The 54005-nt window shown below is 67.3% G+C and carries 62 protein-coding genes and 1 tRNA gene (1 of these 63 running past the window's edge); 12 read left to right on the plus strand and 51 right to left on the minus strand.

What is annotated here, in order from left to right; translation table 11 throughout:
- The first annotated feature begins 377 nt into the window (after positions 1 to 377).
- Positions 378 to 1676 carry a CoA transferase gene (locus LQZ87_RS12920; protein ID WP_230103853.1) on the plus strand — a complete coding sequence of 433 codons (1299 nt, stop codon included), beginning with the start codon at positions 378 to 380 and terminating at the stop codon, positions 1674 to 1676.
- On the opposite strand, the gene LQZ87_RS12925 is transcribed toward LQZ87_RS12920, so the two are convergent.
- Positions 1627 to 2436 carry a DUF4184 family protein gene (locus LQZ87_RS12925; RefSeq protein WP_230103854.1) on the minus strand — a complete coding sequence of 270 codons (810 nt, stop codon included), beginning with the start codon at positions 2434 to 2436 and terminating at the stop codon, positions 1627 to 1629. The two genes, LQZ87_RS12920 and LQZ87_RS12925, sit on opposite strands and share 50 nt — an antisense overlap.
- 74 nt (positions 2437 to 2510) lie before the next feature.
- Positions 2511 to 3812, minus strand: coding sequence for a tyrosine--tRNA ligase (gene tyrS, locus LQZ87_RS12930; RefSeq protein WP_230103855.1), 1302 nt, complete (start codon positions 3810 to 3812; stop codon positions 2511 to 2513).
- 94 nt (positions 3813 to 3906) lie between these two features.
- Between tyrS and LQZ87_RS12935 the strand changes: the two genes are divergently transcribed.
- Positions 3907 to 4497 carry a hypothetical protein gene (locus LQZ87_RS12935; RefSeq protein ID WP_230103856.1) on the plus strand — a complete coding sequence of 197 codons (591 nt, stop codon included), beginning with the start codon at positions 3907 to 3909 and terminating at the stop codon, positions 4495 to 4497.
- A 17-nt stretch (positions 4498 to 4514) separates the two neighbouring features.
- On the opposite strand, the gene LQZ87_RS12940 is transcribed toward LQZ87_RS12935, so the two are convergent.
- From LQZ87_RS12940 to LQZ87_RS13020, 17 genes are all read right to left on the minus strand, one after another.
- Entirely contained in the window at positions 4515 to 5162 is a 648-nt protein-coding gene (locus LQZ87_RS12940) for a SatD family protein (protein ID WP_230103857.1), read from the minus strand.
- 74 nt (positions 5163 to 5236) lie between these two features.
- Complete coding sequence (gene argH, locus LQZ87_RS12945) at positions 5237 to 6667, minus strand: argininosuccinate lyase (protein WP_230103858.1); 1431 nt, start codon at positions 6665 to 6667, stop codon at positions 5237 to 5239.
- A gap of 29 nt (positions 6668 to 6696) precedes the next feature.
- A complete protein-coding gene (locus LQZ87_RS12950) occupies positions 6697 to 7791 on the minus strand; it encodes a heparan-alpha-glucosaminide N-acetyltransferase domain-containing protein (RefSeq protein WP_230103859.1) in 1095 nt (364 codons plus the stop codon).
- A gap of 10 nt (positions 7792 to 7801) precedes the next feature.
- Positions 7802 to 8725, minus strand: coding sequence for an ornithine carbamoyltransferase (argF, locus tag LQZ87_RS12955; RefSeq protein ID WP_230103860.1), 924 nt, complete (start codon positions 8723 to 8725; stop codon positions 7802 to 7804).
- Complete coding sequence (locus LQZ87_RS12960; RefSeq protein WP_230103861.1) at positions 8722 to 9942, minus strand: acetylornithine transaminase; 1221 nt, start codon at positions 9940 to 9942, stop codon at positions 8722 to 8724. Before LQZ87_RS12960 ends, argF begins: the two co-directional genes overlap by 4 nt.
- Positions 9939 to 10874: an acetylglutamate kinase gene (gene argB, locus LQZ87_RS12965; protein WP_230103862.1), complete on the minus strand. Its 936-nt coding sequence runs from the start codon at positions 10872 to 10874 to the stop codon at positions 9939 to 9941. The genes LQZ87_RS12960 and argB overlap by 4 nt, the downstream gene beginning before the upstream one ends.
- The gene (gene argJ / locus LQZ87_RS12970) at positions 10871 to 12028 is read right to left on the minus strand and encodes a bifunctional glutamate N-acetyltransferase/amino-acid acetyltransferase ArgJ (protein ID WP_230103863.1); all 1158 of its coding nucleotides are present in this window, start codon (positions 12026 to 12028) and stop codon (positions 10871 to 10873) included. Before argJ ends, argB begins: the two co-directional genes overlap by 4 nt.
- Positions 12025 to 13068, minus strand: a complete 1044-nt coding sequence (gene argC / locus LQZ87_RS12975) for an N-acetyl-gamma-glutamyl-phosphate reductase (protein WP_230103864.1) — start codon at positions 13066 to 13068, stop codon at positions 12025 to 12027. Before argC ends, argJ begins: the two co-directional genes overlap by 4 nt.
- A gap of 331 nt (positions 13069 to 13399) precedes the next feature.
- Complete coding sequence (locus LQZ87_RS12980; protein WP_230103865.1) at positions 13400 to 14365, minus strand: NAD-dependent epimerase/dehydratase family protein; 966 nt, start codon at positions 14363 to 14365, stop codon at positions 13400 to 13402.
- A 133-nt stretch (positions 14366 to 14498) separates the two neighbouring features.
- The gene (locus LQZ87_RS12985; protein WP_230103866.1) at positions 14499 to 15872 is read right to left on the minus strand and encodes an HNH endonuclease signature motif containing protein; all 1374 of its coding nucleotides are present in this window, start codon (positions 15870 to 15872) and stop codon (positions 14499 to 14501) included.
- A gap of 185 nt (positions 15873 to 16057) precedes the next feature.
- A complete protein-coding gene (pheT, locus tag LQZ87_RS12990; protein WP_230103867.1) occupies positions 16058 to 18574 on the minus strand; it encodes a phenylalanine--tRNA ligase subunit beta in 2517 nt (838 codons plus the stop codon).
- On the minus strand, positions 18574 to 19614 hold the full coding sequence (pheS, locus tag LQZ87_RS12995; protein WP_230103868.1) for a phenylalanine--tRNA ligase subunit alpha: 1041 nt from the start codon (positions 19612 to 19614) through the stop codon (positions 18574 to 18576). Before pheS ends, pheT begins: the two co-directional genes overlap by 1 nt.
- A gap of 30 nt (positions 19615 to 19644) precedes the next feature.
- Entirely contained in the window at positions 19645 to 20562 is a 918-nt protein-coding gene (locus tag LQZ87_RS13000) for an amino acid ABC transporter permease (protein WP_230103869.1), read from the minus strand.
- On the minus strand, positions 20559 to 21215 hold the full coding sequence (locus LQZ87_RS13005) for an amino acid ABC transporter permease (protein WP_230103870.1): 657 nt from the start codon (positions 21213 to 21215) through the stop codon (positions 20559 to 20561). Before LQZ87_RS13005 ends, LQZ87_RS13000 begins: the two co-directional genes overlap by 4 nt.
- A gap of 63 nt (positions 21216 to 21278) precedes the next feature.
- Complete coding sequence (locus LQZ87_RS13010; RefSeq protein ID WP_230103871.1) at positions 21279 to 22181, minus strand: glutamate ABC transporter substrate-binding protein; 903 nt, start codon at positions 22179 to 22181, stop codon at positions 21279 to 21281.
- A 56-nt stretch (positions 22182 to 22237) separates the two neighbouring features.
- Positions 22238 to 22987: an amino acid ABC transporter ATP-binding protein gene (locus tag LQZ87_RS13015; protein WP_230103872.1), complete on the minus strand. Its 750-nt coding sequence runs from the start codon at positions 22985 to 22987 to the stop codon at positions 22238 to 22240.
- Between the two features lie 81 nt (positions 22988 to 23068).
- The gene (locus LQZ87_RS13020; RefSeq protein WP_230103873.1) at positions 23069 to 23881 is read right to left on the minus strand and encodes an RNA methyltransferase; all 813 of its coding nucleotides are present in this window, start codon (positions 23879 to 23881) and stop codon (positions 23069 to 23071) included.
- Between the two features lie 117 nt (positions 23882 to 23998).
- Between LQZ87_RS13020 and LQZ87_RS13025 the strand changes: the two genes are divergently transcribed.
- Positions 23999 to 24418, plus strand: coding sequence for a DUF2809 domain-containing protein (locus LQZ87_RS13025; RefSeq protein ID WP_230103874.1), 420 nt, complete (start codon positions 23999 to 24001; stop codon positions 24416 to 24418).
- Positions 24419 to 24471: 53 nt separating this feature from the next.
- Here the strand turns inward: LQZ87_RS13025 and rplT are convergent, their stop codons facing one another.
- The 3 genes from rplT to infC all read right to left on the minus strand — a co-directional run bounded on the left by rplT (position 24472) and on the right by infC (position 25800).
- Complete coding sequence (rplT, locus tag LQZ87_RS13030; RefSeq protein ID WP_230103875.1) at positions 24472 to 24858, minus strand: 50S ribosomal protein L20; 387 nt, start codon at positions 24856 to 24858, stop codon at positions 24472 to 24474.
- A 31-nt stretch (positions 24859 to 24889) separates the two neighbouring features.
- Positions 24890 to 25087 (minus strand): 50S ribosomal protein L35, encoded by a 198-nt coding sequence (gene rpmI, locus LQZ87_RS13035; RefSeq protein WP_230103876.1) that lies wholly within the window; start codon positions 25085 to 25087, stop codon positions 24890 to 24892.
- A gap of 71 nt (positions 25088 to 25158) precedes the next feature.
- Complete coding sequence (gene infC, locus LQZ87_RS13040) at positions 25159 to 25800, minus strand: translation initiation factor IF-3 (protein ID WP_230103877.1); 642 nt, start codon at positions 25798 to 25800, stop codon at positions 25159 to 25161.
- Positions 25801 to 26038: 238 nt separating this feature from the next.
- Between infC and LQZ87_RS13045 the strand changes: the two genes are divergently transcribed.
- The gene (locus tag LQZ87_RS13045; protein ID WP_230103962.1) at positions 26039 to 26425 is read left to right on the plus strand and encodes a DUF1844 domain-containing protein; all 387 of its coding nucleotides are present in this window, start codon (positions 26039 to 26041) and stop codon (positions 26423 to 26425) included.
- A 1-nt stretch (position 26426) separates the two neighbouring features.
- Here the strand turns inward: LQZ87_RS13045 and LQZ87_RS13050 are convergent, their stop codons facing one another.
- From LQZ87_RS13050 to LQZ87_RS13075, 6 genes are all read right to left on the minus strand, one after another.
- Entirely contained in the window at positions 26427 to 27245 is an 819-nt protein-coding gene (locus LQZ87_RS13050; protein WP_230103878.1) for an SseB family protein, read from the minus strand.
- The gene (priA, locus tag LQZ87_RS13055) at positions 27229 to 27975 is read right to left on the minus strand and encodes a bifunctional 1-(5-phosphoribosyl)-5-((5-phosphoribosylamino)methylideneamino)imidazole-4-carboxamide isomerase/phosphoribosylanthranilate isomerase PriA (RefSeq protein ID WP_230103879.1); all 747 of its coding nucleotides are present in this window, start codon (positions 27973 to 27975) and stop codon (positions 27229 to 27231) included. The genes LQZ87_RS13050 and priA overlap by 17 nt, the downstream gene beginning before the upstream one ends.
- 90 nt (positions 27976 to 28065) lie before the next feature.
- Positions 28066 to 28695 carry an imidazole glycerol phosphate synthase subunit HisH gene (gene hisH, locus LQZ87_RS13060; protein ID WP_230103880.1) on the minus strand — a complete coding sequence of 210 codons (630 nt, stop codon included), beginning with the start codon at positions 28693 to 28695 and terminating at the stop codon, positions 28066 to 28068.
- On the minus strand, positions 28692 to 29315 hold the full coding sequence (gene hisB / locus LQZ87_RS13065) for an imidazoleglycerol-phosphate dehydratase HisB (protein WP_230103881.1): 624 nt from the start codon (positions 29313 to 29315) through the stop codon (positions 28692 to 28694). The genes hisH and hisB overlap by 4 nt, the downstream gene beginning before the upstream one ends.
- Positions 29312 to 30406 (minus strand): histidinol-phosphate transaminase, encoded by a 1095-nt coding sequence (locus LQZ87_RS13070; protein WP_230103882.1) that lies wholly within the window; start codon positions 30404 to 30406, stop codon positions 29312 to 29314. Before LQZ87_RS13070 ends, hisB begins: the two co-directional genes overlap by 4 nt.
- 13 nt (positions 30407 to 30419) lie before the next feature.
- Positions 30420 to 30782: a LysM peptidoglycan-binding domain-containing protein gene (locus LQZ87_RS13075; protein ID WP_230103883.1), complete on the minus strand. Its 363-nt coding sequence runs from the start codon at positions 30780 to 30782 to the stop codon at positions 30420 to 30422.
- Between the two features lie 263 nt (positions 30783 to 31045).
- Between LQZ87_RS13075 and lexA the strand changes: the two genes are divergently transcribed.
- Positions 31046 to 31732, plus strand: coding sequence for a transcriptional repressor LexA (gene lexA, locus LQZ87_RS13080; protein WP_230103884.1), 687 nt, complete (start codon positions 31046 to 31048; stop codon positions 31730 to 31732).
- 115 nt (positions 31733 to 31847) lie between these two features.
- Positions 31848 to 33731, plus strand: a complete 1884-nt coding sequence (locus LQZ87_RS13085; RefSeq protein WP_230103885.1) for a prolyl oligopeptidase family serine peptidase — start codon at positions 31848 to 31850, stop codon at positions 33729 to 33731.
- A gap of 21 nt (positions 33732 to 33752) precedes the next feature.
- On the opposite strand, the gene smpB is transcribed toward LQZ87_RS13085, so the two are convergent.
- The 4 genes from smpB to prfB form a co-directional block, all read right to left on the minus strand.
- Positions 33753 to 34229, minus strand: coding sequence for an SsrA-binding protein SmpB (smpB, locus tag LQZ87_RS13090; protein WP_230103886.1), 477 nt, complete (start codon positions 34227 to 34229; stop codon positions 33753 to 33755).
- Positions 34230 to 34288: 59 nt separating this feature from the next.
- Positions 34289 to 35206 (minus strand): permease-like cell division protein FtsX, encoded by a 918-nt coding sequence (ftsX, locus tag LQZ87_RS13095; RefSeq protein WP_230103887.1) that lies wholly within the window; start codon positions 35204 to 35206, stop codon positions 34289 to 34291.
- A complete protein-coding gene (gene ftsE / locus LQZ87_RS13100) occupies positions 35203 to 36183 on the minus strand; it encodes a cell division ATP-binding protein FtsE (RefSeq protein WP_230103888.1) in 981 nt (326 codons plus the stop codon). Before ftsE ends, ftsX begins: the two co-directional genes overlap by 4 nt.
- Before the next feature lie 69 nt (positions 36184 to 36252).
- Entirely contained in the window at positions 36253 to 37365 is a 1113-nt protein-coding gene (gene prfB / locus LQZ87_RS13105) for a peptide chain release factor 2 (RefSeq protein ID WP_230103889.1), read from the minus strand.
- Between the two features lie 45 nt (positions 37366 to 37410).
- Between prfB and LQZ87_RS13110 the strand changes: the two genes are divergently transcribed.
- The 3 genes from LQZ87_RS13110 (at position 37411) to LQZ87_RS13120 (ending at position 40300) form a co-directional block, all read left to right on the plus strand.
- Complete coding sequence (locus LQZ87_RS13110; RefSeq protein WP_230103890.1) at positions 37411 to 38205, plus strand: endo alpha-1,4 polygalactosaminidase; 795 nt, start codon at positions 37411 to 37413, stop codon at positions 38203 to 38205.
- Between the two features lie 64 nt (positions 38206 to 38269).
- Positions 38270 to 39493 carry an MFS transporter gene (locus LQZ87_RS13115; RefSeq protein ID WP_230103963.1) on the plus strand — a complete coding sequence of 408 codons (1224 nt, stop codon included), beginning with the start codon at positions 38270 to 38272 and terminating at the stop codon, positions 39491 to 39493.
- Between the two features lie 48 nt (positions 39494 to 39541).
- On the plus strand, positions 39542 to 40300 hold the full coding sequence (locus LQZ87_RS13120) for a LysM domain-containing protein (RefSeq protein WP_230103891.1): 759 nt from the start codon (positions 39542 to 39544) through the stop codon (positions 40298 to 40300).
- 5 nt (positions 40301 to 40305) lie between these two features.
- Here LQZ87_RS13120 and LQZ87_RS13125 read toward each other — a convergent pair whose 3' ends face one another.
- The 6 genes from LQZ87_RS13125 to LQZ87_RS13145 form a co-directional block, all read right to left on the minus strand.
- Entirely contained in the window at positions 40306 to 40722 is a 417-nt protein-coding gene (locus LQZ87_RS13125) for a pilus assembly protein TadG-related protein (protein ID WP_230103892.1), read from the minus strand.
- Positions 40722 to 41177, minus strand: a complete 456-nt coding sequence (locus LQZ87_RS13130; RefSeq protein WP_230103893.1) for a TadE family protein — start codon at positions 41175 to 41177, stop codon at positions 40722 to 40724. Before LQZ87_RS13130 ends, LQZ87_RS13125 begins: the two co-directional genes overlap by 1 nt.
- Positions 41146 to 41547: a TadE/TadG family type IV pilus assembly protein gene (locus tag LQZ87_RS13135; RefSeq protein WP_230103894.1), complete on the minus strand. Its 402-nt coding sequence runs from the start codon at positions 41545 to 41547 to the stop codon at positions 41146 to 41148. Before LQZ87_RS13135 ends, LQZ87_RS13130 begins: the two co-directional genes overlap by 32 nt.
- Positions 41548 to 41686: 139 nt before the next feature.
- The gene (locus tag LQZ87_RS15255) at positions 41687 to 41845 is read right to left on the minus strand and encodes a zf-TFIIB domain-containing protein (protein ID WP_363317989.1); all 159 of its coding nucleotides are present in this window, start codon (positions 41843 to 41845) and stop codon (positions 41687 to 41689) included.
- A 135-nt stretch (positions 41846 to 41980) separates the two neighbouring features.
- Positions 41981 to 42658 (minus strand): DUF4145 domain-containing protein, encoded by a 678-nt coding sequence (locus LQZ87_RS13140; protein WP_230103895.1) that lies wholly within the window; start codon positions 42656 to 42658, stop codon positions 41981 to 41983.
- Between the two features lie 78 nt (positions 42659 to 42736).
- Positions 42737 to 43594 carry an FRG domain-containing protein gene (locus tag LQZ87_RS13145; protein ID WP_230103896.1) on the minus strand — a complete coding sequence of 286 codons (858 nt, stop codon included), beginning with the start codon at positions 43592 to 43594 and terminating at the stop codon, positions 42737 to 42739.
- 133 nt (positions 43595 to 43727) lie between these two features.
- On the opposite strand from LQZ87_RS13145, the gene LQZ87_RS13150 reads away from it, so the two are divergent.
- Entirely contained in the window at positions 43728 to 44207 is a 480-nt protein-coding gene (locus LQZ87_RS13150; protein ID WP_230103897.1) for a hypothetical protein, read from the plus strand.
- 92 nt (positions 44208 to 44299) lie between these two features.
- Here LQZ87_RS13150 and LQZ87_RS13155 read toward each other — a convergent pair whose 3' ends face one another.
- From LQZ87_RS13155 to LQZ87_RS13210, 12 genes are all read right to left on the minus strand, one after another.
- Positions 44300 to 45121 carry a hypothetical protein gene (locus LQZ87_RS13155; RefSeq protein ID WP_230103898.1) on the minus strand — a complete coding sequence of 274 codons (822 nt, stop codon included), beginning with the start codon at positions 45119 to 45121 and terminating at the stop codon, positions 44300 to 44302.
- A 50-nt stretch (positions 45122 to 45171) separates the two neighbouring features.
- Complete coding sequence (locus LQZ87_RS13160) at positions 45172 to 45366, minus strand: hypothetical protein (RefSeq protein WP_230103899.1); 195 nt, start codon at positions 45364 to 45366, stop codon at positions 45172 to 45174.
- Positions 45363 to 45629, minus strand: coding sequence for a hypothetical protein (locus LQZ87_RS13165; RefSeq protein ID WP_230103900.1), 267 nt, complete (start codon positions 45627 to 45629; stop codon positions 45363 to 45365). The genes LQZ87_RS13160 and LQZ87_RS13165 overlap by 4 nt, the downstream gene beginning before the upstream one ends.
- Positions 45626 to 45904, minus strand: coding sequence for a hypothetical protein (locus tag LQZ87_RS13170; protein WP_230103901.1), 279 nt, complete (start codon positions 45902 to 45904; stop codon positions 45626 to 45628). Before LQZ87_RS13170 ends, LQZ87_RS13165 begins: the two co-directional genes overlap by 4 nt.
- A complete protein-coding gene (locus tag LQZ87_RS13175) occupies positions 45901 to 46092 on the minus strand; it encodes a hypothetical protein (protein ID WP_230103902.1) in 192 nt (63 codons plus the stop codon). Before LQZ87_RS13175 ends, LQZ87_RS13170 begins: the two co-directional genes overlap by 4 nt.
- Entirely contained in the window at positions 46089 to 47087 is a 999-nt protein-coding gene (locus tag LQZ87_RS13180) for a helix-turn-helix domain-containing protein (RefSeq protein WP_230103903.1), read from the minus strand. Before LQZ87_RS13180 ends, LQZ87_RS13175 begins: the two co-directional genes overlap by 4 nt.
- Positions 47084 to 47308, minus strand: coding sequence for a hypothetical protein (locus LQZ87_RS13185; RefSeq protein WP_230103904.1), 225 nt, complete (start codon positions 47306 to 47308; stop codon positions 47084 to 47086). Before LQZ87_RS13185 ends, LQZ87_RS13180 begins: the two co-directional genes overlap by 4 nt.
- Positions 47305 to 47508, minus strand: coding sequence for a hypothetical protein (locus tag LQZ87_RS13190; RefSeq protein ID WP_230103905.1), 204 nt, complete (start codon positions 47506 to 47508; stop codon positions 47305 to 47307). Before LQZ87_RS13190 ends, LQZ87_RS13185 begins: the two co-directional genes overlap by 4 nt.
- A gap of 154 nt (positions 47509 to 47662) precedes the next feature.
- On the minus strand, positions 47663 to 49096 hold the full coding sequence (locus LQZ87_RS13195; protein WP_230103906.1) for a recombinase family protein: 1434 nt from the start codon (positions 49094 to 49096) through the stop codon (positions 47663 to 47665).
- Between the two features lie 188 nt (positions 49097 to 49284).
- The gene (locus LQZ87_RS13200) at positions 49285 to 50223 is read right to left on the minus strand and encodes a type II secretion system F family protein (RefSeq protein ID WP_230103907.1); all 939 of its coding nucleotides are present in this window, start codon (positions 50221 to 50223) and stop codon (positions 49285 to 49287) included.
- Entirely contained in the window at positions 50220 to 51080 is an 861-nt protein-coding gene (locus LQZ87_RS13205) for a type II secretion system F family protein (RefSeq protein ID WP_230103908.1), read from the minus strand. The genes LQZ87_RS13200 and LQZ87_RS13205 overlap by 4 nt, the downstream gene beginning before the upstream one ends.
- On the minus strand, positions 51077 to 52219 hold the full coding sequence (locus tag LQZ87_RS13210; protein ID WP_230103909.1) for an ATPase, T2SS/T4P/T4SS family: 1143 nt from the start codon (positions 52217 to 52219) through the stop codon (positions 51077 to 51079). Before LQZ87_RS13210 ends, LQZ87_RS13205 begins: the two co-directional genes overlap by 4 nt.
- Positions 52220 to 52351: 132 nt before the next feature.
- Between LQZ87_RS13210 and LQZ87_RS13215 the strand changes: the two genes are divergently transcribed.
- Positions 52352 to 52433: transfer RNA gene (locus tag LQZ87_RS13215), tRNA-Leu, on the plus strand.
- A 47-nt stretch (positions 52434 to 52480) separates the two neighbouring features.
- Entirely contained in the window at positions 52481 to 53239 is a 759-nt protein-coding gene (locus LQZ87_RS13220; RefSeq protein ID WP_230103910.1) for a VTT domain-containing protein, read from the plus strand.
- Between the two features lie 23 nt (positions 53240 to 53262).
- Here LQZ87_RS13220 and LQZ87_RS13225 read toward each other — a convergent pair whose 3' ends face one another.
- Positions 53263 to 54005 carry the 3' portion of a Ku protein gene (locus LQZ87_RS13225; RefSeq protein WP_230103911.1) on the minus strand. 67 nt of this gene lie beyond the right edge of the window, so the window shows 743 of its 810 coding nt (coding positions 68-810); its start codon lies off the right edge, out of view — the gene reads right to left on this strand; the stop codon is at positions 53263 to 53265.

The following is a 54005-nucleotide window of genomic DNA, read 5'->3' on the forward strand; positions in this document are numbered from 1 at the left end:
CCCAACCAAAGGCTGGAGTCGAGGTTATTTGGCATTTGACAAGTGCACGCTGTTGAGTTCTCAAGGATCGGACGCACCCACGACCCAGTCATCACAACCAGGCCCGCAGGGCAACTTCTCAATCTTACCCCGTGGCATCCGTTTGTCAAATCGGCGATCCGAGCGAACCCGGTGCGATCTGCGGAACCACAGAGCAACCCAAACGCAGCATCTCACCGAGGTGATCTTCTGTATTTGGGAGGTGGTCCGCCACTTGAGGGGAGCTGAGCCTTGGCCCTTTCTCAACCCTGTGGGGCGAACAGGTAATAACTTACGTGGGATCCGAGGGAGCGGGCAAATCCGGCGCACGCCCCGGGCGTGTCGCGTACGATCTCCCCATGAGCGCGCTGCTTTCGCGGGTCCTCCGCGACCTGAGGATCACGCCCGAGCGGACGTTCGACGTTCCACAGTCGGAGCGTGCGGTTCCCCTCCCTTCCCGCCTGGCGACGGGCGAGCTCGCGTGGGCGAGCGTCGCGGCGGTCCAGGTGGCGATCGGCGCTGAGGTGGTTCCCGCGCTCGATCCCGACCGCATCGCACTCGCCTACCGGAGCGACCGGTTCTTGCGCATCGACGGCGAGCATCCGGATGTCTGGTCACCGCACTCCGGGTTCTGGCGAGCATCCGATGGTTGGATCCGCACCCACGGCAACTACCCGCATCATGCGCGAGCGCTCCTCGACGGCGTCGGGCTGGATGCCGCCGCAGCAGCGGACGACATACGGGCTGCCGTCGCGGCCGCATCCGCTCGGGATTCAGTCGAACGGATCACACGCGCAGGAGGACTCGCCGTCGTGGTCTCGCCGGAGGATCCCGCACGCGACGCGGCGCTCTGCTCCCGCCCGCTCATCGAACTCGCTCGTGCAGGCGATGCCTCACCCGAGTCCTCTCGAGAACTCGATTCGAACGCCCCACTCCGCGGCATCCGCGTTCTCGACCTCACACGCGTCATCGCCGGCCCGGTCTGCACCCGCACGCTCGCGTTGCTCGGCGCGGATGTCCTCCGCATCGATCCGCCTGCGCTCCCCGAGCCGGAGTGGCAGCATCTCGATACGGGGCACGGCAAGCGCACGGCTGTGCTCGACGCCCGTTCCGCTGAGATGAACGCGCTTCTGGGCCAGGCCGACGTCGTCGTGCTCGGCTACCGTCCGGCAGCGCTCGCACGCCTCGGCCTCTCCCCCGACGTTCTGACAGAACGGCATCCTGGGCTCGTGGTCGCGCAGTTGAGCGCCTGGGGTGCGGAGCATCCGGATCGCGCAGGATTCGACAGTCTCGTTCAGGCCGAGTCCGGAATCGCGATGGTCGAATCGCCCGACGGGCAGGCACCTGGCGTGCTTCCGGCGCAGGCGCTCGATCACAGTGCCGGCTACCTGCTCGCCGCCGCCGTCTGCGCAGCGCTGAATCGACGACGCGCAGAAGGCGGCAGCTGGCAGATCAGCACGTCACTGCGACGCGTCGCCGCTGAGCTCCTCCGGATGCCGCGCGACAGTGAGCCGTCACCGCAACACGAGATCGACCCGGCAGGCCACACTCAGGACTTCAGCGTCGACGGCCACACCGTCACCACGGTGCGACCGGTTCTGCCCTGGTTCAGCTTCGCGGCACCGCACCCGTGGGCTGCCGACGCCCCAGGATGGTGAGCGCGACGCAGAGCGCCAGCGTCAGCATGGCCCAGATCCCGGACGCGAGCGGGAGCACCCGGTAGGCGAGGTGCTGCACGGTGAACTCCGGCGAGAGGGGCCCGAGCGTCATGAGTCCGATGACCCAGGCTGCGACGAGGATCACCGGCAGCGACAGCCACCAGGCGACGCGCACCCACTGCCGACTCGACGGCGCCAGCACCTCGCGCGGCTCGGACCGACGCAGCCACAGCACCGCCCAGACGCCGAGGATCAGGAGCCCCGCGACGCTCGATCCGTGCTGCAGCCACTTGAAGCCCTGCAGCGGCCCCCACTGATCCGCGAGCGCCGGCAGGAGCTGCAGTCCCAGACGCCCTTCGTGCGTGAACTCGTCCCACAGGATGTGCGAGATCACCCCGATCAACAGGGATGCCGCGAGCCACAGTGACCGCGTCCAGCGCAGCCCGATCCCGAGGGCCCCGTTCAGCGCATCCGCCGCGGGCATGTCCCAGTCGGCGGGAAGCCGGGGCGCGAGCCACCGCGGTGACAGCTCGGGAACGACAGGGCGCAGCACGACCCGCCACAGCAGGAACAGACCGAGCGCGATGACCGCCGTCCAGACGACGTTCACGTAGGTGTGCATGAACAGGTAGCTCACGCCGAACCCGCGCACGAACAGCGGCAGGTCGGGGGTCATCGCGCCGATCGCGATCGCCGCCGGAACAAGCGGGGTGCGCAGGAACGGCAGCGCGACGACCGCGTGGCTCGGCGTGAACGGCATCGGACTCCTTCGGTCGCCCCTTCGACGGGTGGTCCCTGAGCCTGTCGAAGGGCTCAGGGATCGAGCGCGGCCTCTCAGCCGATGAACACGCCGGCGAGCGTCTTCTTGCCGCGGCGCAGCACCGATACTCCCCCGGGCAGAGTCGCCTCGACGACCGCCGCGTCATCCTCCACGCGGATGCCGTCGAGTGAGACACCGCCCTGAGAGATGGCACGACGCGCCTCCGACAGACTCGCCACGAGCCCCGTCGCGACGAGCGCATCGACGACCGAGGTTCCGGCTGCGACCGTCGCGTTCGGCAGCTCTTCGAGAGCCGAGCGCAGCGTGTCCGCGTCGAGCGTGCTCAGATCGCCCTGACCGAACAGCGCGTCGGATGCCGCGATGACGGCAGCCGTGGCATCCACGCCGTGCACGGTCGCGACCACCTCGAGAGCGAGACGCTTCTGGGCAGCTCTGCGGAACGGCTCGGTCTCGACGAGCTTCTCGTACTCCTCGATCTCGGCGCGCGTGAGGAACGTGAAGATCTTCAGGCGTTCGATCACGTCGGAGTCGGCCGTGCTGATCCAGAACTGGTACATCCGGTAAGGGCTGCACATGTCGGCGTCGAGCCAGATGGCGTTGCCCTCGCTCTTGCCGAACTTCGTCCCGTCGCTGTTCGTGATCAGCGGGGTGCCGATCGCATGCGCGGACGTGCCCTCGACGCGGTGGATCAGATCGGTGCCGCTGGTGAGGTTGCCCCACTGATCGGATCCGCCGGTCTGCAGCACGCAGTCGTACTGCCGGTAGAGCTCGAGGAAGTCCATCCCCTGCAGGATCTGGTAGCTGAACTCGGTGTAGCTGATGCCGGCGTCGGAGTTCAGACGCGCAGCGACGGCATCCTTCTTCAGCATCGTGCCGACGCGGTAGTGCTTGCCGATCTCGCGCAGGAAGTCGATCGCCGACATCGGCGCGGTCCAGTCGAGGTTGTTCACCATGCGGGCGGCGTTGTCGCCCTCGAAGCTGAGGAAGCGCTCGACCTGCGCACGCAGACGACCCACCCACTCCTCCACGGTCTCCCGCGTGTTCAGCGTGCGCTCGGCCGTGGGGCGGGGGTCGCCGATGAGCCCGGTCGATCCACCGACGAGGCCGAGCGGCTTGTGGCCGGCGAGCTGCAGGCGACGCAGCAGAAGCAGCTGCACGAGGTTGCCGAGGTGCAGGCTGGCCGCCGTCGGATCGAACCCGCAGTAATACGTGATCGGGTCTCCGGCGAGAAGGGCGCGCAGCGCCTCCTGGTCGGTGGACACGTGGACGAGGCCGCGCCAGACGATCTCATCCCACACGTTCTCGAACGTGGGATCGATCGCCTGCGGGGCAGTCGTCAGAGCGGGTGTTGACACGCGCTCCAGGTTATCAGCGCCCTTCCCCCGCGTTCGCGTCGCGCTTCCCGCGCGTTCGCCACGCGTTGTCGGATGCTCGTGCGAAGCTGTCGGCATGTCACCGGTCGATCAGCTCGTCTCGATCATCGTGGCCGCGAGCATCGCCGTGGTGATGCTCGCGGTGCTGATCATCTCGCTCATGAGCGTGCGCAAGCCCACGACTCCCCCGATGGTCGTCGCCAGTGCGCTCGTGGCCGCAGCGCTGGTAACCGTCGTGGTCGCGCGACCCACGTCGATGTCGATGCTCGCCACTGTTCCGCTGACGGCGCTCGGGATCGCTGCTGCGACGATCGGCGGCAACCCCTTCACCCGAAGGGCACTCGACATCGCGACAGGCAAGCGCGTGCGTGAGACCGAGGACGGCGGCATCCTCATCGTCGCCGCGCACGACGCCGACCCTGAGCACGCGCGCACACTGATGCGCGGTGGCACGGTGATCGGGTACCTCGAGCGCATCGCCATGGTCATCGCGATCACGGTCGGATTCCCCGAGGCGATTGCGGCCATCATCGCCATCAAGGGCATCGGCCGGTTCCCCGAGCTCGCCGAGCCCGAGGCCCGAGAGCGATTCATCATCGGCACCGTCGCGAGCCTGCTCTGGGCCGGGGTGATCGGTGCGATCATCCGCCTCGCCCTGACCTGGTGAGCGCGTTGCGGTCGCGACTACCGCTTCAGATCGAGCACTCGGAAGCCCTCGACGATCGCAGCGGCACCGGACGTCGACAGGCTCTGCGACACCGCGGACTGGGTGATCCCCTCCCCCGCGGCGAGCTGGCTCTGCGTCTGGGACAGGCATCGCCCGTACGTCAGCCGGCGCACTCGTTCTGACATCGCGCCGACGATCTCGTCGCGGGTGAGCAGGTAGGAATTCGCCCACCGGACGGCGTCGGGGCCCGGATCCTGGACGTTCTCGTGAGCGACGATCCAGCTGCGAGCCTGCGGAGCGGAACGCTTCTGCAGCGCCTCGACGTGCTCGATGGCGCTGCGCGCCGCCCACCATCCAGGGCCGTCCGAGATGCCCTGCGCTGACGCGGCCGATGGGACCCTCCCGACAGCGCCGATGCCGATGCCGTAGCGGAACTCGACCCCATCCGGCAGCGCCAGCCGCAGCAGCAGGATCGCGCCGAGCGCGGCCTCGAGCGTCGGGTACGTCGCCTGCTGCTCGTCGCCGACTGTCGGGCGCAGCCCCTGCGTCGCGACCGGGTAGTCGCCTTCGACACGAGCGATGGTCTCGTCGAAGGCGCGCTGTGCTTCCGCTCGGTCGACGAACTGCCGGGAGCCGATGATGTCCGCCGTCACTGCGATGGTCATGGCATCAGGGTATCACTGATATTTCAGATATATAAGTCAATCACTGATTATCTGAGAACATCAGTTCCGAGAGGTCAGAGCCCGAGCGCGTGGGCGGCCTTCTGTGTTCGTGAGACCAGCTCGGCGCGCTGCTCCTCCACGCGAACAGGAGCCGTTCCGCCGGCGCCCGTTCGAGAGGCGACAGACCCCTCGATGCTCAGCACTCCGCGCACCTCGGGCGTCAGATGCTCCGACACCTGAGCGAGCAGCGCATCGTCGGCATCCTCGAGCCCGATCCCGCTCTCCTCGCACGCGCGCACCAGCGCACCCGAGATCTCGTGAGCGTCCCGGAAGGGCACACGGCGCTTCACGAGCCACTCGGCGACGTCGGTGGCGAGCGAGAATCCCTGCGGAGCGAGCTCCGCCATCCGCTCGGTGTCGAAACGGAGCGTGGCGACCATGCCTGCGAAGGCGGGGAGCACGACCTCGAGCGTGTTCACGGAGTCGAAGACCGGCTCCTTGTCCTCCTGCAGATCGCGGTTGTATGCGAGCGGCAGACCCTTGAGCGTCGCCATGAGCCCGGTGAGATTTCCGATCAGCCGACCGGACTTGCCGCGGGCGAGCTCGGCGATGTCGGGGTTCTTCTTCTGCGGCATGATGCTCGAGCCGGTCGAGTAGCTGTCGTGCAGAGTGACGAAGCCGAACTCGCGGGTGTTCCAGAGGATGATCTCCTCGGACAGGCGCGAGAGGTCGACCCCGATCATCGCCGTGATGAACGCGAACTCAGCGACGACATCTCGAGCGGCCGTGCCGTCGAGCGAGTTCTCGGCTGGACGATCGAGGCCGAGTTCGCGAGCGACGAGCTCAGGGTCGAGGCCGAGCGTGGACCCGGCGAGCGCTCCCCCGCCGTACGGCGAGACGCCGGCGCGCACGCGCCAGTCGACGAGACGCTCGAGCTCGCGGACCAGCGGCCAGGCGTGTGCCTGCAGATGATGCGCGAGCAGGACGGGCTGCGCGTGCTGCAGGTGAGTGCGGCCGGGGAGGATCGCCTCGGGGTGGGCTTCGGCTTGAGCGACGAGAGCGTCGATGACGCGCAGGATATCGCGGGCGATGACCTTGGCGTGGTCGATGAGGTACATGCGAACCAGGGTCGCGATCTGGTCGTTGCGCGAGCGGCCCGCGCGGAGGCGGCCGCCGAGTTCTGGGCCGAGTTCGGCGATGAGCGCCTGCTCGAGAGCCCCGTGCACGTCCTCGTCGGTGGCAGTGGGGACGATCGTTCCGTCAGCGACCTTGCGGGCGACGGCATCCAGTCCCTGGTGCATCTTCTGCTCTTCGTCCGCTTCGAGATACCCGGCAGCGGCGAGCGCCTTGGCGTGCGCGTGCGATCCGGCGATGTCGTAGGGCGCGAGGATCCAGTCGAAGTGCGTGGAGCGGCTGAGCTCAGCCAACTCCGGCGATGGTCCAGATGCGAATCGTGCGCCCCACAGTGCGCCCTCGTTCGTGCCGTCGTTCTTCGCCTCGCTCATCCCTCCAGACTAGCGGCGGCACGGCTGCGCTACCGGCGCTCAGGACCCGAGGCGACCACGCGCTTGGCCGCGCGTTCGAGCAGCCACTCCAGCGGGCCCCGCCCGACGAGCAACGCCCACGCCGAACACCCGATCAGCATCGCGATCGTGAGCGGCCAGAACGGCTCGAGAGCGCGGAAGCCGAACAGATCGGCGGTATCTCCGAGCACGACGCCCGCGACGATCGCCCAGACGACGAGCTGCACGGTGTACGCCGTCAACGGCATCGCACCGGTCGCGCGCAGGGGCAGGGTGATCGCCTTCAGCACCGGGACGCGGCACAGCAGCAGGCACGCTGCGAGCACGGCGATGACGAGCCCGCCAGAGCCGACCACCTCGAGCACGCCGGACGTGTGCGGGTCGGCCGTCCAGACCGACCACCAGTACGGATCGGCACTCGGCGCCGGCAGCTCCGCCAGACCGTAGCCGATCGCCGCGAGCGCGACGCCCGCGACGAGCATCCGCACCTGGACGGTCACTCGTGCGATGCCTGCCCTGGCGATGCCGAGGCCCGCGAGCACGAAGGCGATCCACACCGTGAACGGATAGTGCCACCCGATGAACGCGTCGAGCTCGACGCTGAACGGTGTCTGCCAGATCGGCAGTTCATTCAGCGCCGGCTGGACGAAGGGCATGATGAGCGCGAGTCCGGCCGCGGCCGAGAGCACCGTTCGGGCCGACATCCCCGTGAACGGCAACGCGAGCAGGAACAGGATCGCGTAGGCCGGGAGGATCACGTAGACCGGAACACCGGTGAGGATGAGCAGGATGCCGAGGACGAGCAGCATCGCGGCGCGGAGCGCCAGCCGCCATCGCGCCGTCGACATCCGCCGCCCCGTGGCAGGGACGCGGCCGCCGGTGACCAGACCGATGGACACTCCGGCGAGCGTCGCGAACAGGATCGACGAGCGACCGTCCACGAGCGCCGTCCAGGTGTCAGGATCCGACCAGACGAAGCCCTCTGCCGTCAGCAGCAGGTGCGCTGCGAACATGCCGATGATGGCGAGTCCTCGTGCGAGGTCGACGCCCGCGATGCGATCAGGACCGCCCAGGCGTCGCCAGTTCGTCTGCAGACGACCAGCCATCGTCACAGCCTCAGCTCTGACGAAGCAGCCAGACCAGCAGCGCCTTCTGTGCGTGCAGGCGGTTCTCGGCCTCGTCCCACACGACGCTCTGCGGTCCGTCGATGACCTCGGGGTCGACCTCGTAGCCGCGGTCGGCCGGGAGGCAGTGGATGAAGATCGCCTCTGGGTCGGCGAGGCTCATCGTCTCGGTGGTGACCTTGTATCCGCCGAGGTCGCGGATGCGCGCGATCTTCTCCTCTTCCTTGCCCATGGACACCCAGGTGTCGGTGACGACGACGTCGGCTCCGGCTGCCGCCTCGACGGGGTCGGTGTACAGGGTGATCGACCCGCCGGTCTCGGCCGCGCGGCGATCAGCGGCCTCGATGACATCCGCACGAGGCGCGTACGACTCGGGCGACGCCATGCGCACGTGCATTCCCGCCGTGACACCCGCGAGCGCGTAGGAGTGCGCCATGTTGCTCTGGGCGTCGCCGAAGAAGGTCAGCGTGAGCCCTTTCAGTTCTCCCTTGTGCTCGCGGATCGTGAGCAGGTCGGCGAGCAGCTGACAGGGGTGGAAATCGTCGGAGAGCGCGTTGATCACCGGCACCCTGGTGTCCTTCGCCATCTCCTCGAGGCCGGACTGCGCGTAGGTGCGCCATACGATCGCGGCCACCTGACGCTCGAGCACACGAGCGGTGTCCGACGGGGTCTCCTTGCCGCCGAGCTGGCTGTTCGCGGTCGAGATGATCAGCGGTGTGCCGCCGAGATCGGCGATCCCCACCGCGAACGAGACCCGCGTACGAGTGGAGGACTTGTCGAAGATCACCGCGACGGTCTGCGGGCCGGCGAGCGTCTTGTCGGCCCAGCGATCCTTCTTCAGGTCGAGCGCGAGGTCGAGGATCTCGGCCTGCTCGGCCGGAGTCAGGTCATCGTCGCGCAGCAGGTGGCGGGTCATAGTGCGTGGGCCTTCCCGGTTTCGGATGCCGCGAGGCTCGCCTGGACGTCGGCGAGCGCTGCGGTGAACAGTGTCTGGAATTCTTCGATCTCGGCGTCACCGATGGTCAGAGCGGGAGCGACCCGGATGGTCTCGGCGTTCGCGGCGTTGACGATCAGCCCGCGCTCTTGAGCGGCGGCGACCACGGCGTTCGCGACGGGCGCCGCAAGAGCGATGCCGATGAGCAGTCCGCGACCGCGGACACCCGTCACGAGAGGCGAGTCGATGACCTCGATCGCGGCACGCAGCTGAGCACCCCGGACAGCGGCGTTCTCGACGAGTCCGGCGTTCTCGATCTCGGTGAGCACGGCGTTCGCGACGGCCGTGCCGAGCGGGTTGCCGCCGAACGTCGAGCCGTGCGAGCCAGGCGTGAACAATGAACTCGCGGCGCCGAACGTCACGAGCGCGCCGATCGGGAACCCTCCGCCGATCCCCTTGGCCAGGGTGATGGCATCCGGGGTGATCCCCTCGTGGTCGAAGCCGAACCACTGGCCAGTGCGCCCCGCACCGGTCTGGATCTCATCGATGATGAGCAGCGATCCGTGCTTGAGCGTGAGCGAGCGCGCCGCCGCGAGGTAGCCCTCTGGCAGCTCGACCACTCCGGCCTCGCCCTGGATGGGCTCGACGATGATTGCTGCCACGCGGTCGTCCATCGCAGCTTCGAGCGCTTCGATGGTCGCGGGGATGTGCTCGACGCCGGCCGGCATCGGCTCGAACGGCTCACGCATCGCCTTCTTCGCGGTGAGCGCGAGTGAGCCGATGGTGCGACCGTGGAATCCGTTCTCCAGCGCGAGGATGCGCGGGCGCTCCGCACCGCCATGGAGACGTGCGAGCTTGAAGGCCGCCTCGTTGGCCTCGGCACCCGAATTCGAGAAGTAGACGCGGCCGTCGATCCCGGCGCCGGCGAGGCGCTTCAGGCGCGCGGCGAGTTCGAGCTGCGGCGGAGTGGCGAAGTAGTTCGAGACGTGCGAGAGGGTCGCCGCCTGCTTGGTGATCGCATCGACGAACACCGGATGCGCGTGCCCGAGCGAGTTCACGGCGATGCCGGCGAGGAAGTCGAGGTAGCGCTTGTCGTCCCCGTCCCACACGTGCGAGCCCTCACCGCGGGTGAGCAGTGCCAGACGATCGCCGACGTTGCGCACCAGGTCGCGTGCCACGTCATCCTGCCAGACGGTCATGCCGTCACCCCTGATTCTCCGAGTACCACTTCGGTTCCGATTCCCTTGCTGGTGAACAGTTCGACGAGCACGGAGTGCTTCACCCGCCCGTCGATGATGGCAGCGGCATCCACCCCGCCCTCGACGGCATCCAGGCAGGCGCGCATCTTCGGGATCATGCCGGACTCGAGGTTCGGCAGCATGGCGACGAGCTGCTGCGAGGTGATGTGCGAGACGAGCGAGTCGCGGTTGGGCCAATCGGCGTAGAGGCCCGGTACGTCGGTGAGGATCACGAGCTTGCGCGCGTTGAGCGCGACAGCGAGGGCGGATGCCGCGGCATCCGCATTCACGTTCAGCGACTGCCCCGGGTTGTCCAGGTCAGGCGCGATGCTGGAGATCACCGGGATGCGACCGGCGGCGAGGTGGTCGAGCACCGCGGTCGGGTCGACCTGCACGACATCGCCGACTCGGCCGAGGTCGACCTGCTCGCCGTCGATCACCACGCCGCGGCGGCGGCCTCCGAACAGGCCGGCGTCCTCACCGCTGAGCCCCGTCGCGATCGGCCCGTGCGAGTTGATCTTCGCGACGAGCTGCGGATTCACCTGCCCGGTGAGCACCATGCGAACGACGCTGATGGCCTCGGTGTTGGTGACGCGATAGCCGCCCTTGAACTCGCTCGGGATCGCGAGCCGATCGAGCATGTTCGAGATCTGCGGGCCGCCGCCGTGAACCACGACCGGCTGCACGCCGACGTAGCGAAGGTAGGCGATGTCCTGGGCGAACGCCTCCTGCAGCTCGTCCGAGACCATCGCGTTGCCGCCGTACTTGACGACGACGATCTGGTCGCGGAACTTCTTCAGCCACGGCAGCGATTCGATGAGGGTCGCCGCCTTCTCGGCCGCGACGTCAGGCGGCGTGTCCTGGATGTCGGCTGTTTCCTGGATGTCTGTCATGAGGCGTAGGCGCTGTTCTCGTGGACGTAGTCGTGCGTGAGGTCGTTGGTGCGGATCGTCGCCTCGGCGTCGCCCACCTGCAGGTCGATGTGCAGGTCGGTCGCGCGCGGGGTGAGGTCGACGTCTTCGCGCGGGCGGTCGGGGCCGCCCTTGCTGCACACGCGCACGCCGTTCATCCAGACGTCGACGTCGTACGGGTCGAACTGCGCACCGGTCGTGCCGATCGCGGCGAGCACGCGCCCCCAGTTCGGGTCGTTGCCGAAGATCGCTGCCTTGAAGAGGTTGTTGCGAGCGACGGAGCGGCCGACTTCGACGGCATCCTGCTCGGTGACAGCCCCAGTGACGCGGATCGTGATGTCGTGACTCGCGCCCTCGGCGTCGCCCTGGAGCATGACGGCGAGTCGATCGCTGAGCTCGGTGAGCGCTGCGGTGAACTCCTCGATGTCGGGCTTGACGCCGCTCGCGCCGTTGGCGAGCAGCGTCACCTGATCGTTCGTCGACATGCAGCCATCGGAGTCGAGCCGGTCGAAGGTCTTCCCGGTCGCGGCGCGCAGGGCCGTGTCGGCCTCGATCGCCTCGAGATCGGCGTCGGTGGTGATCACGACGAGCATCGTCGCGAGCCCCGGCGCCAGCATCCCAGCACCCTTGGCCATGCCGCCGATCGACCAGCCGTCGCGCGTGACGACGGCGGTCTTGGCGATCGTGTCGGTCGTCATGATCGCCTGAGCGGCGGCGTCTCCCCCGTCGGCAGACAGCGCCGCGATCGCCTGCTCCGTGCCGTCGAGCACCTTCGCGCGGAACGCCTCGTCGCCGGTTCCGATGAGTCCGGTGGAGCAGACCAGGATGTCGCCGGCACTCACATCGAGAAGCTCGGCCGCCTTCTCGGCGGTCTGGTGCGTGGTCTGGAACCCGAAGCTGCCGGTGAAGCAGTTGGCGCCGCCGGAGTTGAGAACGATGGCCTCGACGGTGCGGTCGAGGATGACCTGCTGCGACCAGATGATCGGGTTCGCCTTAGCGCGGTTGCTCGTGAACACGGCGGCTCCGACCTTGCGCGGGCCACGGTTGACGACCACGGCGACGTCGGGCTTGCCGGTGGACTTGAGACCTGCGGCGACGCCCGCCGCTTCGAATCCCTGGGGTGCGGTGACGCTCATGGTGCCACTCCGTTCACAGTGAGGGCGCGGTCTTCCGGAAGGCCGAGCGCGAGGTTCATGGATTGGATGGCAGCGCCGGCGGTGCCCTTGACGAGATTGTCGACGGCCGTGACGACGGTCACCCGGTTCGCAGCCCTGTCGATCGCGAGGCCCATCAGAGCCGTGTTCGCGCCGAGGACGTCGGCGGTGCGCGGGAAGGCTCCCTCCGGCAGCAGCTGCACGAACGTCTCGTCGCCGTAGGCGCTCTGCCAGGCTTCGCGGATCTGCTCGTCGGTCACGCCTTCGACGATGGGCGCTGTGGAGGTGGCGAGGATGCCGCGCGCCATCGGCACGAGGACCGGGGTGAAGGAGATCCGCGGGTCTGCGGCGCCGGCGTCGCGAAGCGCCTGCTGGATCTCGGGGATGTGCCGGTGCGTGCCGCCGACCGCGTACGGGTTGGCCGTACCGAGCAGTTCGCTGCCGAGCAGATGGGGCTTCAGGCTCTTGCCTGCGCCGGAGGGCCCGACGGCGAGGACGCTGACGATGTCGGACGGGTCGATGACGCCCGCTGCCACACCGGGCGCGAGGCTGAGGCTCACCGTGGAGGCATTGCAGCCCGGGGCTGCGATCCGCGTGGCGGTGCGCAGGGTCTCGCGCTGCTTCGAGTCGCCCGTGGGCAGTTCAGGGACACCGTACGCCCAGGGATCGTGGAAGTGTCCGCCGTAGAAGGCGTCCCAGGATTCCTGCGAGGTGAGCCGGTGGTCGGCACCGGCGTCGATGACCAGCGGCACCTCGCCGAGGGCATCCGTGTACTGTCCCGATTGGCCGTGCGGGAGCGCGAGGAACACGATGTCGTGGCCGGCGAGGATCTCGGGCGTGGTGTCCTGCAGCGTCAGATGGGCGAGGGAGCGCAGGTGCGGCTGATGCTGGACCAGTGGCTGTCCCGCGTTCGAGTGCGCGGTCACGGTACGGATCTCGATGTCAGGATGACTGGCCAGGAGGCGCAGGATCTCGCCGCCCGCATAGCCGGATGCGCCGGAGACGGCGACGGTATACGTCATGTTTCTACCTTAACGGTGCGGGATGGTCGCCCCTGGGGTGACGACGATCCCTGAGCTTGTCGAAGGGTCCGAGGCGGCGACTCCGGCGCTCGACCCTCCGGCACAGGGCACGGTTCGGGGAGCGCAGAGGTCGCCTAGAGTCGGCGGCCGCCCTTCGACAGGTTCAGGGACCGTCGGCTGCGGCGTCGGCGCACCACGGTGACGCTCGAAACACGCGTCGAAGAGGTGATTGCGGCCGAAGGCATGTCGCGACAGTAGCGCTCGCGGCGCAGCATCCGCAAATCGTGCGACGCGGATGCCGTCACACGGTCCTCGTCACTCAGCGCCCGTGTCAAGAGGCGAGTTCGGCGAGGAGCGCTTTCTCGTCCGCGCGGGTGAGACCGGCACGGCGGGGTCGGTCGAGTCCGCGGGCGCGCTCGTCGTCGAGCACGCGGGCGATGATCTCCTCGAGCGGGCTCTGGATGCCGCCGGCCGCTGTGTACGCGGCGTTCGAGCGGGTCATGAACCCCGACCACTCGATCGGCAGCCACAACGGCAGCGACCGCTCCCCCATCCACGGCTGAACCTCGTGGGCGTCCAACCAGGCGTCGGCGGCGACGAAAGTCTCACCTTCGTGGTCGGCTGCTGTGCGGAACATCGCCAGCACTTCATCGAGCGGGCGCGGGTCTCCGATGGCGTTGCGGATGCCGGCGAGTGCGGTGTTCGCCGCGAACGCGGCGAGATCGTCGACGTCGATCACCTGCGCGAATCGACCCTCGCCGTTCGGCACCAGGACCGGGTCTGCACCGGCCCGGTCGAAGGCGGAGGCCCAGTAGCCGAAACGATCGCTGGGGTCGCCGACCCCGACGATCAGGCCGGGGCGAATGATGTGCGCCCGATCGGCCAGGGTGCGCACGGCCTCTTCCGCCGCGACCTTCTGCGCGGCGTACTCGTACTCGTCTCCGTCCTGCGCCGGCGCCTCGAGTCGAGCCGTCTCGTCGGCGTCGTGAGCGTCGGCATCGGCGTACACGGAGATCGACGAGATGTATGTCCAGTGCGCTGCGCGATCTCCCAGTGCTGCGACGGCTTCGCGCACGTGGATGGCCCGGGACGAGATGTCGACGACCTCATCCCACTCGCGATCGAGGAGCTCGTAGACGTCCGCGTCGTCGCGATCACCGCGCACGAGCACTGTCCCATCCAGCGAGGGGCGCTCCCCTCGTGCCAGGCAGGTGACGCGAGCACCGGCATCCAGCCAGCGTCGTGCGATGCGTCCCGACAACCACCCCGTGCCGCCGAGGATCAGTACGTCTGTCATGCGTCCATGCCATCACCACGAAGATCCCGAGGGAAGCGATTCCGCTCTGAGCAGACGGAGCTGGAACGGTGTCAGGCCGGGTCAGTGCCGTGCCACGCCTGGTCAATGGTGCACCGGTCAGAAAGGCGCCAAGTCAGAACGGCGGAGCAACGAGATCGGGAACGACCGAAGCGGCTGTGACATCGTCGGTGGCTCGGAATTCCGGTGGCGGTGCCGTGCTGCGGAACCCTGTCGGGGTGGTGACTTCGACGGTGCCGTCCGGCCGGGATCGGTAGATGGCGCGGGTTCGATGCCGGTCCACATGATGTCGCGGACACAGCGGGCGCAGGTCGTCGAGATTCGTCTTTCCGCCCCGGGCCCAGGGTGTGTCGTGGTCGATGTCGGCATCGAGGGCGAGGCGGGTGCAGCCGTCGACAGCGCAGGTGCCGTGCTGCAGGATCAACCAATCGCGCTGGGCCTGTGTGGCATGGCGCCTGCGGCGGTCCATATCGATGACCACGCTGCGGATCGGGTCGACGACCACCCGCCGGAACACACCGATATCGAGGAACAGCTGCTTCGCGGTGAGCGGATCGATGGGGCCGTGCCCGACGATCTCCGCCGACTGCGCAGGAAGGTCAGCCGCGTCGACGCCTTCGGTGCCTTCAGTACCGTTGGCGCCGCCGACACGTTCACCGTCGAGGAGTTGGACGGGTACGGTGACGAAGATCTTCGTCTGCGCCGCCCGATCGGTACCGACCCCGCGCAGCCACTCCGAGAACAGATCAGCGCGGATCTGCGCGATCGTGCGCGCCTCGCACGGGTCGTTCTTCTTGACCTGTTTCGCGGTCGCGGTGAGCCGCCGGTCCGCGGCGATCGCCTCTGACGTGGGGATGTACGCGTTGATCCAGCTCATCTGGTGGTCCTGATGATCAAAACACACCCGCCGGTCGGCCAGCGCCCGCGTGTGCCGCACCTCCGCCGGCTCCGGATCCAGGCGGTCGACGAGACGCCGCAGGCGGCGCAGGACGTTCGCCGGCGAACACGAGAACACCCACTCCGACATCGCCTCATCGATCCGCCGCGCCGCCTCCCGTGCGGCATCCTGCTGCTCCGGTGTGGCGTTCGCGGGCGCACGCAGACGCTGCACCGCCGACACAGCACGCGACACCAGATACATCGACACGAACCCGTCCCGGGCGTGATGCCACAGATTCGGCAACTGCCGCATCGCCGCCTGCACCACTGACAGCTCGGCCCGAACATCGTCCTCGGAGCGCTTCAGGCGCAGAGCGATGTCGAAGACCGCGGCACGCTCGGCCTGATCGGCAGCATCGGTCCCGCACTCGTGCACGTACACCTCGGGGTTGTGGCGAGCGAGTGCGACAGCATCTGCCATCTGGGCCGCGCGACGCGCCGCATACCGGTTCAGATCGATGTCGGCGCACTGCAGATCGTCCAACGCAGACTCGAGCGTGAACGCGGCATCCCGAGGCCGGTCATCCACATCATCGAAGAACTGCTCCATGAACCCATGGTAGCACTTCTAGACGATTTTGAACAGACTGTATAGAAATGCACATCGTATTTATCTGCGAATCGCAAACGATGCGAGACCCACCTGATTCGACCCTAGCGAGAACCTCGGACGCCCCTTTCGGGCACGACAGAGCAGCGCGACGTCCGCATCACGCCGCGCTGCTTCCGACGCGATCAGTCGCGGATGCTCGCCCCGAAGCGCTCGGTGGCCACGGCGACCCCGGCGAGCTTCGCCTCGGTCGCCTCTGCGGCCGTCAGCGTGCGATCCGGGGCGCGGAACCGCAGCGCGAACGTCAAGCTCTTCTGCCCGGCATCCAACCCCTGGCCGCGGTAGTCGTCGACGAGACGCACCGACTCGAGCAACTCCCCCGCACCTTCTACGAGAGCCGCTCGCAGATCGGCGGCCGTGACGTCGGATGAGACGACCAGCGACACGTCCTGCGTCGCGGCCGTGTACGTCGAGAGCGATGCGGCGACGACCCGGTCACCCGCGAGTGACAGGATGCCGTCGAGGTCGAGCTCCAGCACGACGGCGCGACCGGGCAGATCAGCGTCCGCCGCGACGCTCGGGTGCAGTTCGCCGATGTGGCCGACCGGCTTTCCGGCGACGCTGAGTGCACCGGAACGCCCAGGGTGAAGGGCTGCACGGCGTCCCTGCGCGACATCGATCTCGACGCCGGCCGCGACGGCGATGACGCGCACGGCGTCGAGGGCGTCCGAGAGCCCGTACGGCTCGACGGCGCGACCCGGCTGACGAGCAGTGGCGTTGCCGGTGAAGAGCGCGGCGACGTGACGACGCTGCGGCGGGATCGAGGCGTTGAGCTGTGCGAGCTTCTCGTCCGAGGGGCGCTGTCCGAGCGGCGGCACCTCATCAGTGCCGTACGTCACGCCCGGATCCGGCAGGAACACCGAACCGGTCTCGAAGATCGCCAGGTCGGTGAGACCGCGGGCGATGTTGCGGTGCGCGATCTGCAGGAGGCCGGGGATCAGCGAGCGACGAAGGAACGGCGCCTGACCGTCCAGCGGATTCGCGAGCTTGATGCTCGGCAGCTTCTCGCCCTCTCCGGCATCCGACCAGTCCCAGGCCGAGCCGTGGAGGTCGTTCTGCGCCTCGGTCGTGAACGGGAACGCCGGAGTCTCGACGAGTCCGGCGGCCGCCAGCGCATTGGCGACGCGGCGGCGCCCCTGCTGCGCGGCGGTCAGACCGCGCCCGGCCGGCGGCGTCGGCAGTACAGACGGCACACGATCAAGACCATGGATGCGTGCGACCTCTTCGGCCAGCGTCCACTTGTCGGTGAGGTCGGGGCGCCAGCTCGGCGGAATCGCGTGCCATCCGTCCGACGTCTCGGTGACCTCGGCGCCGATCGTCTCGAGGGCGCCCACGATCTCCTCGTCGGTGTAGTCCACGCCGATGAGCGCCGGCACGAACTCGGCCGGCAAGGCGATGCCGGCGATCTCGAACTCGGAGTACAGTGCCCCGCCGATCTCGTCGATCCGGCCGCCGGCGAGCTCGACCATGAGGTCGGCGACGCGGCGTGCGGCGACGAAAGGCACGAGCGGGTCGACGCCGCGCTCGAATCGCTTGGAGGCCTCGCTCGGCAGCTTGTGGCGGCGCGCGGTGCGCGCGATCGAGATCGGATCGAAGATCGCCGCCTCGACGAGCACGTTGCGGGTGGCATCCGACATCTCGGTCGTGCCGCCGCCCATGACGCCGGCGAGGCCGATCGGACCGGACTCATCGGTGATCAGCAGATCCTCGATGTGGAGCTTGCGCTCCTGGCCGTCGAGCGTGGTCATCTTCTCGCCGGGCTGCGCACGGCGCACCGTGATCCCGCCTGAGAGCTTGTCGAGGTCGTAGCCGTGGATCGGGTTGCCGAGCTCGAGCATCACGTAGTTGGTGATGTCGATCAGGATGCCGAGCGACCGGATGCCGGCGAGCGAGAGTCGCGCGACCATCCACGGCGGAGTCGGGCGGGTCGGGTCGACATCGCGCACGACACGCACCACGAACTCCTGCACAGCGACGTTGTCGCGGAGCGGCTCGGCGTCCACAGCGAGCGGGAAGCCGGCACCGGGCTGAACATCGGTCCACTCGTGCTCGGCGGGGTCGCGGAAGTCGGCACCCGTCGCGTGCGCGTACTCGCGGGCGACGCCGCGAATGGAGAACGCGTAGCCGCGGTCCGGGGTGACATTGATCTCGACGGCCTCGTCGTCGAGACCCAGCAGAGCGATGGCATCCGTTCCGACCGGGGCGTCGATTCCGAGCGTCGACAGGATCAGGATGCCGTTGTGCTCGTCTCCGAGACCCAGTTCGCGCGCTGACGCGATCATGCCGTCCGAGACGTGACCGTAGGTCTTGCGCGCGGCGATCGGGAAGGGTCCTGGGAGCACGGCGCCCGGGAGCGTCACGACGACCTTGTCACCGACGGCGAAGTTCGACGCGCCGCAGACGATGCCACGGGGCTCGGCCTCGCCGACGTCTACCTGGCACCAGCGGATCGTCTTGCCGTTCGACTGGGGCTCCTCATCGAACGACAGCACCTGGCCGACGACGACGGGACCGGCGATCTCGAAGCCGTGCAGCTCCTCCTCCTCGAACCCGACGGACACGAGCGCCGCGAAGACGTCCTCGGCCGTGGCATCCGCCGCCACATCGACGTATTCACGCAACCACGAAAGCGGGACGCGCATCACACCACCATCCCGAACTGCTCGCTGAAACGGATATCGCCCTCGGCCATGTCGCGCATGTCCTGCACGTCGGAGCGGAACATCAGGCCGCGCTCGACGCCGATGCCGAATGCGAAGCCGCTGTACACCTCGGGGTCGATGCCCGCCGCACGCAGCACGTTGGGATTGACCATGCCGCAGCCGCCCCACTCGATCCAGCGTGCGCCGCCCTTGAAGGTCGGGTGCCACAGGTCGAACTCGGCCGACGGCTCGGTGAAGGGGAAGAAGTTGGTGCGCAGACGGGTCTTGGCCTCATCGCCGAAGAGCTGCTTGGCCAGGTGGTCGAGCGTGCCCTTCAGATGCGCCATCGTGATGCCCTTGTCGACGACCAGGCCTTCGACCTGCGTGAAGACCGGAAGATGCGTGGCGTCGAACTCGTCGGTGCGGTACACGCGCCCGGGGCACAGCACGTAGATCGGCACCTCGCGGTCGAGCATCGAGCGCACCTGGACGGGGCTCGTGTGCGTGCGCATGACGAGGTGACGGTCGACCGGGTCGACGAAGAACGTGTCCTGCATCTGACGTGCGGGGTGGTCGACGTCGAAGTTCAGCGCGTCGAAGTTGAACCACTCGTGCTCGAGCTCCGGTCCTTCTGCGATCTCCCAGCCCATGCCGACGAAGACGTCCGAGATGTCGTCCTGGAGCTGCATGAGCGGATGCCGTGCCCCCATGCGCGTGCGGGAGGAGACACCAGTGATGTCGACGCGCTCTTCCTCGAGGCGAGCGGCGAGCTCAGCTTCGGCGAGTTCGGCCTCCTTCGCAGTCAGCGCCTGGGTGACGCGACCACGTCCCTGGCCGACGAGCTTGCCGAAGGTCGCCTTGTGCTCGGGGGCGACCTGGCGCATCGACGCGTTCAGGACCGCGAGCGGTGACCCTTCTGCGACGTGCGCGGCACGGGCCGCCTTCAGCTCTGCTGTGGTGGCAGCGGCGCCGATGGCCTCGAGTGCTGCGGCGACGGCGGATTCCACCGCCTCTGGGGTGATTTCTGGGGCATCAGACACAACACAGGAGTCTACCGGCGGCGTCGCGCGTCAGATTGCCCCCGAGTTGTTGCCATCGAACTTGCCGGACCTCGTCTGCAGGGCGATGAGCTCGGTGTCGGTGCCCTCGTGCATCACGGCCGCCTGATCGGCCGCGAGCGCCTTCATCTTCGGCGAGCGGCGGGTCTTGATCTCGGCCCACTTCGCGATGCCCGAGAGAATCAGACACATGATGATGTAGATGCCACCGATGATGAGCGCGGCCTGGAGGATCGGACGCCCCGGCTGCGAGCTCAGGAGCTTCGCGTAGTAGAGCAGCTCCTGGTAGGTGATGATGAACCCGAGCGCGGTGTCCTTCATCGTCACGACGAGCTGAGCCACGATCACCGGGAGCATCGCCCTGATCGCCTGCGGAAGCAGGATCAGCGTCATGACGCCGCTCTTGCGCAGGCCGATGGCGAAGCCGGCCTCCTTCTGGCCGCGTGGCAGCGATTCGATTCCAGCGCGCAGCGCCTCGGCAAGCACCGAGCCGTTGTAGAGCATGAGCGCGACGACCACGGCCCAGTAAGGATCGGTCTTCACGCCGAGCGTAGGCAGGCCGTAGTACAGGATCATCATCATCACGAGCACCGGCACGGCGCGGAAGAACTCGGTGACGACGGTGACGGGCACCCGCACCCAGGCGTGGTCGGACATGCGCCCGATCGCGAGCACGAATCCGAGCGCGAGGCTGAGGACCGCGGCGAGGGCGAAGGCGCGCAGCGTGTTGAGCAGCATCTGGCCGATGGACGACCACACCACCGAGTACGTGAAGACATTCCACTTCGCGGCGCTGAACTGGTTCGTGAGCGACAGGCGCCAGAGGAGCAACGCGATCACAGCGACGACGACGATGATCGTGACGATCGTGAGGATGAGGTTGCGGCGACGGGCGCGAGGGCCAGGGACGTCGAAGAGTACCGAGCTCATCGTGCGATCCTCCATCGGTTCTCGAGCGTTCGCTGCAGCCAGGTCAGCAGCATCACCAGTGCGATGAAGATGACGGCGACCCAGAGCAGGACCTCCATGGGGCTGCCGGGGCGCGTGTGCGAATTGGAGATCGTCGCCTGCAGCTGCGGGAGGACCGCGATGGAGAATCCGGCGGCGACGGTGGTGTTCTTGAGAAGCGCGATGAACACGCTCATCATCGGCGGAACGACCGAGCGGAACGCCTGGGGCAGCACGACCTGGGTCATGACCTGCCCGAACGGCAGCCCGATCGCGCGGGCTGCCTCCGCCTGACCGACGGGCACGGTGTTGATGCCGGCTCGCAGCGTCTCGGCGACGTATGTGGCCGTGTAGACGCCGATCGCGAAGATGCCCAGCACGAGGTTCGAGAGCGTGGGAAGCGCGAGCGCGCTGTATCCGAAGACGAAGAAGAAGAAGACGAGGGTGAGCGGGGTGTTGCGGACGAGCGTGACGTACGCCGTGCCGACAGCGCGTGCGACCGGGACCGGCGAGACGCGCATTGCGCCGACGATGGTGCCGAGGACCAGCGCGATGATCCCGCCGAAGAAGAACACCATCAAGGTGTACGTGAGGCCCTGACTCCACAGGTCGAGGTTGCCGAAGATGGCGTCCACGCGCCCTCCCCTTCTAGATATGGGTGCGGGGCGGCCGGTCAGACCGCCCCGCATCGCGGTTCGTCAGTCGACAGCCGGCTGCTCGACTTCGATGCCCGACTGACCGAGGGTCGCGTCGAAGATCGCCTGCCAGGTGTCGCCGCCGTCGGTGAACAGCGTGTTGATGTGCTCCTGAAGAGCGGTGTCGCCCTTCGGGAGGCCGACGCCGTAGCGCTCCTCGGTGAAGAGGCCGTCGAGCAGTTTCACGTCGTCGGGGTACTGAGCGGCGTAGCCGATGAGGATCGCAGCGTCCGTGGTGACCGCGTCGACCTTGCCGCTGATGAGGTCCTCGACGCAGGCGGAGTAGACGTCGTACTCCTCCGTCTTGATCTCCGGGTAGTTCTCCTTGATGTTGGAGATCGGCGTGGACCCGGTAGCGGAGCAGACGGTCATGCCGTTGAAGTCGGAGACGTCGCCTACTTCGGTCATCTCGCTGTCAGCGGCGACGAGGAAGCCCTGGCCCGTCACGAAGTAGGGACCGGCGAAGTCGATCTGCTCCTTGCGGGAGTCGGTGATCGAGTACGTGCCGACGTAGTAGTCGATGTCGCCGTTCACGAGGGCCTGCTCGCGGTTGGCGGATGCGATCGGCTCGTAGGTGATGTCGCTCTCCTCGAATCCGAGGGATGCGGCGATCCAGCGTGCGATCTCGATGTCGAAGCCGCTGCGCTCGTTCGTGGTCGCGTCGAGGTAGCCGAGGTTGGGCTGGTCCTCCTTGACACCGATGATCGGACCGCCGCGCTCGACCATGGCGTCGAACGTCGGGCTGCCTTCGAGCTGGACGTCCTGCGCCACCTCGTATGCGGGAGCGTCTCCTTCATCGCCGCCGTCCCCTCCGGGGATCGTCGGGCTGCCGCTGTTGCAGGCGGTCAGGGCGATCAGCGCTGTGGCAGCGATTCCGATGCCCGCCAGTGTCCGTGTGCGTCGCATGTGCGTCTCCTTCGTGTGCTGTGTGTGACTGCGTGAGTTTCGTGTACGGGAGGTGGTCAGTGGGTGAGGAGCTTCGACAGGAAGTCCTTGGCGCGATCGCTCTTCGGGGTCGTGAAGAACTCCTCCGGGGTCGCCTCTTCGACGATCTGCCCGTCGGCCATGAAGACGACGCGATCGGCCGCCTTGCGCGCGAATCCCATCTCGTGGGTGACGACGATCATCGTCATGCCCTCCTTGGCGAGCTGCACCATGACGTCGAGCACCTCGTTGATCATCTCGGGGTCGAGCGCGCTGGTCGGCTCGTCGAAGAGCATGACCTTCGGCTGCATCGCGAGGGCCCGGGCGATCGCGACGCGCTGCTGCTGACCGCCCGACAGCTGAGCGGGGAGTTTGGATGCCTGCTGGGCGACGCCCACGCGCTCGAGGAGCGCCATCGCCTCCTTGTCGGCATCGGCCTTCTTCAGTCCGCGGACCTTGATCGGGCCGAGCGTCACGTTCTCGAGGATCGTGAGGTGAGCGAACAGGTTGAACGACTGGAAGACCATCCCGACGTCGGCGCGCAGCTGCGCCAGGCCCTTGCCCTCGGCGGGCAGCTCCTTGCCGTCGATCGAGATCACACCGCTGGTGATGGTCTCGAGGCGGTTGATCGTGCGGCACAGAGTCGACTTGCCGGAACCCGACGGGCCGATCACGACCACGACCTCACCCTTGTTGACGGTGAGGTTGATGTCTTTCAGGGCCTGGAACTCGCCGTAGTGCTTCTGAACGTTGTCGACGACGACAAGAGGTGTACCAGTCTCGGTCATGTGCCCACACTAGAAGCACACGGCCTCGGGAACCAGCATCCGCCACCGCGGGTTATCGAGTTGTAACCGACCCGAAACGTGTCAGTGCGCGTCGACGGCCCGCTGCGTGAAGGCGCTCTCGTACAGGCACACGCTGGCCGCCGTGGCGAGATTGAGCGACTCCGCCCGGCCGAAGATCGGCAGCTTCAGCACGTGATCGGCAAGGTCGAGCGCGCGCTCCTCGAGCCCGTGCGCTTCATTCCCGAACAGCCACGCCGTCGGCCCAGAGAGCACACCGTCGGCGCGGGCCTGAAGCAGGTCGTCGCCCTTCACGTCGGCCGCGAGCACGCTCATGCCGGCCTCGTGGGCGCGCTTGACGACGTCCTCGAGGTCACCGCTGACGGAGACGGGCAGGTGGAAGAGCGATCCGGTGGTCGATCGGACGACCTTCGGGTTGTACGGATCCACCGTGCGCCCGGTGAGGACGACGGCGTCCGCGCCGGCGGCATCCGCTGCTCGGATGATCGTCCCGAGATTTCCGGGGTCGCGCACCTCTTCGCAGATGGCGATGAGGCGCGGTGAGGACGCGAAGATGTCGCGCACCGACGTCGGGATCTGGCGGGCGACGGCGATGACGCCCTGCGGCGTGACGGTGTCCGCCATCGCGTTGAGCACGTACTCCGTGACGAACTCGAGGTTCACGGAGTGGGCGGTGGCTGCGGCCCGAAGGTCGGGATGCTTCTCCCACCCCGTCGGTGTCGCGAACAGCTCGACGACGGCATCCGGTCGGTACGAGAGCGCCTCGCGCACCGCCTGCGGGCCCTCGAGCAGGAACAGACCGGTGTCCGTTCTGGCGCTGCGCTTGGTCAGCTTCGCAACGGCGCGGACACGCGGGGACCGGGGATTCTCCAGCACGGCTCCAGTCTAGAGGGATCACGGGGCGACGCCCGATGAACGTCGCGCACCGTTCACTTTCTCGCGGCTGGCGCCTTCTCGCGGCGATCATGCAGTCTGCTCGAATAGAGTCCCGGCGTGCCGCCCACTGCGCAGCGATCAGCAGGTCGACGTCGACTCACCGTCGTCGTCATCGCTGTGGCGACCGTGATCGCCGGTCTTCTCCTCCACCGTTTCGCCTCCGGTGTCATCGGCGACGTCACGGGCGACGCGCTGTACGCGCTGCTCGTCTACCTGCTGATCGTGCTCATGCTCCCGCGCCGGACTCGCTCTCTGTGCGCGGCCCTCGCCATCCTGTTCTGCACGGCCGTCGAGTTCCTCCAGCTCACGGACATCCCGGCGAAGGCCACCGCCCTTGTCCCGCCCGCCGCGCTGGTGCTTGGCGCAGGGTTCGATCAGCGGGATCTTCTCGTGTACGCGTTCGCCGTCGTCGGCGCGATGCTGCTCGACGTTCTCATCTCCCGGTTGCTGCGCCGACGCGCTCTGCGTACGCCGTGAGATGCCGAAACGGGCGCCCTCCAGAAGGAGAGCGCCCGTTTCAGGAAGGATGCTTACGCAGCCGACTTCGGCGCGTTGACGTCCGAAGGCAGGCCCTTCTTGGCCGTCTCGACCAGCGACGCGAACGTGGCCGGCTCGTTGACCGCGAGCTCAGCGAGCATACGACGGTCGACCTGGACGCCCGCGAGGCCGAGGCCCTGGATGAAGCGGTTGTACGTGATGCCGTTCTGGCGGGCAGCGGCGTTGATGCGCTGGATCCAGAGGCGACGGAAATCGCCCTTGCGCTTGCGACGGTCACGGTACGAGTAGACCAGGGAGTGGATGACCTGCTCCTTGGCCTTGCGGTACAGGCGCGAACGCTGACCGCGGTAGCCGGAGGCGCGCTCGAGGATGACGCGACGCTTCTTGTGGGCGTTTACCGCCCGCTTGACTCTTGCCATTTTCGTGTATTCCTATTCGTGCGTTCGGCGCTCAGCCGCGACCGAGAAGCTTCTTGGCGACCTTGGTGTCGTTGGGCGACAGGACCTGATCCTGGTTGAGGCGGCGGGTGCGTCGGCTCGACTTGTGCTCGAGGTTGTGGCGCATGCCGGCCTGCTGCTTCTTCAGCTTGCCGCTGCCGGTGATCTTGAAGCGCTTCTTGGCACCCGAGTGGGTCTTCTGCTTCGGCATCTTCTCTTCCTTCGTGTGGCGCCTTCTCAGGCGACGTTGTCAACCCGCAGTGCGGGAGTAATGGGAGCGGATCACTCCGCTTCGGCGGTCTCGGTCTCTTCGACCTTCGAGTCGCGAGCCGCCTGCTTGTTCGCGGCGCGGGCAGCGTTCTGCTCTGCCTTGGCCTCGGACTTGTTCTTCAGCGGAGCCACGACCATGACCATGTTGCGACCGTCGATGGTCGGGTTCGACTCGACGGTTCCGAGCTCCGCGACGTCCTCGGCGAACTTGCGCAGCAGACGAACGCCCTGCTCGGGACGCGACTGCTCACGACCGCGGAACAGGATCATGGCCTTGACCTTGTCGCCGGCCTTGAGGAAGCCCTCGGCGCGCTTGAGCTTCGTCGTGTAGTCGTGAGCCTCGATCTTCAGACGGAAGCGCACTTCCTTGAGGATCGTGTTCGCCTGATTGCGGCGAGCTTCCTTCGCCTTCTGGGCAGCCTCGTACTTGAACTTGCCGTAGTCCATGATCTTGACCACGGGCGGCTTCGAGTTCGGGGCGACCTCGACGAGATCGAGGTCGGCTTCCTGCGCGAGTCGGAGCGCGACCTGGATGGCGACGACGCCGATCTGCTCACCCGCGGGGCCGACGAGGCGGACCTCGGGGACGCGGATGCGCTCATTGGTACGGGGATCGCTGATGCGGAACTCCTTAGACGATGGGGATTCAGCCAACGCGACGCTCTCTGCGACGCACTGCGAAAAAGGAGTTACTGCCCCACCCGCCGACATTCAGACGTCGGCTTCGCACCCTGAACATCGGACACGATCCGATCTACCGGCGTGAACCGGCGGAGTGCAAGACCCGGTAGCCTTGAACGGCAAGCGCGGGTGGGAAGTGAATCCTCTTTCGATCCGAAGCATTACGCTCCGGAGCCCGGCACAGTCTAACAGAAGGCAAGGCGAAGTGACGATTCCGGCCCACGACCACGGTCACGACGAGCGCAACGAGCGCTGGCAGCAGCAGGAGGAGGCCGCATCGGCCGCCACGCGCGACATCGCGGATGTCCCCGCCGTCGAAGTGATCACCACCGCAGCGGTCCATCTGATGAGCGCGGCCGCGGTGAAGCTCGGCCTCGCCGACGACCCCGACTCTCAGCTCGACCTCGACGAGGCCCGAAAGCTGATCAACGCGCTGGCGGGTCTCATCACAGCCGGCGCCCCCGAGATCAGCGACATGCACGCCCGATCGCTCCGGGACGGACTGCGGTCGCTGCAGCTGGCCTTCCGCGAAGCATCCGCGATCCCCGACCCGATCGGCAAGGGCCCCGGCGAGAAGTGGACCGGGCCGGTCAACTGACTCAGGCAGCGCGGCGGAGCTTGACCGTGAGGGAATCCGCGAGCACCGCGATGCGGTCATCCGCCGACCACCGCTGAGCCAGCCGGGCGAGGACGGCATCCAGCACGTCTCGTTCGAGACCGTCGACGAGGTCGAGGATCACGACGAGCTCCGGGCCGCGCAGTCGCGCGTCCGGGTCACCGGGCGCGACGGCGATGTCGATCACGGCGAGCTCGTGCGCGATGCTCTCCTGCAGTGCGGTGAAGACCTCCGGTGAGAGGAAGCTCGGCTCCCAGGCGTGCCCCTGCGCGATCGCCCATACGGCGGGGCGCCGGATGACGAACTCGGTCTCCGCGGTCGGATCGAGCACGATCAGATCGGTGTCCTCCGACGACGCCGCCAGGGCCGCACGCACAGCCTCGACCGGGATCGGGCGTGCTGCGGCATCCCAGGTCTGCATCGCCGTCACCGATGAGAACACCGGCTGGACCTTGCGCCCATCAGGGGCGGCGACGGTGACGATGGACAGCTCCTGGGTCTTGTCGACGGCAAGACCGCTGGGCGCGACGCCCTCCTCCCCCTTCTCGGCGATGAGGGGTATCAGGACTCGAGCAGAACGGAAGGCGTCGACGACCTCGACCTGCGAGCCCTCACCCGCGCGGAAGCGGAGCAATGCGTCGAGCAGGGCCGGGTCTGCCGAGCCGTCGTCAGCGGAGTGCGGGTTGGACTCGAAGCTGCGCCCCTCCCACGGGACACCGGCCGAATCGCCGGCCCCGACGGTCGACGCGGAGTCTCCGTCGCCGTGACCGTGACCGCAGGCGTCGTCAGTCGCCGGCGACATCCAGTGCCTCTGCCAGCGTGAACGCGCCGGCGTAGAGAGCCTTGCCGACGATCGCGCCTTCGACGCCAAGCGGTACGAGTTCGCGAAGCGCCGCGATGTCGTCGAGGCTCGAGATGCCTCCCGACGCCACGACGGGCTTCGGCGTACGAGAGGTGATCTCGCGCAGCAGGTCGATGTTCGGGCCGCGCAGCGTGCCGTCCTTGGTGACGTCGGTCACGACGTACCGGCTGCAGCCGGCGTCCTCGAGCCGTGCGAGCACCTCCCACAGGTCGCCGCCCTCCTTCGTCCAGCCGCGCGCGGCGAGGGTCGTGCCGCGCACGTCGAGACCGACGGCGACGGCCTCGCCGTAGCGACTGATGACGTCGGACGCCCATTCGGGGTTCTCGAGCGCGGCCGTGCCGAGATTGATCCGCGCTGCGCCGCTCTCGAGCGCGGCCTCAAGGCTGGCGTCGTCACGGATGCCGCCGGAGAGCTCGATGTTGACGTCGCGGTGCTGCTTGATGACCTTGCGCAGGATCGCCGTGTTGCTTCCGCGCCCGAAGGCCGCGTCGAGGTCGACGAGGTGGATCCACTCCGCCCCCTGGTCGACCCATTCACGAGCCGCGTCGAGCGGGTCGCCGTAGCTGGTCTCCGACCCGGCCTCGCCCTGCGTCAGACGAACCGCCTTGCCACCGGCGACGTCGACAGCCGGAAGAAGGGTGAGCTTGGGGGTGGACGCGAAGTCGTTCATGTCATCCTCGGGTGGGTGAAGTGCGCCGAAAGGCGAGCACGAGATCCGAGAGTAGCCCGGCTCGATGCAGGGTTCAAAACGTCGACGTCATCAGAGGCTGTCGACCCAGTTCCGGAGCAGCCGGATGCCGGCGTCGCCGGACTTCTCGGGGTGGAACTGCGTCGCCGAGAGCGGCCCGTTCTCGACGGCTGCGAGGAAGGGCTCGCCGTAGGTCGTCCAGGTGAGCTTGGGCTCCGGGAACGGCGCGATGACGTCGAGCTCCCACTTCTGCGCTGCGAAGGAGTGCACGAAGTAGAAGCGCTCCTCCTCGATGCCGCGGAACAGGACGCTGCCCTCATCCGGCGTCACCGTGTTCCAGCCCATGTGCGGCAGGACGGGCGCGTTGAGTTCGGTGACGGTGCCCGGCCATTCGCCGAGGCCATCGACGTTCTGGCCGCGTTCGACGCCGTGCTCGAAGAGCACCTGCATACCGACGCACACGCCGAGCACCGGGCGCCCTCCGGCCAGACGCCGGTCGATGATCTCGTCGCCGCCCTGCGCGAGCAGAGCCGCCCGAACGGCGGCGAACGCGCCGACACCGGGGACGAACAGCCCGTCAGCCTCAAGCGCCTCCGCGCGGTCACCGGTGAGTCTCGCGTCCGCGCCGGCCGCGGCCAGCGCCTTGACGGCGGAGTGGACGTTGCCGGAGCCGTAGTCGTATACGACGACGGTGCGAGTCACAGTGCGCCCTTCGTCGACGGGATCCCGTCGACGAGCGGATCGAGCGACTTCGCCTGACGGAACGCACGGGCGAACGCCTTGAACTCCGCTTCGGCGATGTGGTGCGGATCGCGACCGCCGAGCACGCGGACGTGCACGCTGAGTCCGGCGTTGAAGGAGATCGCCTCGAACGCGTGGCGCACCAGAGAACCGGTGAAATGTCCGCCGATGAGGTGGTGCTCGAATCCTTCGGGCTCGCCGGTGTGCACGAGGTAGGGGCGGCCGCTGATGTCGACGACCGCCTGAGCGAGCGCCTCGTCGAGCGGGACGAGCGCATCTCCGTATCGCGAGATGCCCGACTTGTCTCCGAGCGCCTCGAGGATCGCCTGGCCGAGCACGATCGAGACGTCTTCCACCGTGTGGTGAGCGTCGATGTGCGTGTCGCCGGATGCTCGGACGGTGAGGTCGGTGAGCGAGTGCTTCGCGAACGCCGTGAGCATGTGGTCGAAGAACGGCACCGACGTGTCGATGCGGCTCTGCCCCGTGCCGTCGAGGTTCAGTTCGAGTTCGACGGTCGACTCGGACGTGCTGCGGGTTCGCTGCGCGGTGCGGGAAGCCTCGGCAGTTCGGGAAGCGCTCATGAGCCCGAGTCTATCGACGCCAGCGCGTCGAGGAACGCCGTGGTCTCGGCCTCGGTCCCCGCCGTCACGCGCAGGTGGTTGGGGATGCCCACGTCGCGGACCAGCACTCCGCGCTCGTAGAGCGCTTCGAACGTCGCGCGCGGGTCGGGCACACCACCGAAGAGGACGAAGTTCGACCAGGACTCGTGCGGCTGATAGTCGAGTGCCTCGAGGGTCGCGGTGATGCGATCGCGCTGCTCGACGATCTCATCCACCATGCCGAGCATGATGTCAGCATTTCGCAACGCCGCCACTGCGGCAGCCTGCGTCAGTGCACTGAGGTGGTACGGAAGCCGGACGAGTCGCAGAGCGTCGATGAAGGCCGGGTCGGCCGCGAGGTAGCCCACCCGCGCTCCCGCGAAAGCGAACGCCTTGCTCATGGTCCGCGATACGGCCAGACGCGGGCGCCCTTCGAGCAGTGTGAGTGCGGAAACGGCATCCCGGGGCGCGAACTCCTGGTACGCCTCGTCCACCACGACGATGCCGCTCGTCGCCTCGTAGACGGCCTCGACCACATCGAGGTCGAGTGGCGTTCCCGTCGGGTTGTTCGGCGAGCAGAGCATGACGATGTCGGGGGCGGCCTGCCGAACCTGGGCGGCCGCCTCATCCGGCGTGATCGTGTAGTCGGCTTCACGCTGGCCCGCCACCCACTGAGCACCGGTGCCCTGCGCGATCAGGGGGTACATGGAGTACGTCGGCGCGAACCCGAAGACCGTGCGGTTCGGTCCGCCGAAGGCTTGCATGATGTGCTGCAGCACCTCATTCGAACCGTTGCCGGCCCAGATCTGCTCGGGGGCGAGGTTGTGGCCGAGGTACTCGGCAAAGGCCTCGCGCAGCGTCGTGAACTCCCGGTCCGGGTAGCGGTTCACCTCGCGTAGAGCCACCGCGATGTCATCCAGGATGTCGCTTGCGACCTCGTCGGGTACGGGGTGGGTGTTCTCATTGACGTTGAGGGCGACAGGCAGTGGAGCCTGAGGAGCGCCGTACGGAGTGAGGCCGCGAAGATCGTCGCGGAGGGGCAAGTCACCGAGGGAAGCAGTCACCCTTCCCATGCTAACGGTGGGATCAGTCGGCGTACTCGGCGGGGATCGCGAGCTCCTGGCCCACCTGCAGAGACTGCCCGCCCAGCATGTTGAGGCTCTCAATGCCGCTGATCACCTTACGCGGGTCCGCGTACGGAGCCACGGACTCCGCGATCGACCAGAGCGTGTCGCCCGGCATCACCGTCACGGTCTCGAAGCTGGCGGTCACGGTCGCTTCGCCCGAGGCGATCGCCGAGCCGCCGCTGATCGCAGCGAAGCCGATGCCGACTGCCAGCGGGAGTGCCGCCAGAGCGACCAGCACCCGACGACCGCGCGTCGTCAACCGGAGCCGCGTTGCAGTGCGTGCGGGACGGATGGACGGGGCGGCGATGCTGATGGTGCTCATGGGACTCTCCTCTGCCTCTTTGGCGTAGCGTTCGCATTCACCGCTCGGCCGGGAGCGATGGATGCGAAGCTACGTTCCGAATCTATCTTCGAATTCGAACATCTGTCAAGACTTCTTCGAAATCGGATCCCAGCACCTGCCGACACGCTCGAACAGATCTTCCGATTTCGGCTGTTTCTCGGATACGGTTTCGATAACGACACCCCACCACGGGCCACCGACATTCGAAGAGCAGCCCCGGAATCGCGCACGAAGGAGCCACCATGAGCGACAACTCCGCCACCGACGCCGAGGCGCCTCGCACTCGTCGGCGCAAGAATCTCAGCGCCAAGCAGATGGCCATCCTCGAGGTGATCCAGACGTCGATCGCGAAGCACGGCTATCCGCCGAGCATGCGTGAGATCGGCGACGCGGTCGGGCTCAAGTCGCTCTCCAGCGTCACCCACCAGCTCGGGCAGCTCGAGCTCAGCGGCTATCTGCGTCGCGACCCCGGCAAGACGCGCGCGATGGAGGTGCTCATCGACCTGCCGGGCACCAGCGGGGAGAACCCTGCCGACTCCAGCACGCCCGTCGGGGACGCGGCGATGGTTCCGCTGGTTGGGCAGATCGCCGCCGGCGTCCCCATCACGGCGGAGCAGCAGGTGGAGGAGATCTTCCCGCTTCCCCGCCAACTCGTGGGCAAGGGCGATCTGTTCATGCTCAAGGTCTCGGGCGAATCGATGATCGATGCAGCGATCTGCGACGGCGACTGGGTCGTCGTCCGCACGCAGAACACGGCGGAGAACGGTGAGATCGTCGCTGCGATGCTCGACGGCGAGGCGACGGTCAAGACGTTCCGGCAGCGCGACGGCCACACGTGGCTGCTCCCCCGCAACACATCATTCGAGCCCATCCTCGGCGACGACGCCGTCGTGCTCGGCAAGGTCGTGGCCGTGCTCCGCGCGGTCTGACGTCGCGGCATCCATCGATAGCGCGGAAACCGCCCTCTCCCGCTCTCGGGAAGGGCGGTTTCTGCGTTGTCGGCTGCCGGGCGCGGACGTCCGAGGTCCCGAATAGGCTCGAGACATGCCCCAGCCGCACGCGACGTCACCCTACGGGACCTGGTCGTCCCCGTTCACGGCGACGAGCATCGCCTCGTCCGCGCCGCGCATCGACGGCGCCCGCTTCGTCGGCGACGAGATCTGGTGGGGCGAATCGATTCCTGCCGATGGTGGCCGTGTCACCGTGCGCAGCTCGACCGGTGACGCACTGCTGCCCGCCCCGTGGAGCGCCCGGTCTCGCGTGCACGAGTACGGTGGCGGCGCGTGGACGGCGGATGCCGACGGCACGCTGTTCTTCGTCGATGCGAAGGACCAGCGGGTGTACCGAATGCCACGGGGCGCAGAGCCCGCGCCGCTCACACCCGCCGCCCAGGGCGGCGCAGGCCCGAGCCACGGCGGTCTCCGTCTCCAGAACGGTCGTCTTCTCGCGGTCCGTGAGGATGCGACCGCGACACCGCACCTGCGCGGGATCGTCGAGATCCCGACAGACGGTTCGGCGGCTGCGGACGAGACCGCCATCCGCGTCCACATCCAGGGCACCGCGTTCTTCGCGCATCCCGCACTGTCGCCGGACGGCACCAGGATCGCCTGGGTGGAATGGTCCGGACGCCGTATGCCGTGGCAGGCGGCGTGGTTGCGGGTCTCGTCAGGGGACGACGCATTCGCGAACGTGCGCACGCGAGCGGCCCTGCAACCGGAATGGGCGAGCGACACCGAGCTGCTCTACGCCGACGACCCAGGGGGGCGCTGGGCTCTGCACCGGCTGAAGCTCGACGGTCTCCGCGCGTCGGAGCCGGAGCCGATCGCGCCCGCTGACGCCGATACCGGCTACGGCCTCTGGGTGCTCGGCAACCGGTGGTATCAGCCGCTCCCCGACGGTCGGATCGTCGCGGTGCGGACGAACGGGTCCGACGAGGTCGTCGTGATCGACCCCGACGGCTCCGTCCGCACCCTGGAGGTTCCGGCCACTGCGCACGTCAGCGTCGACGACGTCTCCGGCGCGCGCGTGCTGCTCTCGGGTGGAGGCGCGACCGTGAACGCCGGGTTGTGGTGCGTCGACGCGGATTCTGGTCAGGTCGCCCGCATCCGCGGAGGCGCAGCGACGGATGAGGCGTGGATGCCCCCGGCCGGTCAGCTCACGATCGACGGCGCCCACGGGCCGGTGCACGCTTTCGACTACGCGCCGGCGAATCCCACGTCATCCGCACCATCCGAGGAGTTGCCGCCCTACATCGTGTTCGTGCACGGCGGCCCGACTGCGCACGTCGCAGGTGCGGCGTCCGCCGCCATCGCGTATTACACGAGTCGCGGCATCGGCGTGCTCGATGTGAACTACGGCGGCTCGACCGGCTACGGGCGCGACTATCGCGAGCGCCTCGACCACCAGTGGGGCATCGTCGATGTCGACGATGTGCTCGCTGCTGCCCGTGGTCTCGCGGCATCCGGCCGGGCGGATCCGGCTCGCATCGCGATCCGCGGCAGCTCCGCCGGAGGATGGACCGTGCTGTCGGCCCTGGTGCGAGGCGGAGTCTTCGCCGCCGGCATCAGCCGCTACGGCGTGGCGGATCTGCGGATGCTGGCCCAGGACTCGCACGACTTCGAGAAGCACTACATCGACGGGCTCGTCGGTGCGCTCCCCGATGCCGAGGACGTATACATCGATCGATCGCCGCTCACGCATGCGGACCGCATCGATGTGCCCGTCCTGCTGCTGCAGGGTGAGGACGACCGCGTCGTCCCGCCGTCTCAGTCGCAGGCCATCCGCGACGCGTTGGCCGCACGCGGCATCCCGCACGAGTACGTGCTGTACCCGGGTGAGGGCCACGGCTTCCGGCGAGCGGAGACGATCGTCGACGCTCTCGAGCGAGAGCTCGCGTTCCTGGGGCAGGCGTTCGGGTTCGAGGCCTGAACTCTCGCCCGCTGAGGAGTGCTACTCCCCCATGCGGTTGCGCAGCCGCATGGCGCGCTCTGCCTCACGGGTGTCCTGACGCTCACGAAGCGTCTGGCGCTTGTCGAACTCGCGCTTGCCCTTCGCCAGGGCGATCTCGACCTTCGCGCGGCCGTCGAGGAAGTAGAGCTTCAGCGGCACGATCGTGTACCCGCCGGCCGAGACGGCGTGCTCGAGCTTCTGGATCTCTTCGCGGTGCATCAGTAGCTTGCGCACGCGCTTGGCCGAGTGGTTCGTCCAGTGTCCCTGCGAGTATTCCGGAATGTGCACGGAGTCGAGGAAGATCTCGCCCGCCTTGATGAACGCGTACCCGTCCGAGAGGTTCGCGCGCCCCTGGCGCAACGACTTCACCTCGGTACCGGTGAGCACCAGCCCCGCCTCGTACGACTTCTCGATGTTGAAGTCGTGACGGGCTCGGCGATTGGTCGCGATGACCTTCTCCCCGCGTTCCCTGGGCATGATTCTCTCCTGTGCATCCTGTCGTACGGCCAGCCCTCCACCCTACAACAGAGCGGATGCTACGTACGAAGCCAGCGACGAATCGCGAAGCCGGCGGAGAGTGCAGCCAGGATCACTCCGATCGCGATCAGGATCGGCACGACGATGAGTGCGTCCTGCATGCTCACCCAGGTGGTGATGAACGGCACGCGCCCCTTCAGGTAGCCCTCGACTCCGAAGTGCATTCCCGCGATCACCGCACCGCTCGCGAGGACGGAGCCCAGGAAGGCGGCGAAAACGCCCTCGAGGATGAACGGCGTCTGGATGAAGCGGTTGGAGGCGCCGACGAGGCGCATGATCCCGATCTCCTTGCGCCGGGCATATGCCGAAAGTCGAATGGTCGTCGCGATGAGCAGGACCGCGGCGATCAGCATGAGCGCGGCGATGCCGACGGCTATGTACGTCGCCACCGTGAGCGCGGAGAAGAGAGGTTCGAGGTATTGGAGTTGATCCAGGACCTCCTCGACGCCGTTCACTCCGCTGAAGGCCTCAACGATCACCTGCGACTGACCTGGGTCCTTGAGCGTCACCCAGAAGCTGTCGAACATCTGGTCCTCGGTGAGCACGCTCGCCTGCTCGTCACCGAGCTGGTCGACGAGCTTCGCGTATGCCTCGGCCTTCGTCTCGAAGCGGACATCCGTGATCAACGAGTTCAACGCGGGGCCTGCGAGCTCGGCGCGCACCTGTTCGACCTGATCCTCGGTGGCCGCGCCGTCGATGCAGGTCTCCTCGGTGTCGGACACCGTCGAGCACATGTAGACCGCGACCTGCGCGCGCTCGGTCCAATAGTCGCGCATCGTGCTGATCTGACCCTGCATGAGGATCGCCGCGCCCACGAACGTCAGCGAGACGAACGTGACGAGCACGACGGAGATCACCATCGAGATGTTGCGACGGAGGCCTCCGAGGGCCTCCAACAGAATCAGTCCCACTCTCACGAGGTCGGCCCCACTTCGTCGTCATCGTCCGCAGCCGACAGGCCGAGGCGGTCGGCCATGCCGAGTTCGGCGACGTCGACCTCGGGGAGCACGATCGGATGCGTGCGGGGAGCGGCCGGTGCCGCCGGCTCGGCAGGTGTCTCGGCATCCCGCGCCGCCTTCATGGAGGCGAGCATCTCAGCCGTGAGCGGCTCGAGGGACTCGGTCTCGCGCTGCACCTCCTGCACGGCGGTGAGCGCGGCGGTCGCGGCGGCGCCGCGTTCCTCCTCCGGGACGAGTTGAGGGATCATCGAGCGGTCGCCGTAGCCGCCGTGCGTCTCGTCGCGCACCATCTCGCCGTCGCGAAGCTCGATGACCCGGCGCCGCATCTGGTCGACGAAGGCAGCCTCGTGCGTGGCCATCAGCACCGTCGTGCCGCCGGCGTTGATGCGCGCGAGCAGCTGCATGATGTCGACCGAGGTGGCTGGGTCGAGGTTTCCGGTCGGCTCGTCGGCGAGCAGCACCTGGGGTCGGTTGACGAGAGCGCGCGCGATCGCGACGCGCTGCTGCTCGCCACCGGACAGCTCGTGCGGCATCCGCTTCTCCTTGCCCTCCAGGCCGACCAGGGCGAGAGCCTCTGGAACGGCCTGCTGCACGAAACCGCGCGAGGAGCCGGTGACCTGCAGGGTGAAGGCGACGTTCTGGAACACGGTCTTGGTCGACAGCAGGCGGAAGTCCTGGAAGACCGACCCGATGTGCCGACGGAAGTACGGGACCTTCCGGTTGGCGAGTGTCCTGAGGTCGCGGCCGAGGACGGCGACGCGACCGGTGGTGGGGACATCCTCGCGGAGGATCAGCCGGAGACAGGACGACTTTCCCGATCCGGATGCTCCGACGAGGAAGACGAACTCGCCCCGCTCGACTTCGAAGTCGACCCCGGCGAGGGCCGGTCTCTTCGTACCGCGGTAGCGCTTGGTGACGTTCTCGAACCGAATCATGGCCTTACGAGCCTAAGCGCGGGTTCGCGCCTGACCGCGAGCGACACCCTGTCTGGAGCGGCCGTGAGATCAGTCGTCGTCGTCTTTGCGCTTGCGCCAGCGGATGCCCGCCGAGATGAAGTCGTCGAGGTCGCCGTCGAACACTGCGGCGGGGTTGCCGGACTCCTGGCCGGTGCGCAGGTCCTTGACGAGCTGCTGGCCGTAGAGGAAGTAGGAGCGCATCTGATCGCCCCAGCTCGCGGTGATGTTGCCGGCGAGCTCCTTCTTCTTCGCAGCCTCTTCTTCCTTCTGCAGCAGCAGGAGGCGGGTCTGGAGCACGCGCATCGCAGCAGCGCGGTTCTGGATCTGCGACTTCTCGTTCTGCATCGAGACGACGATGCCGGTCGGAAGGTGCGTGAGGCGCACGGCGGAGTCGGTGGTGTTGACGGACTGACCACCAGGGCCGGAGGAGCGGAAGACATCGACGCGGATGTCGTTCTCGGGGATGTCGACCTCGGTGGCTTCTTCCATCAGCGGGATGACCTCGACCGCCGCGAAGCTGGTCTGGCGCTTGTCGGCAGAACCGAACGGGCTGATGCGAGCAAGACGGTGCGTCCCGGCTTCTACGGACAGCGTGCCGAACGCGTACGGCGCCTCGATCTCGAAGGTCGCGGACTTGATGCCTGCGCCCTCGGCGTAGGACGTGTCCATCACCTTGACCGGGTACTTGTGCTGCTCGGCCCACCGCAGGTACATGCGCATGAGCATCTCGGCGAAGTCCGTGGCGTCGTCGCCGCCGGCACCGGAGCGGATCGTGACGATCGCGCTGCGGTCGTCGTACTCGCCGTCGAGGAGCGTCTGCACCTCGAGCTGATTCATGACGTCGGTGAGAGCGGCGAGCTCGGCGCGCGCCTCGGCGGCGGAGTCCTCGTCCTCCATCTCGTTGGCGAGATCGACGAGTACCTCCAGGTCATCGAGCCTCTGCCCGATCTCGTTGACCCGCTTGAGCTCGGCCTGCTTGTGACTGAGCGCGCTGGTGACCTTCTGCGCCTTGTCCGGGTCATCCCAGAGATCGGGCGCGCCCGCCTCTTCGCTGAGCCGTGCGATATCGGCCTGGAGTCGGTTGACATCGACGACCTCGCTGATGTCGCCGTATGTGTGCCTGAGCGCCTGAATATCGGCGGAGAGATCGAGTTCGAGCATGACGCTTCAGCCTACCGTGCCCACGCCGGACGGATAGCCTGAAGTGTGCGCCGACCGATCGGAGCCGTGCTCGCGGCCATCGTCCTCCTGCTGAGCGGTTGCGCGGCGGCCACGGACGCACCGGCCGCGCCTCCCCCGGACGCTGCCTTCGACTACCAGCTCGGAGGCGGCTACGAGCCGGATGCCGCGATCGCCGTCGTCGTCCGAGATCGCACCGACGCCCCGGATCCTGATCGCTACTCCATCTGCTACGTGAACGCGTTTCAGACGCAGCCGGGCGAACAGGACGACTGGCCGAGCGAGGCCCTGCTCACCGATGAGGCGGGAGACGTCGTCATCGACCCCGACTGGCCGGACGAGGCGCTGCTCGACATCAGCGACGACGCTGCGGCCGATCTGGTCATCGACCGGGTGGGCAACTGGATCCGCGGCTGCGGGACGGACGGCTTCGACGCGGTGGAGTTCGACAACCTCGACTCGTTCACCCGCTCGGGCGGTGCGATCACACTCGACGACGCCGTCGCGGTCGCTCGAGACCTCGTCGCCATCGCGCATGACGCAGGTCTCGCCGCCGGCCAGAAGAACGCGGCGGAGCACACCACCGTGCTCCACGACGAGGCCGGCTTCGACTTCGCTGTCGCAGAGGAGTGCGCCGCATACGACGAATGCGCCGCCTACACCGACGTGTACGAGTCCATACTCGATATCGAGTACACCGATCAGCTGCCGAAGCCGTTCGCCGAGCTCTGCGCCCAACAGGACACTCCGCCGACGGCGATTCTCCGCGATCGGGACCTCGCCCGTCCAGACGAGAGCGGCCACGTGTACGAATCGTGCTGACCGCGGAGCGGAGTAGCGTGGCGGGGTGAGCAGTGCATCCACGGTCCTCAGGCAGTTCGGGCCGATGGTGTACCTGCCCACCATCCTCTTCTCGATGGGCGAGGGCGCGGTCATCCCTCTGATCCCCGTGATCGCGGCGAACATGGGCGCTGATGTCGCGGCCGCGGCACTCGTCGCCTCGGCGCTCGTCGTCGGCCAGCTGTGCGGCAACCTGCCCGCCGGCTGGGCGGTGGCCCGCATCGGCGAGCGCTTCACGATGGTCATCGCCGGCGTCATCTCCATGGCCGCTGTGATCGGGATGGTACTGGCTCCGGTGATCGCCGTATTCGCGGCATCCGTCTTCCTGCTCGGGTTCTGCGCCGCCGCCTTCGGCCTCGCCCGGCACGCGTTCATGACGACGCGCGTGCCGTTGGAGTTCCGCGCCCGCGCGCTGTCGCTGCTGGGCGGGAGCTTCCGCCTCGGCGTCTTCGTCGGCCCGTTCGTCACTGCCCTTCTGCTGCAGGTGTTCGGCGACGAGCACGCCGCGATCTGGTTCTTCCTCGCCTGCCTGGTCGTCATGGTGGTGCTCGTGCTGTTCGGTCCGGATCCGGAGAAGACCATCGCGCCGCTGTCGAACTCGACACCGCTCGCGGAGGACTCCGGCGAGGCGGTGAGCGGCTCGATCCCGACGTTCGAGCGGGTGGGTATCTTCCGCACCATGTGGCGCTTCCGCGGCGTTCTCGGGCGATTGGGTCTGGCCGCGGCATCCCTGTCGGCGGTCCGATCGGCGCGCCAGGTCGTCCTGCCGCTGTGGGGCGTCTCACTCGGCCTCGATGCGCAGACGATCGCGCTGGTCGTCGGCGTCTCCGGTGCGATCGACTTCGCCCTGTTCTACGCCAGCGGCCAGGTGATGGACCGCTTCGGCAGGCTGTGGGCGGCGATGCCGGCGATGGTGCTGATGGGCGCCGGGTTCCTCGCCTTGGCGTTCACGCACGACGGCGACGCGGCCGTGCTCTGGTTCGGGATGCTGGCGGCCGTGCTCGGCGTAGGCAACGGGCTCTCCAGCGGCATCCTGCTCACCCTCGGTGCCGATGTCGCGCCGAAGCACGACCCGGCTCCCTTCCTCGGTTCGTGGCGGACCTTGACCGATGCCGGTGGCGCGGCTGCGCCGCTGATCGTCTCCGCGGTGACCGCGGTCTCCTCGTTGTCTGCGGCCGCCGGGCTGATGGGCGCCGTGGGGCTGCTCGGCGCGCTCGGGTTCATCCGCTGGATTCCGCGGTTCAGCCCACGGCGAGAACCACCCGCCTAACTGCGATCCAGCGCTACGTTCCGGCGTCGGTCTGTCAGTATGGGCGCCATGACCAGCACAACCAAGCTCGCGACGACGCTGGCCGCGCTCGCGTTGGCTGTGACCGCGCTGGCCGGCTGCACCGCCACCGCTGCGCCCACGAACACCGAACAGACTCCCAAAGCCTCCCCTGCGGCGGCTGCCGTCGAAGGCGAACCGGCGCCGACCGCGACGGGCTGCCCCACGGCCCCCATCAAGCTCTTCAGCGACGGGCCTGAGCTGGCAGGTGAACTGACCGACACCGGCATCCGCGAATACGCCGTCGGCGAGCCGACGCTGAACGCCGAGGGGCAGATCGTCTCCTACACCGTCCAGTCCGGAGACGCGGTCGAGGCCATCGCCACCCGCTTCTGCATCGACTCCTCCTCCTTCGGCACGTACAACAAGGTGACCTACTGGGCGATGCAGCCGGGCGACGTCCTGGTGCTCAGGCCCGACCCAACCGTTCCCTGGGCGCCCCAGACGGACGAGGAGATGGTCGCTGTCTCCTGCGCCGCCGGATACAAGAACGGAATCGACATGAGCAACGGCGCCGCCCGCGTCAAGGGCCTGATCGCCGACTTCGGCGCGACCGCTGGCGCGAACGGCACCGTCAACCGCGACGCTGACGGTGAGATCGAGAACTACACCGCCGCCGCCGGGGACAACCTCCCCGCTGTCGCTGACCGCTTCTGCTTCGACGCGGACGAACTGGCCGCGTACAACAAGACCGGCCTGAACCTCGACGTCGGTGCCGTCGTGGTGCTGCGGCCTCCGTTCGAGGGTTGACGCCGCTAGCGAAGCGCCGTGCGACTCGTGGCTGTCGCCTCGAGGCCGACGCCTGCGGGGACGAAGGCGGAGACGAGCGGCGGATGCCAGTCGATCGCCACGGTGACCCGGGCGGAGACGCCGTCCGGCGCTGAGGCCGACACCAGGTGCGCACCGGAAGCGATCGCATCCACCACAGCGGCGGCCTGCTCCCGCACACCGTCGTCGGTGAGCTCGGCACGCACGCCCTCCCCCTCGACCACGAGTGTGAAACCGTCCGCTCCGGCGAGCGCGGCGGCATCCGCCAGCGAATCAAGACGCTTCTGCGCGATGTACAGATCTGTTGCGCACGTGCACACGAAGACCACGGCGAGCGCGAGAACGACGTAGCCGAGCAGCAGAGGGAGGATGCTTCCCTCATCGTCACAGCGTTCCCGGGGCATCATTCCTCACCCCACAGGCGGGACACCTTCTGCGCTGCGGCCGCCTCCAGCGGGATCTGCGTTGCACGATCGAGTCCGAAGATGCTCGGCACGAACGGCAATGACACGTGCGTGCTGACGGTGACGATCACCGTGGCGCCCGGTGTCGGACACTCCGCACCGGCGGGGGTGCAGGTCACCGAGACCGCGACGTTCTCGGCATCCATGCCGTATTCGTCGATGACGCTCGCGAGCACCGCATCGCCGCGGTCCGCCGCGTCGGCTGCGCTCTCCGCCTGGCCGATCACCCGCGCCGTGTGGCGGGCTGCCGCCTCGGCTCCGAGCAGCGTCTCCTGGACTGCGCCGAGTGCGAGGACGAGATACGCGAGCGGGACGAGGAGGATCACACCGATCGTGATGAACTCGAGCGCCGCCGAGCCCTCGTCATTCCTCGCCCAGTGATTCCATCGGCGCATGCGCATCCACCTCCAGCCCGTATGGGATGCCGAGCAGGCCGATGACCGGCAGGGTGGTGCGGACGGTGACGACAGCGGTCGGGTAGCCGAGCCTGTCGCTCTGCGAGACGGCGATGTCTCCGGCGAACCCGTCTCCGACCGCTCGGACGATGGACGCTCTAGTGCGCTCAGCGCCGTCGTCGAGCGTGGTGTCGGCGAGCGCGGCGTAGTGCGCGCCCTCCACCGCCGCATCGTGCACCACGTTCCTGACGTAGACGGCGAAGCCGAGCTGGAGGACAGCGAGTGTGAGCGTCGTCAGGAGAGCGCCGACGAGCACGAAGTCCACGGGTCCGGACCCGCGGTCATCCCCCGCCGCCGACCACCGCCTCATCTCACAGCCCGGACACCCGTGAGATCGCCTGCTCGAACAGTCCGGTCAGGGCGGGCCCGGCCACGGCCCAGATCAGAACGACCAACCCGGTCACAACGTTTATGGCGCAATAGGCGCTATTCCCGCGTCATTCCGCACCTCAGGCAGGCCGCTCGGCCCCGCATTCTGGACAACGCCACACCGGAACTCCGTCGATCTCCGCCGGTTCCATCTGCTGCAGGCAGGTCGGGCAGTTAGGCGTGCTCAAGAGGGCATCGCGCTCAAGGCGCAGCCGACGATGGCGCTCCAGGTCATCCATCCGAGCAGGGTACCCCCTACCCCACCGAAACGGATTTTTGGACCGCCAGACGCCGGAGTCCGCTTTCGCACACTCAGGAAGTTTTGAAAGATCGCGGTCGCTCAGTTACCAGAGACCGAGACGGGCTCAGTGGCCTCACTCCCGCCCTTCAGCCCGTCGTGCGCGTCGGCGTTCGAGCCGAGTAGGGACGCCGTATACCTGATCGAGGACGTCATCCATGATGTCAAGAATGTCGAGCGCGTCGCCTCCGGAAACCACGGTCGTTGCGAAGTCACCGTGTGCCATGTCGTTGCCGATGAATCGCACTTCGTGGGCCGATGCCGCTATCTCCGCGCGTACGTGGCCTTGGGCGGCGAGAGCGTCAATCTTCACCTCGAGATTGCGCCCGCTGATCCCCTTCGACTTCGCAGCAGCTTCGATCACTGCACGCGCGAGGATGATCGCACCGCGGTACGCACCGATGCTGTAGCAGCGGTACGCCTCGGTCGCAGATTCCCCAACCGGGCCAGGTACGTCGGCGAAGATCTTGCCGGATGCGCTGACAGGTTCCCAGTACTCTTCCCGTCCTCCAAGCGTCGCTGCAATTTCGTGCGGCTCAGAGTGTTCTCCGAGTAAGCGGTACGGAATCGGCTGCCCCTGCTCATCAAATCCCTGCAAATCGGCATTCTCTCGACCGCCGATCAGCATCCGCACGCAGTTCGCACATTGGTATGCAGCCTCGGCCCTGTGGGTGCGATGGTTGAACCGTGCGCTCCCATCGACGTAGTCCAGGAACGTGATGTGGCCGCAGTAAGGGCATGTCGTGTTGTTCACAGCCAAACCCTAGCGACCCGGTCACGGCGTCCGCACGGCCCCGTACTCCCGTTGTACGTCACCCGGCCGGGAGGGATCTCACGGTCGCTGTTTCCATTCGCCGAAGTCAGTAAACCCTGTGTAGTCCGGGAATAGGATCTTGGCCGTCCGTGAGTACGTCATACGTAAATATGTGAGTAGCTTCGCCTTGACGGCCGCCTTGACGAAGATGGCGACAAACGGCATGTGACGGGGAAGACCAGCCGTGCGGTCACCAGTGAGCAGATTCCGGACTTCGTCGGGGTCGCCTTGGGGTACCGACATCTGGAGACTCGTCAGAGGCGCAGTCGACTGCGTCGGATGAGCACTCGCGATGAAATAGCCCTCCTGGGCTCTCAATCGTGGGTTCGGCATGCTCGAACTTACGATGAACGGGGTATCCAACGCCAAGCCGCGTTCACGCTTGCCTTCCAGTCCGCCAAAGTCGTCGAACGTCACCGGTGGTTGCCCCACGGTCTTGAACACAGTGACAGGTCCGTCTGCTGGAGCCTCGTTATACCAGGGCATATTGATTGCCAGGAGTACGCCGCTGGCAGAGTAACTTCCCCTAGGTTCGTCCGGCGCCGGGGCGGGCACGGTCTGGCTTGCGAACCACAGCGCGGTCATCGGATTGCTTGTGAGATCGATGAGCCGTGTGGGCACGCCGAAGTGCTGGAGATCGGCGAGGAGTTGCAGGTCATCGACGAGCTGCCCGCCCTCCACTCCGAGCCCCCAAGCCCGAGCCTTCTCGAGAATCATGTCCTCGCGCTCGCGAAGCGCGGACTCCGTCACCTCAGTCCCTTCGCCTGACATGAGTCGATGAAGTGATGAGGTGAGGTCAAAATTGCAGTTGGCCTGTCCTCGCCAGGCGAAGCGATGGTTAGTTCCGTGCGTTCCCACACGCGCAATCGCGGTCATCAACTGAGACGCTGTGGCTGCCTCGAAGTACCAACCCGTGTCTCGCCAGACTTGCCCGATTGCCATTGCCGCCCCAATCAGAAACGTCCGCGGTTCGAGACCAACCTACGCTCCCGGGAGTTAAACTCGATACATGTCAGATGACAAGCAATTGTCTACTCGGTCCGTGAAGAGTACGCGCGCCGACGCTATGCGTCGCGCCACGGACGCGTGGTCGCTGAGAATCGCCGGGCACACCTGGGAGCAGGTGGCCCAGAAGGTCGGCTTCAATGACGGCCCGGCGGCACATCGTGCGGTGAAGAACTTCTTCGGCAACGTCCCCACTCCGGCTCACGACGAGCTGCGGATCCTCGCTCGGGCGCGCGGTGAGGTTGTCTTTCGGCAGGCGCTCACGGACGTCCTGGAGCAACGCCCTGGCGCGGTGCGCGCAGCGGTCGCGGTGCTGCAGCGTCAGGCGGCTCTAGACGGGTTGGATGCCCCAACCAAGTCCACGTTGGCGGTCGAGAATCAACACGATATGGACGAGATATTCGAGACGTTGGAGAGAGCGGGAGTGTTCGGGCCGAGGGGGCCGGTAGATCTCTACATTGACGTTGGCGGCGACGCCCAATGACTTCCCTGGCGTGCTTTTAGCGGACGCGCTGCGGGAGATGAACAGCCCCGAGGATCATCCGATTCCCGGGGCTGTTCGCTGCCGTCAGACGGTCACCACGCCGAGACGGCTTCTGCTCTGCGCTGTGCGCGCCATTCAGCGAGGATCGCGTCACGGCGCTGCTCAAACTCGGCGCGGCGATGCTCCGGCGCAAGTCGCGGATCGTCGGTCCAGGTCTCTTCGATGAACGCGACGAGTCCGAGCGCATAGGCCCACGGCTCGGCGCTTCCAGCGTGGTCCGGGTTCTTCGTCTCGGCGTAGAGGCGGAAGTCTGCGGGCGCCTCGTACCCGAGCGACGAGTACCCCGTGGAGCACTCCACGCCCAGCGTGCGCAGCCGATCGATCTTCGGCGGCTCACCTCGCCGCCGCCATGTGGCCGCGCAGCGCGAACACATCGCCGTAGGAGATCCGTCCGGCCAGCGCAGCGACGACGGGGCATCGGTCCAACCGACGCTCACTGAGACCGCACACATGCCGCAGCCGCCCCTCTCGCTCATGGTCGGCCGTGTCTGCTTCTGCACGTCACTCAGGACATCGCGCAGCACGTCGCGATCCTCGTCGCGAACGTGCTTCCACGGCTTGCCGGTCGCTCGCTTGATCTCGTCAGCGCTCGCAGGCTCGAGCACGCGCTCCGCGTACGGCAGTGCTGCGACGACGATGGCTCGTTTCGCTTCGGCCTCCGTCACGTCCGTGTCCGGACCTAGCACGGTGCGAATGATCCCCACGTAGTCGGGCCGCTCGCACGTGTTGCAGAGACGCGTCCAGGCGTGATACGGCGGGACGGCGTTGAAGCGCGTTGCCGTGCGTCCGTCAAGCTGCTGCAGGGAGGTCGGGTTCATCTCGATGTAGCCCTGTGAGCCTTCGTCCGCTTTCACGCGCCGCCCACAGAGTGCGCAGATTGATGCGGGGATGGTCTCGTGGTTGGTCATAATGCGTCCTCTCGGTCGGTCGTTGTCTTGGGTGGGAAACCGTAGAACACGTTCTCCCCGCTGCTCATGCGCCACATCTCCCCGCGCTCGACGAGGCGGTCGAGCACGCCAGAGAGTTGCTCGGCATCCAGGTCGCGACCGCGGGTGAGATCTTCGAGCGATGCCCACTCCAGGCTCGTTGGAAGCTTCATCGGGCACCGCCTCGCGAGCCAGTCGCCAGCGACGCGCAGAACGCCCGCTCGCTTCGGTCGTGAGCGGCGAACCGCGTGCGCAGCCAGTCGCGACGCTGACGCCGCCACTGCACTGCTGTGAAGCTGTAGCCGGTCGGCTCGCGCAGTGCATCGCCGCGGTTCGCCATGCTCTCTAGGCGGCGGATGGCCTCGCTTCGGGTGATGCCGAAGCCTCGCGCAGAGGCGTCAATGTCCACTACGCGCGCGGCTTGGTCGGTCTTCATGCTGGGTTCTCCTCATTGTCGGCGGCCAGGGCCGCAGTGGTGTCGGTCAGATGGGTGATCTCAGCGGCTGCGTGCGGCTCGTGGAGCGCTTCAAGCCACCCGGTGACCACAGGGAGCGGCATAGCGATTCCTGCGGCGTACAGCGCCCGCTGAGCCGTATTCGCGCTGGCGTCTCTCGGGACGGTCGCGAGGATCGTGCGCACGGACGCTGTGATCGATTGCTGCAGTCCGCTGCGTTCACGGGCGGTCGGCGGTGCCGGGGTAGGGCTGGTCATGCGTGAGCCTCCTGCTCTGCGATCTGCGCGCGCAGACGGTTGATCCTCGCCTCGCGCGCTCGATAGGTCGGGCACGTTTCGTCGTGCAGGATCGTCACGCCATAGATGCCCGGCTCGGCTTCGTACAGCACGAAGTCAGAGTCGCAATCCGGGCATGTGAGGCCAGCATCGATCGGCTGCCCGCTCACGCGTTTACCTCGCCGAATAGGTGGTCGAGATGGCGCTCGTGGAAGTACCTCTGCGCGCCTGCCGAGAGGTCGTCGAGAGCGCAGTCGAAGGGTTCGTCGTTGTGGATGCGTCGGTACTGTTCGCCGCGCAGCTCTTTGATCAGGGCGTCGGCGTCGTGACTGTCGATGACTGTGATCTCGACGTCGGTGATCATCCGAGCGAGGTCTGCGAGCGCCTGCAGCTGCGCTTCTGACGGCGCTTGCGGCTGGTCCTGCGCCTGCGGCGCGGAATGCACGCCTTCGGCGCGCGAGCGCTCTATCGCTTCGCTCTGGATCTCGTCGCAGTCGTCCCAGCGTTGGCTAACGTGATTGCCGCGCTGCGCGCTGCTGCTGATGAGTGATGAGCGGTCAGGCTCTTCGACATCATCTTCGGCTTTTGAATCACTCGCGCTCGCCGCGGAGCGGTGAGCATTCCCCGTCTCGATCACCGGTGAAACCTCTGCACTCCGTGCCCCATTATCTTCGGGTGGTCCAGATGCAGAGGTTGAGCCGTTCTGCCCCGTAATTCCGAGGGCTGATTTCCCGCCGTTTCGGGGGCCAACCTCAGGCCCAGCTACAGAGGTTGAGCCCCAGGAATCGTGAGACCCAGTCTCACTTGGGTCGATGCGGACGAGACCGTTCGCATCACTGCTCCACTCAGCGCGACGGTTCGGCATCCCTAGCTTCGAGGTGCCGCGCGGGTGAATCTCGACGATCAGCCACCGAGCCGAGCGGCCTCTACGACCCGCCTCTTGCTGCACGATCAGGCCGACCTCGGCGAGACGAGCCATCGCCCGCTTCACTGTGCGAGGGTTCAGGTTGCGTTCCTCGCCGATCGTGCCCTGCGACGGCCAGGCGATCCGCGTGCGAGCGTGCGCGTGGTAGCAGAGGCAGTCATAGACGGCCTGCTCGCTCGGCACGAGGCCGTAGCGCTTGATGGCGTCCGCGGGGTACCAGGCAGGGACGGGAATGCTCATCGCGTCGCCCCCGCCGCCTCGCCGCGCAGCGCGCGTGTGAGACCGTTCGCGACGATACGTTCCACGGCTTCCTGCGCGTGGTCGTGGGCGTGCGAGCCAGGCAGAAGAATCTTGTGGACGCGTGCCACCTTCTCGGCGACGGTCTGCGCAGCATCCTCAACCTCGGCGAGCGTCGCTGCAGCGAGAGCGTGGACCTCGCCTGCGCACTGAATGGGGCTCACGAGGATCCCTTGAGGATCGCAGCGAGCGATTCGGCTTGCTCGTCGGTCAAGGGCGGGGCAAGCGCGAGGTGCTTCTCGATCGCGGCGCGGATATTCGCAGCAGCGAGATCGGCACGCGCGGCGAGGAATTCGGGATCGTCCGCGGAACGGGAACGGGTGAGCGCGGCGACTCGCGCTCGAGAAATTGACTGGGCAGACATGACAAACGCCTCACGAAGTGGAAGAAATGTCATCGCATTCCCAGGTAGGGAGTGGAGATCAATGTCAACCCGCCGTGAGGCGAATGGTTATGTACTTGTGCTCGGTAGCCTAGCAGCTAATGCCTGGTGATGAGTGGTTTTCACCATTCCAGCCTCATGCGCCTGCCTCGCCATCGCGCCAATCAATACGGATGCGGTCAAGGTCCGGAATCGGGTTCCCCTCCGCATCGCGTCGGCGGCGTCCCGGGCGGCTCTTCGCGATCGTCGCGACCAGTCCCATCTCTTCGATGACTCGACGCTTCTGCAGCGTCTCCAGTCGCTTCCAGCGCGTTGGAACAGACTTCGCGAGCGCAAGGTCAGTCAGTGGAGATTCGCGCCGCAGAGAGGCGAGACGGCCCGCCTGGGCGTCGATCTTCGACGTCAGGTCCGTAGCCTGCTGGCGGGCGCGCGTACGGTCGAGCACGCCCTCTGCGAGCAAGTCGAGGACGTCATCTCGACGCTTGCGCAGCGCAGCCAACTCCAGTTGCACCGGCTCAACGTCGGGCACCTCGCGCAACGCACGTACAACCCGCTTGTCGGCCAGACGACCGAGCACGACGCCTTCGATGACCGGCTCGACGTCGGCGGCCGAGATCGACACACACCAGTTACTCGTACAGGCGTACACCTGGCGTCCGCGATCGGGCCGCGCGAGCATCCGGCCGCCACAAACGTCGCACACCAGAAGGCCCGACAGCAGGTACTTGGTCGTCGTTGACCATGACCCTTTCCGCTTTCGTCCGTCTCGCGTCGCCAGGTAGTCGCTCCACGTGCGCTCATCGATGATCGGTGTCCACGATGGCTCGACGTCGTAACGCACGCCCTTGCTCTCGACGACCCCTGCATACCGGCCGTTGCGCAGCACGCTGCGTACGAGCGTCATGTTCCAGTCGGAACCGCTGAGAGTGGAGATGCCGCGCGCGTTGAGATCCGCGGCGAGCGCGTAGTAACTCTCGCCCGCGATGTAACGCCGGAACAGCTCGCGGACTACCTCAGCCTCAGGCTCGACGATCTCGACGCGCTTATCGCGCCGCTCATAGCCGAACGGCCGACGGGAGAATTGCCAGTGCCCCCGCTCTGCGCGCTGCACGTTCGCTGCCTGCTGCCTGATCGCTTTCTGCTCGCCTTCGTACTGCGACCATGCAGCGACAGTGCGCGCGACCGCGCGGCCTGCTGGCGTCGACAGGTCCAAGGATCCGGCCGTGACCATGTGAACCGGCACCTCAAGCGAGATCACCTTCTCAAGATCACTCGTGAGACGTAGCAGACGGTCCTGATGCCACGCGATGATCACCTCCGGCTGAGCCTTGAGCATCGCCTCGAACTCGGGCCGCACCTTGCCGTTCGTCGCTGAGATGTCGTTATCCCGATAGACGTGCGTGATGGTCAGCCCCATGCGCTTGGCCATCGCCCGGCAATCCTTCTCCTGGCGTTCCACTCCTAGCTGCTGCCCCGTTCGATCCTGCGAGATGCGCAGATACAGCACGCACGTCTCGGGTCCGAGGGCGTCAAAGTTCACCGACGAGTAGCGGGACGAGGAAGTGACCATGCCCTAAATATTACCCCATTAGTGTTACCACCGGTAAGCCGGCGGTCATCAGGGTCACCAGCACCCAGCCCGGTACGTCGCCGCGTTCGTCATCGGCGAGTTCACGCGCGTCCAGCGTGAACTCGCCCCACCAGCTTCGCAATCGATTCATCATGCGGTCCTTTCGTAGAGGTTGGTCTGCGGCGTCGTCATCCGAGCCCGAGCTGCAGGATGAACATGCCAGGAAACACGGCGAAGAGCACGGAAAGCGGAAGGATCAAGAACACGAGCGGCAGCATCATCAAGATCTCCCGACGCCCCGCCTGCTCGATCAGCGTGCGCTTGGCGTCCTCGCGAGCATCCGCCGCTTGCGCGTGCAGCACGGCAGCGAGCGGCGCACCGTGCTCGAGTGCGGCGATCACCTGATCCACGGCACGCGACAACCCGGGCAGTCGGAGTCGAGAGGCCATCTCTCCCAGAGCATCGGCGAGCGGCGACCCGGTGCCGACGGCGAGTACGACCTGCCGCAGTTCCTGGGTGAGCTCGCCCGAGCCGATCGTCGCAACGCGCCTCAGCGCGTCGAGGAAGCCTTCCCCCGCCGACAGGCACAGCGCGAGGAACTCCAGGGTCGTGGGGAGCTCGTCGCTGAGTCGCGCGAGACGCGCCTTCACCCGCGCGGTCAGCAGCATGTCGACGGCGATCACGGCACCGACCGCGAGGATCACGGGCAGCACGGCGGCCGGTGGCGTCATGCGACCTGTGACGGCGAGAACGATGACGAGCACGCTGCCGATCGCGAACCCGCCGATGGCCCAGGCGAGCTGACGTCCGCGGAAGGCCGCAGGCTCGCCGTCGGATCCGGCCTGCGCAAGCCGCAGCGCGAGGGCGTCGCCGTCGCCGCCTCGGAGCAGTCGGGTGCGGATCCGGTGCCAGATCGACTCGGTGCCACCCACCGGCAGGATGCCGGCGATCGGGAGAACGCCGGACGGAAGAGCCGCATCGTCGACGGCATCCCGAACGTACGGCGCGATCCGGTTGGTCAGCGACGCGGCCCGCCAGCGCGGCGCTGCCGCCAGGAGGCACAGGAGGCCGGCACCGAGCAGCCCGCCCAGCAGGATCGCGGTCGCGGCATCCGTCACGATGCTCACGCGAACCACCGCCGCGGCTCAGGCAGACGACCGATCCGGATCATGATGCGGAACGCGACGACGGAGACGACCGCCCCTGCGACGATCACCGTGACTCCCTCCGCGCTCGCGTACGCCTGAGTCCCCTCTGGCCGAAGCGCCAGCAGCAGCAGGATCACCCATGGCGCGACGACTCCGAGCACCGCGGCCCCTCTGATCCACGACTGCTTGGCCTCCACCTCGCCGCGTAGGGCTGCGTCAGCCCGTACGGACGAGGACAACGCACGCAGAACGCCGGTGAGCTCGGTACCGCCGACCTGCCGTGCCATCTTCAGCGCTTCGATGATGCGATCGGCGATCGGATCGGCGAGCGCGGTCTTCAACCGATCGATGCTGCTCTCGAAGCGCCCGGTCGCCCTGAGATCGCGCGCGAAGACGACGAACGCCGGTCGGACGGCTGTAGGCGCCGACTCGGCGAGACTCGCCACAGCATCCGGCAGCGACAATCCGACTCTGATCGCGGCGACGAGCAGATCGCACACATCCGGCCACATCTGCCTGCGTGCTTTCAGCAATCGCAGGCGACGCGCGCGAAGGAAGGCGATCGGCGCAGCGCCGGCGGCGATGGCCGCCAGCAGAGCGAGCACCGGGATGCCCGTCACCAGCCACGCCGCAGCCGCAGCCGCCAGCGCCAGCGTCACGATCACCGCGACCACCTTGTGGCGCTCGACCGCTGCCAGACCCGCCTCATCCGTGAGCCGGGTGAGCCAGTCATCGCGACGCCCCTCCCGCTCGACGCGCTCACGGCGAGGCCACAGCCACGGCGATGCGCACAGGAGGAGCCCGGCAGCCAGCAGCGCCCCGACGAGCAAGGTCATGTGCGCGGCTCCGCTCGGTACACGGATCGGGTGATGATCCGCCCCTCGACGAGCTCACCCGTGGGCGCGATGACCTCCTGCACGCAGCGACCGCCGGCCGCATCTCTGGCGCAGTGGACGACCAGCGAGACGGATGCGGCGAGCGCCGGCGCGATGAACGAACGATCGATGTTGCGGCCGGCCAGCAGTGGAAGCAGGGTCAGCTTCTCCAACGCCTCCACGGCGGAGTTCGCGTGCACCGTCCCCGCGCCGGGCACTCCGGTGTTCAGCGCGAGCACCAGGTCGAGCGCCTCGGCGTCTCTGACCTCGCCGACCACGAGCCGATCGGGCCGCATGCGCAGCGCTTCCTTCACGAGGCGCCGCAGAGTGATCTCGCCCGTGCCCTCCAGACTCGCCTGCCTTCCCTGGAGCGCGACGAGGTCCGGTCCGTCGACGGCGAGTTCGAAGGTCTCCTCGACCGTGACGATGCGCTGCGTGTCAGCGCACGAAGCCAGCAGGGCGCCGAGCAGCGTGGTCTTGCCCGCGTGCGTCGCGCCGGAAACGATCACGCTCGCCCCGTCGCGCATGGCCCGATGCAGGAGCTCGGCCACCTCGGCGGGCATCGATCCGAGAGCGACGAGCGCGTCGAGCGTGCGGTAGCCGGGCAAGAACTTCCGGATGTTGACCGCCCAGGAGCCGCGGACGACATCAGCGATCGCGACGTGCAGCCGCGATCCGTCGGGCAACGAGGCGTCGACGAAGGGCTGGCTGATGTCGACGCGGCGACCAGTGGACTGCAGCATCCTTTCGACGAGGTCGCGCAGCATCGCGTCGGTGAGTCCGAGTTCGATCCTCTCCGAAACGCCTTCCCTGGCGACGAACACGCGGTCGGCGCCGTTCAACCAGATCTCCTCGATGCTCGGGTCATCCAACAGCGGCTGCAGAGCGCCGAATCCGCTCACCGAGGCGAGGACGTCGCGGACCAGGGCCGATTCGTCGTCGATCATCGCGTCGCCGCGCGACAGAGCGAGGTCGTTGTGGCGGCGGACCTCGGCCTGCGCGATGCGCCGCGCCTCGTCCGGGGCCGACGACGGGTCAGTGCGCTCGGCGCGCAGCCGGCGACGCACACGCTCCGCGACGATGAGGGACTGCTGGCTCACCCCGGCATCCTCGCAAGAATCCAGCATCGGCCTCGGAAGTTATCCACAGCCCCGTTCGGGTTTCCCGTAGCGGCGCGGACGGAAATCCCTGCTGACCGGTGTCCGGCCGCACATCTAGAATGAAGGGACCGCGCGGGAGTGGTGGAATTGGCAGACACGCAGGATTTAGGTTCCTGTGCCTCACGGCGTGTGGGTTCAAGTCCCACCTTCCGCACTGGCAGTAGCAACTGACCGCAGCACGAACCTGCTCGACGGGAACCCATGCATCACATCGCACTCATCCCCTGGCTCGACCCCGAGTTGATCATCGGGGCTGCCGGCCCGTGGGCGCTGCTGGTCGTCTGCTTCATCGTCTTCGCGGAGACCGGTCTGCTGGTGGGCTTCCTCCTCCCCGGCGACACCCTGCTCGTCATCTCCGGCCTGCTGACGCACACGAACGACGTGTTCGGTGTGAACATCTGGATCGTCTCCCTGCTGATCGCACTCGCCGCCTTCATCGGTGGTGAGGTCGGCTACCTGATCGGGCACAAGGGCGGCCCCGCCGTGTTCGAACGCAAGGAATCCGGCCTGTTCAGCAGGAAGAACGTCGAGCGCACCAACGCATTCTTCGAGCGTTACGGCGGGCTCACGGTGATCCTCGCCCGCTTCGTCCCCATCGTGCGCACCTTCGCCCCGGTCGCTGCCGGCGTAGGGCACATGCCGTGGAAGAAATACAGCCTGTACAACCTCATCGGCGCGCTCATCTGGGGTTTCGGGCTGACGATGCTCGGCTACCTGATCGCGTACATCCCGTGGGTGGCGCATCTGGTGACCGAGTACATCGACATCATCCTGCTCGCCGCCGTCGGCGGCACGGCCCTCGTGACGCTCTGGCACTACTTCTCAGAGCGCCACAAAGTGCGCAAGGCTCTCGCCGCCGGCGGCGATCCTGACACGGATGCCGACGAGGCCGCTGCTCTCACGCTCGACGCTGAGGTCTTCGACCGTGCGCCCGACGTCGACGGAGACGGCAAGCACTAGACGGCGACGGCACGCGCTGAGCGTCAGCCCGCGTCCTTCTTCTTCGCCCGCGAACGCTCGACGCTCGCCTTGAGCGCCTCCATGAGGTCGATGACCTCGCCGCCCTTGCCCTCTACCTCACCCTCCTCGGCGAAGGTCTCCGCGACATCGAAGGTGTCGCCGGCCTCGATCTTCGCGTCGATGAGGGTCCGCAGCTCTTTCTGGTACTCATCGACGAACGACTCCGGATCGAAGTCGCTCGAGTAGCTGTCGACGAGGTTCGCAGACAGCTCGAGCTCCTTCTTCGAGATCTTCACGTCCTCGTCGAGGGAATCGAACGCGGCCTCGCGCACTTCGTCGGCCCACAGCAGCGTCTGCAGCACGAGCACGTCTCCGCGGACCCGAAGAGCCGCGAGCCGCGTCTTCTGCCGCAGGGTGAATCGCACGATCGCCGTGCGATCGGTCTGCTCGAGCGTCTTGCGCAGCAGCACGTACGCCTTCGGCGACTTGGAGTCGGGCTCGAGGTAGTACGCCTTGTCGAGGGTCAGCAGGTCGACCTGGTCGCTCGGGACGAACTCGACCACGTCGATCTCGCGGCTGCGCTCGGCCGGCAGCGCGTCGAGATCCTCCTTGGTGAGCACGACCATCTGCCCGTCGTCCTCGTAGGCACGGTCGATGTTCTGGTAGGCGACGACCTCGCCGCAGATCTCGCACGTCCGCTTGTACCTGATCCGCCCGCCGTCCTCATCGTGCACCTGGTGCAGCGAGACGTCGTGGTCCTCGGTGG

The organism is Microbacterium sp. Bi121, from assembly GCF_918698005.1.
In the GTDB taxonomy this organism is placed as follows: domain Bacteria; phylum Actinomycetota; class Actinomycetes; order Actinomycetales; family Microbacteriaceae; genus Microbacterium.

What these genes read in the sequence shown, in the direction of transcription:
- LQZ87_RS12920 (WP_230103853.1), top strand. Translation starts at nt 378, where the DNA reads ATGAGCGCGCTGCTTTCGCGGGTCCTCCGCGACCTGAGGATCACGCCC.
- LQZ87_RS12925 (WP_230103854.1), bottom strand. Translation starts at nt 2,436, where the DNA reads ATGCCGTTCACGCCGAGCCACGCGGTCGTCGCGCTGCCGTTCCTGCGC.
- LQZ87_RS12935 (WP_230103856.1), top strand. Translation starts at nt 3,907, where the DNA reads ATGTCACCGGTCGATCAGCTCGTCTCGATCATCGTGGCCGCGAGCATC.
- LQZ87_RS12940 (WP_230103857.1), bottom strand. Translation starts at nt 5,162, where the DNA reads ATGACCATCGCAGTGACGGCGGACATCATCGGCTCCCGGCAGTTCGTC.
- argH (WP_230103858.1), bottom strand. Translation starts at nt 6,667, where the DNA reads ATGAGCGAGGCGAAGAACGACGGCACGAACGAGGGCGCACTGTGGGGC.
- LQZ87_RS12950 (WP_230103859.1), bottom strand. Translation starts at nt 7,791, where the DNA reads ATGGCTGGTCGTCTGCAGACGAACTGGCGACGCCTGGGCGGTCCTGAT.
- argF (WP_230103860.1), bottom strand. Translation starts at nt 8,725, where the DNA reads ATGACCCGCCACCTGCTGCGCGACGATGACCTGACTCCGGCCGAGCAG.
- LQZ87_RS12960 (WP_230103861.1), bottom strand. Translation starts at nt 9,942, where the DNA reads ATGACCGTCTGGCAGGATGACGTGGCACGCGACCTGGTGCGCAACGTC.
- argB (WP_230103862.1), bottom strand. Translation starts at nt 10,874, where the DNA reads ATGACAGACATCCAGGAAACAGCCGACATCCAGGACACGCCGCCTGAC.
- argJ (WP_230103863.1), bottom strand. Translation starts at nt 12,028, where the DNA reads ATGAGCGTCACCGCACCCCAGGGATTCGAAGCGGCGGGCGTCGCCGCA.
- argC (WP_230103864.1), bottom strand. Translation starts at nt 13,068, where the DNA reads ATGACGTATACCGTCGCCGTCTCCGGCGCATCCGGCTATGCGGGCGGC.
- LQZ87_RS12980 (WP_230103865.1), bottom strand. Translation starts at nt 14,365, where the DNA reads ATGACAGACGTACTGATCCTCGGCGGCACGGGGTGGTTGTCGGGACGC.
- LQZ87_RS12985 (WP_230103866.1), bottom strand. Translation starts at nt 15,872, where the DNA reads ATGGAGCAGTTCTTCGATGATGTGGATGACCGGCCTCGGGATGCCGCG.
- pheT (WP_230103867.1), bottom strand. Translation starts at nt 18,574, where the DNA reads ATGCGCGTCCCGCTTTCGTGGTTGCGTGAATACGTCGATGTGGCGGCG.
- LQZ87_RS13000 (WP_230103869.1), bottom strand. Translation starts at nt 20,562, where the DNA reads ATGAGCTCGGTACTCTTCGACGTCCCTGGCCCTCGCGCCCGTCGCCGC.
- LQZ87_RS13010 (WP_230103871.1), bottom strand. Translation starts at nt 22,181, where the DNA reads ATGCGACGCACACGGACACTGGCGGGCATCGGAATCGCTGCCACAGCG.
- LQZ87_RS13015 (WP_230103872.1), bottom strand. Translation starts at nt 22,987, where the DNA reads ATGACCGAGACTGGTACACCTCTTGTCGTCGTCGACAACGTTCAGAAG.
- rplT (WP_230103875.1), bottom strand. Translation starts at nt 24,858, where the DNA reads ATGGCAAGAGTCAAGCGGGCGGTAAACGCCCACAAGAAGCGTCGCGTC.
- rpmI (WP_230103876.1), bottom strand. Translation starts at nt 25,087, where the DNA reads ATGCCGAAGCAGAAGACCCACTCGGGTGCCAAGAAGCGCTTCAAGATC.
- LQZ87_RS13050 (WP_230103878.1), bottom strand. Translation starts at nt 27,245, where the DNA reads ATGTCGCCGGCGACTGACGACGCCTGCGGTCACGGTCACGGCGACGGA.
- priA (WP_230103879.1), bottom strand. Translation starts at nt 27,975, where the DNA reads ATGAACGACTTCGCGTCCACCCCCAAGCTCACCCTTCTTCCGGCTGTC.
- hisB (WP_230103881.1), bottom strand. Translation starts at nt 29,315, where the DNA reads ATGAGCGCTTCCCGAACTGCCGAGGCTTCCCGCACCGCGCAGCGAACC.
- LQZ87_RS13070 (WP_230103882.1), bottom strand. Translation starts at nt 30,406, where the DNA reads ATGGGAAGGGTGACTGCTTCCCTCGGTGACTTGCCCCTCCGCGACGAT.
- LQZ87_RS13075 (WP_230103883.1), bottom strand. Translation starts at nt 30,782, where the DNA reads ATGAGCACCATCAGCATCGCCGCCCCGTCCATCCGTCCCGCACGCACT.
- lexA (WP_230103884.1), top strand. Translation starts at nt 31,046, where the DNA reads ATGAGCGACAACTCCGCCACCGACGCCGAGGCGCCTCGCACTCGTCGG.
- LQZ87_RS13085 (WP_230103885.1), top strand. Translation starts at nt 31,848, where the DNA reads ATGCCCCAGCCGCACGCGACGTCACCCTACGGGACCTGGTCGTCCCCG.
- smpB (WP_230103886.1), bottom strand. Translation starts at nt 34,229, where the DNA reads ATGCCCAGGGAACGCGGGGAGAAGGTCATCGCGACCAATCGCCGAGCC.
- ftsE (WP_230103888.1), bottom strand. Translation starts at nt 36,183, where the DNA reads ATGATTCGGTTCGAGAACGTCACCAAGCGCTACCGCGGTACGAAGAGA.
- prfB (WP_230103889.1), bottom strand. Translation starts at nt 37,365, where the DNA reads ATGCTCGAACTCGATCTCTCCGCCGATATTCAGGCGCTCAGGCACACA.
- LQZ87_RS13115 (WP_230103963.1), top strand. Translation starts at nt 38,270, where the DNA reads ATGGTGTACCTGCCCACCATCCTCTTCTCGATGGGCGAGGGCGCGGTC.
- LQZ87_RS13120 (WP_230103891.1), top strand. Translation starts at nt 39,542, where the DNA reads ATGACCAGCACAACCAAGCTCGCGACGACGCTGGCCGCGCTCGCGTTG.
- LQZ87_RS13125 (WP_230103892.1), bottom strand. Translation starts at nt 40,722, where the DNA reads ATGCCCCGGGAACGCTGTGACGATGAGGGAAGCATCCTCCCTCTGCTG.
- LQZ87_RS13130 (WP_230103893.1), bottom strand. Translation starts at nt 41,177, where the DNA reads ATGCGCCGATGGAATCACTGGGCGAGGAATGACGAGGGCTCGGCGGCG.
- LQZ87_RS13135 (WP_230103894.1), bottom strand. Translation starts at nt 41,547, where the DNA reads ATGAGGCGGTGGTCGGCGGCGGGGGATGACCGCGGGTCCGGACCCGTG.
- LQZ87_RS15255 (WP_363317989.1), bottom strand. Translation starts at nt 41,845, where the DNA reads ATGGATGACCTGGAGCGCCATCGTCGGCTGCGCCTTGAGCGCGATGCC.
- LQZ87_RS13145 (WP_230103896.1), bottom strand. Translation starts at nt 43,594, where the DNA reads ATGACCGCGATTGCGCGTGTGGGAACGCACGGAACTAACCATCGCTTC.
- LQZ87_RS13150 (WP_230103897.1), top strand. Translation starts at nt 43,728, where the DNA reads ATGTCAGATGACAAGCAATTGTCTACTCGGTCCGTGAAGAGTACGCGC.
- LQZ87_RS13160 (WP_230103899.1), bottom strand. Translation starts at nt 45,366, where the DNA reads ATGAAGCTTCCAACGAGCCTGGAGTGGGCATCGCTCGAAGATCTCACC.
- LQZ87_RS13165 (WP_230103900.1), bottom strand. Translation starts at nt 45,629, where the DNA reads ATGAAGACCGACCAAGCCGCGCGCGTAGTGGACATTGACGCCTCTGCG.
- LQZ87_RS13170 (WP_230103901.1), bottom strand. Translation starts at nt 45,904, where the DNA reads ATGACCAGCCCTACCCCGGCACCGCCGACCGCCCGTGAACGCAGCGGA.
- LQZ87_RS13180 (WP_230103903.1), bottom strand. Translation starts at nt 47,087, where the DNA reads ATGAGCATTCCCGTCCCTGCCTGGTACCCCGCGGACGCCATCAAGCGC.
- LQZ87_RS13190 (WP_230103905.1), bottom strand. Translation starts at nt 47,508, where the DNA reads ATGTCTGCCCAGTCAATTTCTCGAGCGCGAGTCGCCGCGCTCACCCGT.
- LQZ87_RS13195 (WP_230103906.1), bottom strand. Translation starts at nt 49,096, where the DNA reads ATGGTCACTTCCTCGTCCCGCTACTCGTCGGTGAACTTTGACGCCCTC.
- LQZ87_RS13205 (WP_230103908.1), bottom strand. Translation starts at nt 51,080, where the DNA reads ATGACCTTGCTCGTCGGGGCGCTGCTGGCTGCCGGGCTCCTCCTGTGC.
- LQZ87_RS13220 (WP_230103910.1), top strand. Translation starts at nt 52,481, where the DNA reads ATGCATCACATCGCACTCATCCCCTGGCTCGACCCCGAGTTGATCATC.